Source organism: uncultured Roseobacter sp. (assembly GCF_947491795.1).
Taxonomy (GTDB): Bacteria; Pseudomonadota; Alphaproteobacteria; order Rhodobacterales; family Rhodobacteraceae; genus Roseobacter.
Genome location: NZ_CANLKW010000011.1, coordinates 1 through 45,727, shown reverse-complemented (window position 1 = coordinate 45,727; position 45,727 = coordinate 1). Strand labels below are relative to the sequence as shown.

General features: G+C 55.1%; 37 protein-coding genes and 1 pseudogene. 23 read left to right on the top strand and 15 right to left on the bottom strand.

What is annotated here, in order from left to right; genetic code table 11:
* Positions 1 to 332: 332 nt before the first annotated feature.
* Entirely contained in the window at positions 333 to 5,342 is a 5,010-nt protein-coding gene (locus Q1A34_RS21130; protein ID WP_300039331.1) for an AAA family ATPase, read from the bottom strand.
* A gap of 730 nt (positions 5,343 to 6,072) precedes the next feature.
* On the opposite strand from Q1A34_RS21130, the gene Q1A34_RS21125 reads away from it, so the two are divergent.
* The 4 genes from Q1A34_RS21125 (at position 6,073) to Q1A34_RS21110 (ending at position 9,083) form a co-directional block, all read left to right on the top strand.
* On the top strand, positions 6,073 to 6,786 hold the full coding sequence (locus Q1A34_RS21125) for a DNA helicase (RefSeq protein ID WP_300039329.1): 714 nt from the start codon (positions 6,073 to 6,075) through the stop codon (positions 6,784 to 6,786).
* A 163-nt stretch (positions 6,787 to 6,949) separates the two neighbouring features.
* Positions 6,950 to 7,414 carry a GNAT family N-acetyltransferase gene (locus Q1A34_RS21120; protein WP_300039327.1) on the top strand — a complete coding sequence of 155 codons (465 nt, stop codon included), beginning with the start codon at positions 6,950 to 6,952 and terminating at the stop codon, positions 7,412 to 7,414.
* 166 nt (positions 7,415 to 7,580) lie between these two features.
* A complete protein-coding gene (locus Q1A34_RS21115) occupies positions 7,581 to 8,123 on the top strand; it encodes a hypothetical protein (protein ID WP_300039325.1) in 543 nt (180 codons plus the stop codon).
* A gap of 300 nt (positions 8,124 to 8,423) precedes the next feature.
* Positions 8,424 to 9,083, top strand: a complete 660-nt coding sequence (locus Q1A34_RS21110) for an HAD family phosphatase (protein WP_300039323.1) — start codon at positions 8,424 to 8,426, stop codon at positions 9,081 to 9,083.
* Positions 9,084 to 9,259: 176 nt separating this feature from the next.
* Here the strand turns inward: Q1A34_RS21110 and Q1A34_RS21105 are convergent, their stop codons facing one another.
* A complete protein-coding gene (locus Q1A34_RS21105) occupies positions 9,260 to 10,255 on the bottom strand; it encodes a hypothetical protein (RefSeq protein ID WP_300039321.1) in 996 nt (331 codons plus the stop codon).
* Positions 10,256 to 10,379: 124 nt separating this feature from the next.
* Here Q1A34_RS21105 and Q1A34_RS21100 point away from each other — a divergent pair, with 124 nt between their 5' ends.
* The 5 genes from Q1A34_RS21100 to Q1A34_RS21080 all read left to right on the top strand — a co-directional run bounded on the left by Q1A34_RS21100 (position 10,380) and on the right by Q1A34_RS21080 (position 20,308).
* Positions 10,380 to 11,243: a LysR family transcriptional regulator gene (locus Q1A34_RS21100; RefSeq protein ID WP_300039319.1), complete on the top strand. Its 864-nt coding sequence runs from the start codon at positions 10,380 to 10,382 to the stop codon at positions 11,241 to 11,243.
* Positions 11,244 to 11,718: 475 nt separating this feature from the next.
* Positions 11,719 to 14,463, top strand: a complete 2,745-nt coding sequence (locus tag Q1A34_RS21095; RefSeq protein ID WP_300039317.1) for a hypothetical protein — start codon at positions 11,719 to 11,721, stop codon at positions 14,461 to 14,463.
* Between the two features lie 659 nt (positions 14,464 to 15,122).
* Entirely contained in the window at positions 15,123 to 16,838 is a 1,716-nt protein-coding gene (locus tag Q1A34_RS21090; RefSeq protein ID WP_300039315.1) for a hypothetical protein, read from the top strand.
* Positions 16,839 to 17,899: 1,061 nt separating this feature from the next.
* Complete coding sequence (locus Q1A34_RS21085; protein ID WP_300039312.1) at positions 17,900 to 20,035, top strand: mechanosensitive ion channel domain-containing protein; 2,136 nt, start codon at positions 17,900 to 17,902, stop codon at positions 20,033 to 20,035.
* A 72-nt stretch (positions 20,036 to 20,107) separates the two neighbouring features.
* Positions 20,108 to 20,308 (top strand): hypothetical protein, encoded by a 201-nt coding sequence (locus Q1A34_RS21080; protein ID WP_300039310.1) that lies wholly within the window; start codon positions 20,108 to 20,110, stop codon positions 20,306 to 20,308.
* An 88-nt stretch (positions 20,309 to 20,396) separates the two neighbouring features.
* Here Q1A34_RS21080 and Q1A34_RS21075 read toward each other — a convergent pair whose 3' ends face one another.
* Positions 20,397 to 21,179 (bottom strand): DUF2927 domain-containing protein, encoded by a 783-nt coding sequence (locus Q1A34_RS21075; RefSeq protein WP_300039308.1) that lies wholly within the window; start codon positions 21,177 to 21,179, stop codon positions 20,397 to 20,399.
* Between the two features lie 412 nt (positions 21,180 to 21,591).
* Entirely contained in the window at positions 21,592 to 21,855 is a 264-nt protein-coding gene (locus Q1A34_RS21070; protein WP_300039306.1) for a hypothetical protein, read from the bottom strand.
* On the opposite strand from Q1A34_RS21070, the pseudogene Q1A34_RS21065 reads away from it, so the two are divergent.
* A pseudogene (locus Q1A34_RS21065) lies at positions 21,742 to 22,014 on the top strand (IS481 family transposase); the annotation flags it as partial. The gene Q1A34_RS21070 and the pseudogene Q1A34_RS21065 sit on opposite strands and share 114 nt — an antisense overlap.
* Positions 22,015 to 22,602: 588 nt before the next feature.
* On the opposite strand, the gene Q1A34_RS21060 reads toward Q1A34_RS21065, so the two are convergent.
* Both Q1A34_RS21060 and Q1A34_RS21055 read right to left on the bottom strand, forming a co-directional pair.
* Positions 22,603 to 23,853 (bottom strand): flagellin, encoded by a 1,251-nt coding sequence (locus tag Q1A34_RS21060; protein WP_300039304.1) that lies wholly within the window; start codon positions 23,851 to 23,853, stop codon positions 22,603 to 22,605.
* A 250-nt stretch (positions 23,854 to 24,103) separates the two neighbouring features.
* Positions 24,104 to 25,036, bottom strand: coding sequence for a LysR family transcriptional regulator (locus Q1A34_RS21055; RefSeq protein ID WP_300039302.1), 933 nt, complete (start codon positions 25,034 to 25,036; stop codon positions 24,104 to 24,106).
* A gap of 45 nt (positions 25,037 to 25,081) precedes the next feature.
* Here Q1A34_RS21055 and Q1A34_RS21050 point away from each other — a divergent pair, with 45 nt between their 5' ends.
* On the top strand, positions 25,082 to 26,041 hold the full coding sequence (locus tag Q1A34_RS21050; RefSeq protein ID WP_300039300.1) for a hypothetical protein: 960 nt from the start codon (positions 25,082 to 25,084) through the stop codon (positions 26,039 to 26,041).
* 228 nt (positions 26,042 to 26,269) lie between these two features.
* Here the strand turns inward: Q1A34_RS21050 and Q1A34_RS21045 are convergent, their stop codons facing one another.
* Positions 26,270 to 27,280 carry a LysR family transcriptional regulator gene (locus Q1A34_RS21045; RefSeq protein WP_300039298.1) on the bottom strand — a complete coding sequence of 337 codons (1,011 nt, stop codon included), beginning with the start codon at positions 27,278 to 27,280 and terminating at the stop codon, positions 26,270 to 26,272.
* A gap of 182 nt (positions 27,281 to 27,462) precedes the next feature.
* Between Q1A34_RS21045 and Q1A34_RS21040 the strand changes: the two genes are divergently transcribed.
* Together Q1A34_RS21040 and Q1A34_RS21035 are read left to right on the top strand one after the other, a co-directional pair.
* Positions 27,463 to 28,446 (top strand): SDR family NAD(P)-dependent oxidoreductase, encoded by a 984-nt coding sequence (locus Q1A34_RS21040; RefSeq protein WP_300039296.1) that lies wholly within the window; start codon positions 27,463 to 27,465, stop codon positions 28,444 to 28,446.
* 92 nt (positions 28,447 to 28,538) lie between these two features.
* Positions 28,539 to 29,369: an SDR family NAD(P)-dependent oxidoreductase gene (locus Q1A34_RS21035; protein WP_366942874.1), complete on the top strand. Its 831-nt coding sequence runs from the start codon at positions 28,539 to 28,541 to the stop codon at positions 29,367 to 29,369.
* A 669-nt stretch (positions 29,370 to 30,038) separates the two neighbouring features.
* Here Q1A34_RS21035 and Q1A34_RS21030 read toward each other — a convergent pair.
* From Q1A34_RS21030 to Q1A34_RS21010, 5 genes are all read right to left on the bottom strand, one after another.
* Positions 30,039 to 30,710 (bottom strand): response regulator transcription factor, encoded by a 672-nt coding sequence (locus Q1A34_RS21030; RefSeq protein ID WP_300039292.1) that lies wholly within the window; start codon positions 30,708 to 30,710, stop codon positions 30,039 to 30,041.
* 131 nt (positions 30,711 to 30,841) lie between these two features.
* The gene (locus tag Q1A34_RS21025) at positions 30,842 to 32,377 is read right to left on the bottom strand and encodes a HAMP domain-containing sensor histidine kinase (protein WP_300039290.1); all 1,536 of its coding nucleotides are present in this window, start codon (positions 32,375 to 32,377) and stop codon (positions 30,842 to 30,844) included.
* A gap of 1 nt (position 32,378) precedes the next feature.
* Positions 32,379 to 33,899 (bottom strand): ABC transporter transmembrane domain-containing protein, encoded by a 1,521-nt coding sequence (locus Q1A34_RS21020; RefSeq protein WP_300039288.1) that lies wholly within the window; start codon positions 33,897 to 33,899, stop codon positions 32,379 to 32,381.
* A complete protein-coding gene (locus tag Q1A34_RS21015; protein ID WP_300039286.1) occupies positions 33,896 to 34,954 on the bottom strand; it encodes a hypothetical protein in 1,059 nt (352 codons plus the stop codon). The genes Q1A34_RS21020 and Q1A34_RS21015 overlap by 4 nt, the downstream gene beginning before the upstream one ends.
* Positions 34,955 to 35,096: 142 nt before the next feature.
* Positions 35,097 to 35,528 carry a hypothetical protein gene (locus Q1A34_RS21010; RefSeq protein WP_300039284.1) on the bottom strand — a complete coding sequence of 144 codons (432 nt, stop codon included), beginning with the start codon at positions 35,526 to 35,528 and terminating at the stop codon, positions 35,097 to 35,099.
* A gap of 327 nt (positions 35,529 to 35,855) precedes the next feature.
* Between Q1A34_RS21010 and Q1A34_RS21005 the strand changes: the two genes are divergently transcribed.
* From Q1A34_RS21005 to Q1A34_RS20990, 4 genes are all read left to right on the top strand, one after another.
* The gene (locus tag Q1A34_RS21005) at positions 35,856 to 36,437 is read left to right on the top strand and encodes a DUF4956 domain-containing protein (RefSeq protein ID WP_300039282.1); all 582 of its coding nucleotides are present in this window, start codon (positions 35,856 to 35,858) and stop codon (positions 36,435 to 36,437) included.
* A 23-nt stretch (positions 36,438 to 36,460) separates the two neighbouring features.
* Positions 36,461 to 37,276 (top strand): polyphosphate polymerase domain-containing protein, encoded by an 816-nt coding sequence (locus tag Q1A34_RS21000; protein WP_300039280.1) that lies wholly within the window; start codon positions 36,461 to 36,463, stop codon positions 37,274 to 37,276.
* An 81-nt stretch (positions 37,277 to 37,357) separates the two neighbouring features.
* Positions 37,358 to 37,600: a hypothetical protein gene (locus Q1A34_RS20995; protein WP_300039278.1), complete on the top strand. Its 243-nt coding sequence runs from the start codon at positions 37,358 to 37,360 to the stop codon at positions 37,598 to 37,600.
* Positions 37,601 to 37,950: 350 nt separating this feature from the next.
* Positions 37,951 to 39,084: a hypothetical protein gene (locus Q1A34_RS20990; RefSeq protein ID WP_300039276.1), complete on the top strand. Its 1,134-nt coding sequence runs from the start codon at positions 37,951 to 37,953 to the stop codon at positions 39,082 to 39,084.
* A 282-nt stretch (positions 39,085 to 39,366) separates the two neighbouring features.
* Here the strand turns inward: Q1A34_RS20990 and Q1A34_RS20985 are convergent, their stop codons facing one another.
* Complete coding sequence (locus tag Q1A34_RS20985; protein WP_300039274.1) at positions 39,367 to 39,741, bottom strand: MarR family transcriptional regulator; 375 nt, start codon at positions 39,739 to 39,741, stop codon at positions 39,367 to 39,369.
* A gap of 170 nt (positions 39,742 to 39,911) precedes the next feature.
* Between Q1A34_RS20985 and Q1A34_RS20980 the strand changes: the two genes are divergently transcribed.
* Positions 39,912 to 40,511: an SRPBCC family protein gene (locus Q1A34_RS20980; protein ID WP_300039271.1), complete on the top strand. Its 600-nt coding sequence runs from the start codon at positions 39,912 to 39,914 to the stop codon at positions 40,509 to 40,511.
* Between the two features lie 7 nt (positions 40,512 to 40,518).
* Positions 40,519 to 41,031 carry a YdeI/OmpD-associated family protein gene (locus Q1A34_RS20975; protein ID WP_300039268.1) on the top strand — a complete coding sequence of 171 codons (513 nt, stop codon included), beginning with the start codon at positions 40,519 to 40,521 and terminating at the stop codon, positions 41,029 to 41,031.
* 81 nt (positions 41,032 to 41,112) lie between these two features.
* Here the strand turns inward: Q1A34_RS20975 and Q1A34_RS20970 are convergent, their stop codons facing one another.
* Entirely contained in the window at positions 41,113 to 41,448 is a 336-nt protein-coding gene (locus Q1A34_RS20970; RefSeq protein WP_300039265.1) for a hypothetical protein, read from the bottom strand.
* Positions 41,445 to 41,897 (bottom strand): hypothetical protein, encoded by a 453-nt coding sequence (locus Q1A34_RS20965; RefSeq protein ID WP_300039262.1) that lies wholly within the window; start codon positions 41,895 to 41,897, stop codon positions 41,445 to 41,447. The genes Q1A34_RS20970 and Q1A34_RS20965 overlap by 4 nt, the downstream gene beginning before the upstream one ends.
* A gap of 108 nt (positions 41,898 to 42,005) precedes the next feature.
* Between Q1A34_RS20965 and Q1A34_RS20960 the strand changes: the two genes are divergently transcribed.
* From Q1A34_RS20960 to Q1A34_RS20945, 4 genes are all read left to right on the top strand, one after another.
* Positions 42,006 to 42,758 (top strand): helix-turn-helix transcriptional regulator, encoded by a 753-nt coding sequence (locus Q1A34_RS20960; RefSeq protein ID WP_300039259.1) that lies wholly within the window; start codon positions 42,006 to 42,008, stop codon positions 42,756 to 42,758.
* 363 nt (positions 42,759 to 43,121) lie between these two features.
* The gene (locus Q1A34_RS20955) at positions 43,122 to 43,277 is read left to right on the top strand and encodes a hypothetical protein (RefSeq protein ID WP_300039256.1); all 156 of its coding nucleotides are present in this window, start codon (positions 43,122 to 43,124) and stop codon (positions 43,275 to 43,277) included.
* A 148-nt stretch (positions 43,278 to 43,425) separates the two neighbouring features.
* A complete protein-coding gene (locus Q1A34_RS20950; protein WP_300039253.1) occupies positions 43,426 to 43,887 on the top strand; it encodes a hypothetical protein in 462 nt (153 codons plus the stop codon).
* 257 nt (positions 43,888 to 44,144) lie between these two features.
* Positions 44,145 to 45,446, top strand: coding sequence for an ankyrin repeat domain-containing protein (locus tag Q1A34_RS20945; protein WP_300039250.1), 1,302 nt, complete (start codon positions 44,145 to 44,147; stop codon positions 45,444 to 45,446).
* Positions 45,447 to 45,727 lie beyond the last annotated feature (281 nt).

The following is a 45,727-nucleotide window of genomic DNA, read 5'->3' as shown; positions in this document are numbered from 1 at the left end:
GCTCCGCAAGGGCTCCGCTTAGCAGGCCTTGATGGCGACCAAATCAACAGAAAGATACAAGAACGGATTCTACACCCGAACGGCCCGGATCAGGGGGCTGGGTCACCCAGACTCACCGATGCTGCGTTGCGCACCAATGGCCGCTTTGAGGAGTGCGATCAGAAATATTCCTGTTGAACCAGACTACTAAGGCATTGAGGGAGCAGCTTTGACCAAACCCTCTTTTTTCCAGTCGCGCTTTTCTCAAATTCAGCGTTTCAACGTAATGATTGTGGCCCGTTCTGCACTTTGTAACCTTTGGCTGTTTGCCCAGTCCACTCATATGATCAGGCTTACTGGTAAACCTGAAGAATTGCAGTTCCGTCTTGCATACCAAACCGAGCAAAGCCCTTTGCGGCTAAGTGGCCTGCTTCGTAGAGTCCATGAGCGTCGGCTGCGCGATCCAGTTGTTGCAAGCATGAAGCATGGAACCACCCAATCACCGCGTCCCGCCTCAAAGTGTATGGAGTGGTGTCTTGATTAGTTTTGGCAAGCTCAGTCGCCCTTTGGAAATTTTCGGAAGCGGGTATCATGAACCCTGCATTAAGTGCGGCTATGCCCGATAGTATAGCGTGGTTGGTCGCGAGTGGTGTCAGTTTTCCGATGTGCGCTTCATGAGCTGCCGCAAGACTGTCGGCACACGATAACAAAATCTCATGAGAAATCTCTGCGCGTCCATAGGCTAGATGACAACGAGCAAGATCAAGGAGCACGCCTTCAACCCATCCGGAAGTCATTGAAGGGTCTCTTACTTTGGCCCAATCCTCAAAGTCCTTTAAGAGCGCTTCAATGCGAGGGATGAACACTGCAGCCTCTGGTGTCAAAATCTCCAGCGCAAATGCGCGACGCCAAGGCTGCGGTTCGAGTAATTCAATTTGGATCAGGCGTTGTCGAAGTGCAAGAAGCCAAACATGTGTGTCTTCCGAAGGATGTCCGTCATGTGTGGCCTCAACGAGATGATAGGCTTCGTTCCAAAGCGGTCGCGCGGCTTGGATACCTTCGGTATCATGGATGGTGTCGGCCAATTGATCAAGGGCTCCGACTAGATTCATATTGGCGGTTGGAGAATCTTCCTCCTCAGCAAGCTGACGAACAATATCGACAGTTTGCTCGCGTAGATGTCGTGCTCTGGCGGCGCCCTCCGATGAAGCGGTCACGCTTGCAAGGCGAGATGTGGCGAATGCGTGGTCGCGCTTGGCACCTGGTGAAGCTTGCTCTTGGGCGAGCTCCCGCATCAGACGCTCTTCCTCTTCGATAAGGGGCTTTACAGCACGGGAACCGTCAAACTTCAAGACGATGTCGCTAAGACGGGACAACCCCGATGCTAGCTCGTATCGCGCCTCTGGCGTAGAATGCTCTCGGGCTATTTTCCGAAAGATGTCTACCATCTCCTCGACAAACGGTCGGGCCGCTCGCGAACCTTTCAATGCAATAGTTGTGGTAGAGAGTCTTGAGAGCGCATGCGCCATATCACGCTCCGACTCACGCGTGGGATTCTCCTGAAAAGATGTCCGGGCATGGATGACCATTTCCTCGACAATGGGCATTGCGGCGGCAGGTCCGTCTACCTTCTCGAGCGCGGCGGCATTACGAGACAAACAGAGCATAAGGTCCCGCCTTGTTGGATAGGTGTTTTGTTCTTCGAATAGTGTCCGGTTAATTTGTTCTTCTCGCTCATGCAGAGGCCGAGCAGCAGCAGGACCTTCTATTTCTTCGACTATTCCACTGTGTTTGGACAGCGCGATAGCCAAGTCGCGCCTAGACTGCGCCGTATGCTGCTCCTCTGCCAAGGCATCAGAAATGTCGACCATCTCTTGGACGAGAGGTTTCGCCGCAGTTGGTCCATTCAGCGCCTCGACCATGTTGCCGAGATGAAACAATGTAGATGCTAGGTTGCGCCTTGTTTCCGGTGTAAAATGCTCCTGGAAGAGCGCACGGGAGCGGCTTTCGGCCTCTTCGCAATAGGATAGTGCTGCTGCGGGGCCATCTAATTCCGCAACCACGCGGCCTAAACGAGACAGTGCAATCGACAGGTTACTTCGTGAGCTTAGTGTCTGCGAATTCTCGGCCAGCGACCGGTAAATATGCACCTCCTCTTCACACAATGGTCGCGCAGCTACGAGACCGTCCAAGGCCTCGACCACGTAGAAGAGTTGACATACCGCGGACGCCAGAGCGCGTTGCACTCCCGGTGTCGGCTGCTCTTTGGTCAAAGCGCGAGCGATAGAAACCGCCTCATCAAGCAAAGGATATGCTTCGGCTGGATCGCCGAGGTCATTAAGCACCTCGCCAAAACGAACTAGCGACAATACGAGATCCTGCCGGGCTTCGGGAGTAACCTGTTCGGTAGCGAGTGCTCGGGAGAGCTTCACCTCTTCCTCATGGAGTGAACGGGCCGTAGCCGGACCTTTTAGCGTGTTCAAAACTCTGCCCAGGTCGGCCAACCTAATAGAAAGATCGCGTCGAATGGAGAGTGTCGGCTGCTCTTTCAGCAGTATTCGGGTGATTTCTAGCGCCTCTTCGTATAAGTGAAGTGCTGCAGCAGGACCATCCGTTGCCTCGACGGTTTCACCAAGTCGGGACAGTGTCCGGGCGAGTTCGCCACGCGCTCCGTGTGTTGGCTGGTCGGCGACCCACTGGCGGACAAGGCGTTCCTCCTCCTCGCGCAATGCCCGAGCAGCAATCGGGCCATCGAGTTCCATTGCAACAGCGCCGAGACGGGACAGTGCGAATGCCAGGTTTCGTCTTGCCGCAGGTATAGGGTTCTGTTTTGCGAGTATCCGTGCAAGGTGAACCTCTTCTTCGCAGACATGTCGTGCAGCGGCTGGCCCGTCGAGAGCAAAGACAACATCGAAGAGACGGCAAAGCGCATTTGCCAGGGTTTGTCGTGCTCCGAGTGTTGTCAGTTCATCGGATAGTGTCCTGGCGATGCGGACTGCCTCTTCATAGAATGTCCGCGCTTCTGCGAGACCTTCAAGTGCAGCCTGTGTTTCGCCCATCCTGAACAGTGAAACAACCAAATCATCTTTCGTGGCCGGTGTAGCCTGCTCTTCCACGAGAGTCCGTGATAGCCTCAGCTCCTCTGCACGCAAAGCTTGTGAGGCGGCGGGACCAGCCATCTGGTGAACGACAATGCCAAGGTGATGTAACGACATCGAAAGTCCGCGACGCATTTTTGCGGAGGGCTCCTCGGCGAGTAGTGCCCTCATGATTTCGACGGACTCTTCGTGTAGCGGACGCGCAGCCGCAGGGCCAGAGATTTCGCCGACGTTGGTACCAAGGCGAGATACAGCAACCGCCAACCAATACCGCATCTCCAGGGTCGGCTTGTCTTTTACTAAGTCTCTACAGATGCTGACCAGTTCTTCGGCAAGTGGCAGTGCCACAGCGGGACCGTCAAGGACAGAAACGATATCGTCTAGCTTAGATATTGCTTCGGCAAGATCCTGTTTCAGTCCAAATTCGTCCGCAGCCGCGAGGTTCTTTCGAAGGTTTGCGATTGTAACACTTATCTTCTCCTCAAGTTCGCGGCTTGGACCGCTCCATAACCTTTTCGCGTCCATGACTTGGTACAACGCTTTCCGCCTCTGGAAGGCTGCTTCGTCGTCGAACAATGGTAACAACTGGTCCGCCAGCTCGCCGGCTGTTCGCACATCGAAAGCCGTACTAGCTCGCTTGATCAGTTCCGCTCCTGTATCGATGGCAGCGAGGTTCCATTCTTCTGCATCGTCTTCCAGCATCGTGGCAGCTTCCAGTATGAGCTTGAGCTCCTGTTCGCTCGCCTCGATGGGGTTGGCGGCTACCTCAGAAAATGCCGCTCGAAGCTCATCCTCCACCACACTCTCGTCCAGCAAATTTCCAAGGTCCTCTCGAGCGGCCAATTGGTAGGCCCTCAGCCGAAACTCAGCTTCCTTGTTTGCCTTGTCCCCCATGGTGCCTGTGACGAAACTGTGCGGATCCTCTCCCTCGCGCAGTCCATCCGCCGCGTCTGTCACCATTATTCCTTCAGCGACTCTATGGACAAGTCGCGGTGAAAAGCTCACGCCTTGAGTACTCGCAATCGCCAGCGCTTGGCGGACATGATCTGGCGCTTCCTCTAGACGATCTGCTACGAAGGAAGCGAAGTCTCGGGATAGAACTTCCTCGAGCCCCGCTTCCGTAAGCGCCGAGGCGATGTCTCGATCAACGAACGCTTTGCGCTTTCTCGAAAGGTACATAAGCATCTCATCGAGCATCCTCGGCGTTCCTTCCGCCTTGTCCGAGAGAGCGACGACCTGCGCAGGTGTGAGGCCCGGAAAAGCCTCACGTACAATTTCATCCAAACCCGCCACGCCAGCCAGTTCGTGTATCACGTCGCCCAAATCCGGGGCAGCCAACGCTCCTAGTGCCGTTCCCGCCGTGCGGGAGGCACGCCATTCTCGCTGCCAGCTGGTAATGATCAAAAGTAGCGGCCAGCTTTCTGCGCGCGCGCGCGACATCAGGAGACCTAAAAAAGAAGCCGTGCCGAGGTCCGAGTCTAACCACTGAACGTCGTCGACGAGCACCACCAGCGGGACTGGTTCTGTTCCCCTAGGAGGCACCTTGCAGAGCCGATAAAGGTCCCCAATCGCCATTTCTGCAAGTTGATCGCGTCCGCGGTCTTGGGCCGCTGCGGGACCAACATCCTTCTCATTGAGACTGCGCAAATCCTGCATCGCCGCTCGGTGCTCCCATGCGGCCTTGCCAATTGTCTTGGTCAAGCCCAACAGACCGAAAGTTCCTATTGAAGAGATGAGGTCGACGGCGGTCTCGCCGACCCCTAACGCCACATCTGCGGCGGTCTCGCCGCCCCCCAACAGTTGTCGACGTCTTATCGCGGCGCGCTCAACTTCGCGGGCTGTGCGCTCGAGATGCGGGCGCAATTTGTCGAGGCCAGCTGCAAACGCGCCTCGTGCGGTAGCGTTGCGCTCACCGGGATCGGAAAGTCGCAACCCCCACCAAAGAAACGGCATAGCCGCGCCGTCTTCGCCACCACAATCTGCGGGATCAGGATTGACGCGCAGATTGTCTTCTTCACGCAGGAGGCGGTCAGGCCAATAGCCTGCATCACCTACGCAATCGTGGGTAGTCGACAGCCAATTGTAGAACTCCTGGGCGAGCCGTGTTTTGCCAAAGCCGCTCTCTGCCACGATCGCTATCACGCGCGGCGTTCCGCCACGTGCTTCGTCCCAAGCGTCATGCAGTACCTTCAGATCGGCGTCACGCCCGACAAAACTGCTGTGCCAATCCAATACGAATTTCCCTGAAACGCCACTCTCACTCATGTGGCAATACTATCGAAAAATCGTGATGACCAAAAGCGAAGTCCTGAACTCTGACGCGCGCAGCGATCGCAAGCATCGCCCAACACGTCGAATGGCAAAAAAAAATCGCTAGGTTGGAAGCGCTCGGAAATACAGTGGGTTTGGCAACAGGTTTTCGAAGCTGCGCCGCGACGTATTTGGCCAAGATGCCGATGAACCGGTTCGATACATGATATCGAAGGCATGAAGAGCGCGGCAAGCGCCAAAACCCATTCGAAGCAGTCACTAAGGAAAGGATTCTCCTTAGCCTTTGAAAATACGGTAAGGAGCCATTGGCGCAGCTGCAGCGAACGGCAACAAAGTCCGCGATGCGTGAATTCGCGGGTACCTGGATCATTCAGGCGCAGCGAAGGTCCGGTCTGGTGAAGCTGCGCCGCGGCGCTCAACTATGTCGGCAACGGCAGCAATGGGCCGTCCTCAACAGGCTTAACTTCCACTTCATTAAAAACGCCGCGCTGCTCCCGAAGTCCGCAGTAAGACCACTTAAGCATTCGTTGGCGTGCAGCGAATGACCAAAAACCGATTGAGACTTTCCGTTGATCCGGATATCCTGCATCTGCAGCCTTGCTCGGGCCTCCCCCCTCCACTGGGGCAGCATTTAACATGCGGAGCGAGACCAATTCGAACCTGTCCTGTTCGAGCATTCGCATAAGGAGGGATTGCGGAAACCGCTCGCAAACGGAGGTTCAAGATGAGACTCTCATCCCCAATCTACACCCTTAAACGTCATGCAAAGCTGCTCGCCCGCGAGAATGACATCAGGCTCCACAAGGCTCTCGATCAGATTGCCGCCAAAGAAGGCTTCAAGGACTGGAGTCACTTGGCTTCTAGCTCCTCCAAAGCGACACCAGCCAAAGAAATCATGAGCCAGCTCAGGTCAGGCGATATGGTGTTGATCGGGGCGCGTCCCGGTCATGGCAAAACACTCCTTGGGCTGGAGCTGGCCGCTTTAGCTGAGAAAAACAGTCGCAAAAGCTATGTTTTTTCATTGGAATACAATGAAGCAGATGTCTGGGACCGGTTTGCAAAACTTTGCCTCGACCAAGATGCAGGGGCCCGTCGGACCGTCGTAGACACATCGGACGATATCTGCGCGGCCTATATCATTGAACGGCTCGATCACGAACCTGGTAAGGCGCTGGTCGTTATCGATTACCTTCAGCTTTTGGATCAACGTCGCAGCAATCCTTCGCTTGAAGACCAAGTCAGAGCGCTCAAGAAATTTGCCGTCGAAAACGAGGCAATTGTGGTTCTAATATCACAGATCGACCGCGCATTCGATCTGTCGTCCAGCGACATGCCAGGCCTTGGGGATGTACGGCTGCCAAACTCCCTTGAGCTGTCTCTTTTCGATAAGACGTGCTTCCTGCATGACGGTAACGTCCAGATAGAGAAGGCCGCATAAGGCTAGCCTAACGGACTTTGTGGACATTCACGGAATGCCCGCAAAGTCCCACACAGATGACGTCATCGTCGGCTTGGCGAAGCTCGGAACAGTACAATTAGGAGACGAACGTCTGGTTGGAGCCCAAGGAGACATGGATCATAACGGATACCCAGGTCTTTAAATGAGCGACTATCTCACATTGAAACCAGCTACGATCGAGCATGCCGAAGGCGTCGGCAGAGTTATCCGCGAGGCTATTGAACAGGTCAACGCGAAGGATTATCCGCGAGCCGAAATCAATCGTCTTTTGCAGAACTTCACGACAGAGAGAATTGCGGGTCTGCTGCAGCAGAGACAGACTTTGGTTGCTCTGGCCGGAGAGCAAATTGTCGGCACTGGGGCAATTCGGGGCGCTGAATTAAAATCAGTTTTTGTTGCACCTGATTGGCACCGAAGAGGGATTGGTGTTGCCTTGGTTTGTGAGCTTGCAAAGATCGCTGCGAGAGACGGAATTGAAACACTTGAGGTCTCTTCCTCACTCTCTGCCACGCAATTTTACTCGTCCTTGGGATTCATTGAAAAGTCGCGGAACTTCTTTGGAGACGAAGAGACAGTCCTCATGACGAAAGCTATTGCGCGAACCTAATCGAGTTAGGTTCCGGAGGTCAGCTTTGTCCCGCGTTGCACTAGTTCGCCTGTCTCCTGATTTTGCTTGCGCAGCGAATGGCTGGTACGACGGGCCGCATCGCAGCATGCCCAACCACCGCTCAAATTCCGGATTGGGCCGCTTGTAAGGATTTTGGGAAGTTGCAATGCTCAAAAAACAGGATAGGCATACAAATATGACGACTGATAGGTGGATCGCTCTAGGAGCAATGTTGGCATCAGTGGCAGCAGTTTTCGTGTCCGTTTCTTCCGATATGACACAGCGGAAACATATGAAGCTTTCGGTCAGACCGATCCCAACTATTTTGTTCACGCAGACCTCTGATGACCTTCATATAGACTTGGAGAATGTGGGCACAGGCCCGATGGTCCTCATTGAGGTCAGCTACGAATATAAGGACGGTACAGTCGCTAACACGGTAATCGACCCCGACAGCTTTTCCGAAGGTACTGCAGGCGAGATAGTAATTTTCGAACTAGATGCAGAAAGCGCAGTTTCATCTGGGAGTGCACAGAGACTATTGTACTTTGATCCCGACCCCGAGAACATTGCAACTCAGATCAGATCTCAAGCCCTGAGAACGAAGCTTGATGATACTGTCGTCACAGTCACTTACACGGATGTCTATGGAACGAAGTTTCCTGCATTCGAATACACACTGATTGCTCGTAATATCATCTCGCAATGACAAGACGCCTCAGATCTTAACTAGCTGCGTGTCCCAAAGGGTTCATATGGAATAGGATGCATGTGTCAGAGGCTAACGATGTCCGGGAGTGAAAGTCCGGTTCGGTAAAGCTGCACTGCGGCGTAGGCTTGCGAGATGAATGTCTCCTAAGGGCCGCGAGCATCCGGAAGCTTGCTCCGGTAGCGGCCAGGTGCGGCGCGGGGCCAAGGTCCGCTTTTGAGCCCATAGTTACCGATGCTGCAATCCGTACGAATGTCGGCTGTTTGCTAAAACTGAACAAAGTAACCGGGGTCATCCTTCATGCATCGTCCAACTCTGCAAGCAGTTGTATTCGATATGGACGGGCTCTTGCTCGATACCGAACAAGTATACTTCGAGGGTTTCCGCACAGCTCTTGCAGGTCTCGGATTGCGGCAAGATGATGACCTTTTCAGACGGTTAGTTGGCACGAACCGTGCGTTGGGACGCCAACTGTTAGCCGAAGGGCTTTCGGGACACGTCACGCTGGAAGAATTTGATGCCGCCTGGGATGATAAAGTTACGGAACGTCTCGCAGACTGCATCCCCGTCAAACCTGGGGTGCGCACGTTGGCAGAACATCTGCAGGAGCGAGAAATTCCTTATATTATTGCTACTAGTACCGGCACGGAAAAGGCGCATCTTCACCTCGAGCGAGCGGGGCTCGGTACGCTTTTTCCAAATGTCGTAGGTGGCGATCAGGTTGCGGCAAGCAAGCCTGCTCCGGATATCTACCTTTGTGCTACCGCACGTTTGGGTCACGATCCGGCGAACTGCGTCGCATTCGAAGATTCACCCAACGGTGTCCGAGCAGCTCATGCAGCCGGACTCATTACAGTGCAGATACCCGACATCGTCGCCCCGGATGCCGAACTGCTCAAGCTCGGGCACTATATCGCCAGTGATCTCATAGCCGGGGCGCAAGTTGTCGGGCTTTGGTAGAACAGGGATACAAAGTCGACATTGGTGCAAGCGCAGCGAAAGCGCACTTCGTCCCGCATAGCCGACACCGACAGGTACAAATAGTAGGAGCGAATGGTTTGGCGCGATGCCAATTTCAGCTTCGAGCCCAATTTCGCCGATGCTGGGGCCTGACCGAATGGCAGCGTAGCGAATGCCTAGCGCTTGATGCACCAAACCATTGCTGTCTCGTAACCGGCGGCTTCCAGCAGATCGATCTTTGATTTCCAGCCTGCCGGGCAGACGACAAACGCGGCCCCCATTCCCCGGTTCGCGAAAGAAGCCTCTGCGGCACGTAGCAATGCGCCTGCCCCCTTCATGCCACGTTCCAGTGCGACAGGGTTGGCCATCTCGGGGTGGTAGTAATCATCTATGACACCCGTGCCAGTTATGTCATGAGCCGGGGGAAAGTGCAGACGGGATGCAGGCTGTGCAATTACATAGCCTTCCAGACAATCAGCCGACTCCAGAACCATTATTTCGCGATCCCGCAGGGTCAGGCTCCGCGTCATCCAGGCCGAAAAACGTTGATCAGCTTCGGGATGGACTTCCCAGAACGGGTCGATGTCATAGAGAACCTGACGGTTCTTGGCGCTGCGGGCTACGATACCAAGAACATCGACTTCCGTCGCTTGCCGAACACCGGCGGGCATTCCCTTATTGCCAAGGTCACTGCGCGACAGGTAGAGCGTCAGAGGCTCATAGCCGCTTGCCTCAAACGCGGTTCGCCAAGCTTCGTCCGCCACGTAGGATGCCAGTTTGATCCTGGCACCGGCTTCGTGAAGGGCGTCCTCTGCTGCGGTCAGTAGGCCATTAACTGTGCCATTCGGTGCATCGGCTGGAATGAAGGAGTCGGGCATGATCAGTCCTGGTTTGCCGAACGGACCCGCATAGATTGGGGGCACAGGCAGCATCATCGCATGGACGACACCCGAAATCTGACCCCCATCCTCCGCGACATGCCAAAACTGTCGAAAGAGTTGTTGTTCTGCCGTCAGAGCAAAAGCCAGCGCTTTTTCAATCTGTGCGGGCGCGTCATCCGCCATCTTCCAAAGGATCGCATCCTCGGCATGGCGTTCCTGCGCATCCAGCATGAGGAGTTCGACAAGGCGTGGTATGTCGTCGGGTGTCGCTGGTCGGATAGTCTGCGTCATCGCTAGGTCTCTCTTGGCTTTTGCTGGGTGCTGCTTTCCCGCTTGTATCGACCGAATGCACCAAATTGACAAAGCCGGATAATTCTATCAGCGTTTAGAAAAACTACCGCCTTCGAGGCACCAAATGAAGAACGTAAACCTGAACGCGCTCCGGGTGTTCTCTGCCGTCGCATTGCACGGGAACCTGCAACGCGCGGCTGAGGAGCTGAGCCTTTCGCGTGGCGCAGTCTCACAGCGGATCAAGCAGCTCGAAATCGAGCTGGGAGTGGTTCTTTTCGTGCGCGGCGCACGCGGTGTCTCGCTGACACCGGAAGGCGAGCGCTGCCATGCAGCCATGCAAGAAGCCCTCGCGATCATTGATACCGCGTTGGTGAGCATCGGCGAACAAGGTGATCGCGTCACGCTACACCTTGGGTCTTCCACCGCAACGAAGTGGCTGATGCCCCGGATGAACGCTTTCGCGGCCAAGTTCCCAAACGTATCCCTGACCACACAGGTCCACGAGCAGGTTCTGGCGCGCAGTCTAGGCCGGAACGAGATCGCAATCTGGCCTGGTAGAGCACATGACACAAATACAGCTCACGTATCTCGTCGCTTGACCGATATCCGCCTAGTTGCCGTATGCAGTCCTGATTTCCTTCGACCAGATTGGCCGATCGGACTGGAGACGCTGCTGACGCTACCGCTCCTTCAGGATGCGCACCAGCGGTGGGAAAAGCTGATACGTAAAACCGGGTATGGCGACACGCACAAGCTACTCAACTTCGACCGATCTGCCTTGGCTCTCGATGCAGCTATCGGTGGTCACGGCATCGCAATCGCGCCGACCTACATGGTGGAGAATGAACTTCGGTCTAAGAAACTGGTGAAGGTTTGGGTTGATCCCGATCCCTCTGATGATGGGCTCTATATCTCATGGTCAAAAGACCATCTGCGCCAGACACGCATCAAGCGGGTCGTTGATTGGATTGCGTCTGAATTCGAGTGAAGCAGACCTTCGGTTCGAGAAAGCGAACGGAAGCAAAGTCCGCCCTTCCGACCCCGGGTCGCGCTAGAATTTTGAGGGTGCAGCGAATGGCCGGTTCAGCGAAGCTACACTGAGGCGCAGTCAGGTACGATGAATGACTGGTAAGGGCCGCGTGCCGCTCGCCGGGAGCGTGATTGAGCAGATGCAGCGCTGCGCCCGAGGTCTGAAGAGAGCCCCTTTTGCCAGATGCTGCACTTTGCACCAATGTTCGCTCCTTGGCACTTGCCAAAAACGTGATAAATCTAAAGCAGTTTTGCCAAGGGGTTGTGGCACAAGTTTTTTCAACGATGTTGGGGCCAGGATCGCTTGTGAAAAAAACCGTTTTTGGCGCGTTGGCTATTGCACGTGTCCCACGGAAATTCGCTTCTGAAACAGGCGCTACCTAAACATCTACTTACAGTAGACTTACGCGCACGCATGAGAAAGTATCAGGTTCATGATTGTATCCGTGTCCCGTTTGTTTCTGCCAATCGCTTTGGGCGCGGCACTCGCGGCGATCATTCTGACGGCAGCGTGGCCAGCACTGGGTCCTGCTTGGCACATAGCAACGCCGTGGGCGAGCAGTTTTGTTTCACCATCAGCCCAATGGATTTGGTTCTTGATCGCGGTGGCTGCATTTATCGCTGCGTGGCGCACACATAGAGCATGGTCCGGGCTTCTGGCGGTTCCATTACTCGGGTTCGCTATTACGCCGCCTCAAATGATCGACCTTTCTACCGATTTGCTGGCTCGTAGCGTCGCGCTGGAGGCGCGCATGGCCAGCACCCGCACAGAGAGCAGCGCGGCTGAAATAGACGCCATAGCCTCCGATCAAGCGCTTCAAACTGCCATTGCAGAAGAAATGGTAGCCGTTAGGGATATTGGGCGCGTATTCGATAGCAGTGGGTTAGACGAGTTCGTTGGCTACAGCGATTTTAGGCGCATGCTCGATTTGCTGAAATCCGGAATTTCGGGCGCAACAGAGCGAGAAATCCGAGAACTACAAACTCGTTTACCCGATCAAGCTGCGGCACGAGACGCTGTGAATTCCGCACAAGAAAGTCTGCGCCAAGCATCCGTAGCAGCAGAGGCATGCGACACGAGAGATTTCGGTCGTGAAGCTCTTAACTCTGGCGACCTTCGATTTCTTCGGGGCGACAACAATATAGTGGCGCGGAGTATCATTAGGCAGATGAGGGAAAGGTGCGTAACTGAGACAGGCGTGAGCAGAAATGGTGCGGAGGTCTCGTTGCAAAGAGCCATAGATCGCCGTGCCGAAGTAGATGTGCTGGCGGACGAAGTCTTAGCGGAAATCTCTAACGCAAACGGTCGCCGCGCTATTTTGGCCAATTCCCTCGCCGCGCGCTCGGTTCTGCAAGATGCACAATCGCAGGCGCGCCTTGCAAGCGCTACGCTGATCGTCTCAATCGCCATAACGTTAGCGGCAGCGACGGCCGTACTCGTTCTGCGCGAAGGTCATATCGTCGTCCCTGCGATGCTGGCTTCTGTCCTATCGGTAATCGGCATCGCTCTATGGTATCCCGCCCATAGCAACGACGAGCTTGATTTATCGATACTTTTGTACATCGGAGCTGCTGCGACTTCTGCGACGGCGATCCTTCTGACAGTGCGTGTGGTGCGTCTCTACGCACTCGCTAACCGGCATCTATGGTATAACGTTCCGAAGGGCGAAGTCCGCACATTGTTGGCACGTACGGCGGTGCAATGCCTTCCGTTGATTGCGATCCTGATCGGCGTGTCCTTTGCGACAGATCTGCTCTGGCGGCATATGACGAACCCGCTCTACGCAGACCAAAGCGCCGACTCTGAAATGTTAGAAAGCCGCGAATGCGATGTGCAAGGGCGCCTTCTCTTTACGAACGAGATCGATGGTTCATGCACACCACGTTCGCTAGAGAGAGACACTGAACGCGCCGTCAGATATCACTTCGAAACGATACGCCGCAATGCCATTGCAGCTGTAGAGGATGGCGGAGACGGTGCTCGATCGGGAACAGATTGGGCAGCGAACGAAGCCGGTCGCATCTTTCAAAACGCAATACCGAATTACCTGTCTGTCAAGCGTGCCGAACAAACAGAAGCCGAGACTGACCGAGGCCTTAATCGTGTGTTTGACATCGAAGGGGGATGCAGATGGTGGCATGTCCGGTGTCGTCTCAGCGACGGCGGCAAGAGCTTTCTAGACAATCGCTACCAGCGAGCACGAGCTTTCGCGGAAAGCCAACTCACAGCCCGACTGGAAGATATGGCATCCGAAGTTGACTCCGGTAGCGCAGCAGCAGAGGCGGCGGTAACAGAAGCGGTCGAGATTTACGTAGCATGGTTAAGAGCAGAAACAGACCGGGCGTTTTGGGTTGCGTTCCGCTACGCAGACGTCACCTATCACATTGCGGTCTTGGTCCTAATTGCAGCAATATTCAAAAGCTTCGGCTATGTTTATTTACGAAACGTCTATCGTGTTAGAGGTTTCAACAAAGGTTTAATGTCTTCGACCAACGATGTCAGAAAGTTGGAGAACCGGGTCATCACGGCACCTGAGAACGGGACACTAAACCTCAGTCTTGATGACGATGCTCTGTTCGTCGGATCCTTCGCTAATGTAAAAAGCCGTCAGGTAGCAGCAAGTTTCCGGCCAGCGCCGACCTTCGGACTATTTCTCAGGGGTCTGCTTACGGGATGGACGCGCCATCCAACAAGCCCATTCTTTCGCCGATACCGGCGTGGAGATGGTAGTTTCATTCTCACCACAGGAATGGGGCGTCGTTTGTGCGCCGTTCGTTTGTTACCGGGAGAGGTCTTCGTCTTCCGCCCCCATACTTTGGTTGGGTTTTCGTCCGGTGTGCGCATCCGAGCATGCTGGCGGTTCGGACCCGTTGATCTGCTTTTGAACAAGCTGCGGAGACCTGTTGCAACGGGGGGCGGTTGGTTGATCCTGCGCCTCGACGGAGAGGCAATCATTACCGAAGGCGAGCAACGTAGTTACGTGGAAAGCGAAACGACAGTGATTTGGTCCGCGAGCGGATCGTTTGGCGTTCGAGGAGAGGGCGGAATTTGGGCCACCTACTTCGGGGGTACGTCCATCGCGCCAACACCAGGGGGAATGGTTATTGGTGACGCCGGCCTATCCATAGCGACAGCCGCAGGCCTGCGGCGTGCAGTTATGCTTATGGTACCTGTGTAAACAAGACATGCAGCTTTCTCTTCGCCGGTTTGTCTGTTTGGTTCTTGAAAACCAGCTGGCGTTTTGTTGTAGCTTCCGCCAATGTCCAAATTCCGGACTTTTATCACGGCTAGAGCGGCTCAGAAGCCGTCCAGAACGCTGCCGCCTTTACCGGAAGCTTCTGGCCGGGAGAAGTAGCTGATCTTTAGAAGCGCGGGAATGCGGACAGAATCCACCATTTTGTGACTGAGCGCCTTCATTCGAAGCCGACATTGGTGCAGACGCAGCGAACTGGCGCTTTGTCCCGCACCGCAGACCCCGGGTCGCGCTAGAATTTTGAGGGCGCAGCGAATGGCCGGTTCGGCGAAGCTACACTGCAGCGCAGTCGGGTACGATGAATGACTGGTAAGGGCCGATCTTGGCTGAGCGACTGTGCTCGGAAAGGCAATATGCTGCGGTGGATCTAACAACGTTAGAGAGCCCAAGTTACTTTATTCTGTAAGGTGAGTGAAGGTCTGCTTCATATTACGTTCATCAAAATTCTGCGTAGTGTCGATTCGCCTTTTTGCCACTTGACCACCCAATGATTGATTTTGCCTTTTGCAGTGTTACAGTCGTTATTGCCAAAATTTGAGAATACGAATTGCCGTCACCGAGGATAGCTATTGGAGTCAAAACAGATGTGGACAAGGATTAGCGCGATCCATATTTGCGTGTTGTTATTGGTGGCTGTTTTCTCCACATCCGCGCACGCTGGCGTGCTGGACTTCCTTGGTGTCACAGATGATCTGGAGAAAATCAAAGAACGCGTTATCGATGACCTTTTGCAGGACTTCGAAGAAAGAGCTCAGGACCTCATAGTGGAAGGAGAAAACAGCGGAAACGCCCTTCTCATACAAGCAGGTAACGAAGCAATGATGGCCATCGGCGGAGCTGAGGTTGTCGCCGGGAGAAACACCCGTGAATTGTTACGGAGCTTAGATGACCAACAGGAGGAGGTGTTTGCCCGGATCGAAGCGGCTTTGGATCGGATTGAAGAAAGTAGGTCTGACTTTGTGTCTCTTAGCGACATAGTCGCTCTAGATATCGAGCAGCTGATAGAGCAATTGCCGTTTTCCGATGAGGCCCCTTTTTATATGCGCCGCGTAGATGGGCTTGTGATTCATCCGCAGCCGGGCCCGCTTGGCCATAAAATTCGCATCACTGGTTCGCGGTTTGGAGTTGAGATTGCCGAGGCCTCCGTGAGCATTGCGCTTGAGATTGGCGGCGAGGATCAGGGATTTGAGAGCTATTCGACGGGCGAACCAAATACCGCCGAACTGTTGATACCGCAATCATGGATTGATGAGCAAAAGCAGCGGGATGACATAAGCATTGTGCCAGTCAGGCTACATGCAACCCGTACAACTAAAGCTTCTGGACCCCGTGGCTACTTTGGTGCGACCGATTCGATTTCCACTACTCTGAAGCTTCGGCTTGTTGTTCTTCCAGATATCGCTGGACGCATTCGCCCTATCTACTCAGAAACAGCAAAGGTCTGGATTCCGAATGAGCCAAAGAGTCAGCGTGTTTCTGTACTCCCAGGCAAGAAGCTCTCCCTGCAAGAAGCGCCAGGAATTGTTGGTGGCGTTGCGAAGCTGGGCGATGTCCGTTTCGTAGACGGAAGTGCCCGACATACATGTGTTACAGATTTTCGGGACGCATATAGTTTTCCACGAAAGACCCTGCCAGCAACTGACCCGGTTTTTTCGAACGGATGGTCGTCGCTCAAAAAAAATGCAACATGCCTCGAGGGACAGAACGCATTTGGTCCAGCAGTACCAACGGGTAGCGTTTTCGGAACTCCGAGCTCTGCCAGGCTAAGTGTGCAAGTAAAGAAATTTGAACGTGAGTTCGGCGTATCAAGAAAAAAAGTGTATAAATGGCTGAGTAGTTATCGAACTAACCCAAACGGGCTTTGTCATGTTCCACCATCGCAGTTAAAGTCATGGGCAACCCGCAAGAATCACGACTTCTCAGCTTGCCCAAACGTTACCGTCATTTCCGCTGAGCCTGACGCAGAGCGGACAACAGTTACATTTCGTTTTGGTGGGCACGGAAACCGTGAAGCCAGATACGATGTATCGGCGCAGTTCGAGCGCTACGCGTATGATCCAGAAGCAAATCTTGTTGTCGAAACTGGAGAATGGCAGGAGGTTCACTATGGGGTAAACGAGATGTCTTTGCGGGACAGCAATGGCGCGGCCACGAAGCTAGAGTTTCAGCCTGTCTGGTCACCTGAAACCCTCGCGTTCTTAGAGTCGCAGATAGACAGACAAGAAGGCTTCTCTGGCGCTGCTGATACCTCTCAGGGAGCGACGAAACTTCTTTTGTTTGAGTATGAGTTTCCGCAGTAGACTTATACTCAAACAAATTAATCAAGTTCGGCAAACTGATACGAGGCATAGCAAGCATTCCTTTTCAACCTATCGATTACAATATGTTATCTGACTGATCATGACAGGTTTTCCAGAAAACAATTCACCATTTGATATGCTATCATTGGGCTACTGCGGCGAAAGCCCGCTCTGTCCGGCAAATTGTGAATTTGCCGTCCTCTTGAACTAGCGGATCCAGTGAACAGCCGTTCTGACGAGCCGCACAACACGATGCAGGTTCCAGGTTGAATCGCAGCAATGGAACGTTCTTTGTCCAGTTAGGGAGCGCGTTTTGTTTCGATACCGCACTGCCTCTGATGGCCCGTCCAAGCCTAGGCCTTCTGCTCGATGGGTCGAAGCGAACGGCCACTGTTTTGTGTTTGTTTCACCCCAAGTATTCATGTGTTCGATAATTGGCAGAAATGAGTGCCCGACGTCCGTCATTTCAGCGGTTTCCTACGACTTCGCCGGAGAGATCATCTGGCACGATGAAAATTCAGCAGCTGAGTGCGCATCGTCGCAAGACTACTTGCTCAATCGTCGGCTTGAGCTGATGGTCCTTGCGCCGACCAAGGCCGAGTATCTGAATCAGCTTCCTGAGACGATCAAATGCGGTGCTTTCCACAGACGCAGGGAAACAATGCCCTCTGGCGATGCGCCCGGATTGAGGTTCACGTCACGCAGGTTGAGAACTATGCCTTCTTCCAGTAACTCGCAACGCGGCCGTGTTTCTGACTGAATCAAGTTGCGGGTTGCCAGAGATGAAAGCCTTGTTCCCAGCTATTCTCTCAAACCCGGTTCTGCCAGATCAAATTGAAGCCAGCGATTTCCGTCGGTTGGAAAATTCGTCGTAACGTCTGACACACGCCCGGCACCTCATCCCGGACATCGAATGCACAGATTGTGTTTGGAACATTCATCTGGAACGTCTTTATGTTATTCAGCGGTTTTTCTGAAATTATCCAACATTCCGGTGCGGTTGTGCAATTCACCGCAGGGCGCTAGTTAGTTGATCTCCCACCACAGGCTGGAGACTTTTTATGCGCTTGGCCCTCTTCGCGTTCGCTTTTTTTACGATGTTCGTTTCAGGTATGGCTTTTGCCCAGGAAGCGGATCCCGTCGCCGAAGCGCAGCAACTCATCGACCTTCTGGAAAACGACAGCGCACGGGAGGCTTTGATTGCCAGTCTCAGGGAAGTCGCTGCGGCAACTGAAGCAGCCCCCGAAGCAGAGGAGCGGGTGTCGTTCGGACGTCAAATCGCACGACTGACGTCAGGCTTTGTAGAGACCGCGGCCGGGTCATTTGCATCTGCGCTGGCAGGTATTACGTCAGTAACTTCAACATTGGGAAGTTTAGACGCTGATCAGATTGCCACGTTGGCAGACGCACTGATTGCGCTTGCCGTCGTCTTTGTTGCCACGACCATCAGCTATATTGTCCTGCGCTATTTCGCAAAGAGGGTTTCCCGAAGCATGGGCGAACGCGCCCACGATTGGGACTTTCTGCGCACTCTGGCTGTCGCAATCGCCACAACGTTGATGGATGCCTTTGTGGTCATTCTCGCCTGGGGTCTTGGTTATCTGGCCGCACTTTATCTTCACGGTGATTCCGGAACGATAGGTGTCCGGCAGTCGCTTTATCTCAATGCGTTCCTGCTTGTTGGACTGGCCAAAGTACTCTTTCGCGCGGTCCTTTCGCCCAGCACAGATGAGCTGCGCTTTGTTTCAATTTCAGATGCAGCATCGAAACACATGTCATTCTGGTTGGGAAGCATTGCCACTGTCATCGGCTATGGGCAGCTTTTGATCGTTCCAATCGTTAACCGACAGGCCTCCTTCAGCGCGGGTCGGGGCATATCAACCCTTCTCGCTTTTGTCGCAATCATCATGTCACTTATGCTTGTCCTGAGAAACAGGAGAGATGTTGCGGCCTGGTTCCTTGGCGAAAATCCGGAAGAAAAACCCAGTGTCATCCGTTTCGCAGCCCGGAACTGGTATGTTCCGGTTGTCCTCTATCTGCTGGGCCTTGCCATCATCGTCGCAGCCCGTCCGGACGGGCTGATATGGCCGGTACTTCTGACGACCGGGCAAGTGATCGCGGTGATTACACTTGGACTGCTGGCCTCAGGCGGGCTTTCAAGGTTTGGCAGCCGGGGGCTGGGTTTGCCGGAGGTTCTGAGCAGCCGCATGCCGTCACTGGAAGGTCGGGTGAACGCTCTTTTTGTCCGTATTCTGGGTATCATACGGGTAGTCATTTCGATCTGCGTACTGGGGTTTGCCCTGGACTTTGCAGGTATCATTGACTTCAGTGGTCTCTTACAGAGTGACTTTGGCACGTGGGCTGTTGGCACAGGTGTCAGCGTCGGCCTGATCCTGCTCTTTGGTTTTCTGGCATGGCTGACGCTGGTGTCGTGGGTAGACTATCGGCTGAACCCCGAATACGGGTCCATGCCAACCTCAAGAGAGAAAACACTTCTGACGCTGTTGCGAAACGCCGCCACTATTGTGCTGATGGTGATCATCTCAATGTTCGCTCTGTCTGAGATGGGCATTGATATTGCTCCGCTCATCGCCTCTGCAGGTGTATTGGGACTGGCGATTGGCTTTGGTGCGCAGAAGCTCGTCCAGGACATTATCACGGGCGTTTTCATACAGTTCGAGAACGCGATAAATGTGGGAGATGTGGTTACTTTGGGCAGTACCACCGGAACTGCGGAAAAACTCACCATCCGTTCAATTACGCTAAGAGATGTGAATGGCACGGTGCATCTGATCCCATTCTCATCAGTCGATATGGTTTCAAATTACGTCAAGGACTTCTCCTATTATGTATGTGATCTCGGAATCGCTTACCGCGAAAACATCGATGATGGTCGTGAAGCTATGCAGGAAGCCTTCCAGCAGTTGCGCGCGGGCGAGAACGGCGAATTCATTGAAGGCGATCTGGAGTGGTTCGGCGTTCAGGCCCTCGGGGACAGTGCCGTTGTGCTCCGCGCACGCATCAAATGTGCGCCAGGCAAACAATGGGGCATTGGACGCGCGTACAATGAACTGTGCAAACGTGTCCTGGACGCACGTGGCATCGAAATCCCGTACCCACACCAGACGATATACTTCGGTGAAAGCAAAGACGGCTCAGCACCTGCGCTTCATCTCAAAGATGAGCGGGGAACATAACCATCCGGTTTTGAACGCGTTCAAATGTCGGAGCCAGATTTAGGTCTGACAACAGCAATAGCGCACGTTTTCTTGAGAGCTGACTTTTGGTCAACGTCCGGCATTCGCAGCAGCGTCGAATGGCCGCTCTTACGGGCAGCGCCGCAGCGTTTCGACAACGGCGCAAAGTCGTCTATGGGCCGCGAGCCAACGGAAGCTTACTCCGGTATCGGCAAGATGCGGCGCGGGGCCAAGGTCCGCTCTGAGCCCATTGTTCCGGATGCTGCGATATGAATGGAGTCTGCTTCTGAGTGTCGAATGATGCACTGTGTCTTCTGGATGGCCGGTGAGAATGCTGCTCTTAAACTAGTGTTGATGATCACTATAAGCGCGTGATCTTGCGAAATATTGCGTGCCTTTTCCCTTCCCAAAATAGATTCCAAGAAGGACGAGATACCTGCTCGGCTGAATACAAATATTCAAGGAAACCAATTGTCGTTTCGTTTAAATACTCATGTTCGAAAACCGCATGATCGGGATGGTCAAACAGTGACGCATGTCCAAGGGGATCATTTAGCAAGCCCAGTGAGTTTACAATTTCTTCAGCGACGCATTTACGATACCCATGATCAGACTTCTGTTCTGATACGAAGACGATTGCACTCAGTATTTCGTCAAAAGGACCTGACTTTTGATCGACAAATATTCGTGCTTCGCAGGCCCCGACTGATAAAGTTTGAGAGTTCAATCGATTTAGATATGTATCATCTAGTAGGGGATGATCGAGCTTGCGCACTTCTTTTAGAGTTTCATCGTCTGCAAGAACTAAAACAAGGTTGGGCTTTTCGTTCGTTAGTAAAATGTCAATTTTGGCTCTTTCCCGTAAAATTTTTACAACTTCTTCAACGTGTTCGTGAACGGTTTGAGTATTGGCTCCATCGCTCGCGTGGAAAAAGCCTATTCGTATGCTTTCCATATAGCGACTTGACCGGACTTGACAGATTTCCCCAATCAGAGGCTCACATGCCTCGGTCGTCGAAATCATCTGAAAAAACTGATCATAGTCTTTCCCATCAACTGCGAAGCTTGGCAAGCGCCAGAGAATTGATGCTGCAAGCAAAGCACCAATTCCAAAACTTACTAATCGGTATTTTCGGCGGAGCATAAGATGGCAGAGGAAACAAAGAAGTGTTAGCGCCTTTACATCAGAAAACCTGCGCGTATCGCAAGATGAAAAAGACCTAGCGGTAAACCTTGAAGAAACGATGGCCGGGGCTGCTCGCGAGAGTATGGCTCAGTCGTCAATTAGAAGCATGTTGGATCACGGGATTTAGGTGCATGTTGCGGTTAAGGGGGCAACCAAGGAGGTCAATGTGCGAAAATTTATCGGGTTTTTGGAGTTCGAGAATGTGGCAAAACGGTCGTTGGCGCAACCGCAGTGAAATGGCGCTTTGTCCCGCATAGCAGACTTTGTCGACCGCACAGAATAGGAGCCGAAGGTGTGGCGTGTGGCCAACGTCCGCTCCGAGCCCAACCTTTCCATTCGTCAGATGACAGCGAGTAGCCGCTTCTCCCGTTCAGTAGTACGCGCCACACCCCCAGTCTGAAAGCATCGCCGCCAGCGCACCCACTCCAAAACAGAGCAGGAACAACTTGCTTTTCAGCACCCTGAAGATCGCGATGGCGCCCCGGATACTTAAGACGCTGCTGAAGCCCAGGAAACGACCATATTCGCATTCAGACAGTATGAATTGTTGCTGCTGGAAGGCTGTCTTTGTGCTTTGCGGCCATCCATCTGGCATCCTAGGCGTTTGGTGCTGCATCGGTGCCAGCAGCGACATCGCATTTCCCGGTTGCCTGACGTTTCAGGCGACAAGCCGAAGCGCCAGAAGTTCAAGCATTGCTTCATCGGCGTCTTCCAGATCGACATCGCCGAGGACCACACAGCTGAGGGCAAGCTTTGCCCGTTCGTCGGCATTGAGCGCACAAGCACATTTGCGGAGACTCAACCCGTCGAGGAAGCGGGCAGTAAGACAGCCTTGGAATTCTTGCAGCACACGCTCGAAAACGTGCCTTATCAGGTGCATGCCATTCTGACCCCCTGTCGGAGCCTGTCCCTTGGACGTACCCTGCCAGGTGAGGGACAACGGCATTCAGTTCGCAGAACAGCCCTGAAACCGCAAAAGAGTATTTTTTCAGACAATGCGCTGTGACCTAATCTGCAAGGGCGAGACCCTGTCTGCCACTGGTCTGAGGGCAATGGTCGAACGGGATTGAACATTGCCTGACGAAGCCCACCTACCGTTGGACCAACGGGCGGATGCAACGGGTGAAACGCAAGATCGAAGACGGTAAAGCCCAAAGCCGATCCGGTGGGGGCGGGGACGGCCGGACGCCACGCGCATCGATTACAAGGACAAAAACCGACTTCGCACCCGCCTGGCGGGCATTTCAGCAGCCTGCAACTTCGTACGGAGACTGAGAACACCTTGCGGCCTCAGGCCCTAAAAAATCATCTGCAAAACCAAGCCTTCGGAGCCAGATCGATTCATCGTCAATCCGAACTACCAGAGGCCGGGACTGAACACCTAGCGGAACAGCGACAGGATGGTCTGTGGTGCCTGGTTGGCAATCGATAACGCTTGAACGGCCAGTTGTTGCTGGGTCTCCAGGGCCTGAAGCCTCGCCGAAGCCACTTCCATATTGGCATCCACCAGCGCCCCAATACCTGATTTCAGATTGTCGGTCAGTGCGCTGACGAATTCAGCCTGCGTTTCAATGCGTTTGCCGGCAGATCCCAATGCAGCAGATGCGTCGATTGATGTCTGGATCAGGCTCTCAATAGCGCCCAAAGCCGCCGCAGCGCCGGCCTGGCTTGTGACGTCGACCTGGTTCAGCAGCGACAACCCGCCACCAATCGAGGTGGTCCCATCGTCGGTCGCGCCGAGGATTTTGTTCATGTTCGTGGCCGCGATGGCATTGGCAACATCTTTGTCGTTCGACGCGAGGATCTGGCCTGCTACCGCCGGATCGGCAAAAAAGGTGATCTCGTTGCCCAATGTATCTGACACAAAGTTCAGCGCTGTGATCAGCTTATCCTGGAGGCTGTTCACCGTGTCGCCGTCAACTGTGCTTACGATGATCCGCTCATCAGGATCCAGAGTAAATGTTTCCAGCCCGTTTATACTGAACATGGCTTTATCAGTGATATCCGTGGTTACAACGGTGTAGGCGGGGACACTGGTACCTGGCGCCCCGGTGGAGGATATCATTGCGGGAACTTCGACCGCGGTGCCAGCTGTACTGTACACGCCTTGCGAGGTCGAAAGATCCTGTTTTACAACGTCAATCATCGAGGCAGCAACACCTGTCGAAGACCGGTCCAGGGATGAAAGGATGTTGGAAGTCCCGCTACCAGCATCATACCCGTCATTTGTGAGCAGGTTCAGACCATTGAACTGCGCGGCACCCGCGATCGAAGAAATCTGGCTGGTCAAGGCTTCAATATCCGTCTGGATCTTTCCACGGTCGACGTTTTCTTCCTGCGCGTTCACGATCTTGCCTTTGATCTCAGTCAACAAATCGGTGATGCTCTCTGCAGCACTCAGAGCCACACCAACGGTAGACTGACCCAGTGCCAGGGAGTCGGAAATCGCTTCAAAACCGGCGACGTCCGACGACATGACCTTGGAGATTGCCCAGGTTGCAGCGTTGTCTTTGGCGCTTTCCACGGTCAGACCGGTCGAAATTTCGCCCTGGACCTTACCCAATTCGGCATTGGTCGCTTTCAGCGTTTGCAACGCAACCATAGCGCTGTTGTTTGTAAGAATGCTCGACATGAAGAATGCTCCCTTCATCATTCACGCTTTGCGTGACATTTCCCGCGTTGCCAACTCGCCAACCCGAAACAGTCTTTCTGACCGATGTTGTTGCTGATTCCCGGCGGAGTTCTCTCGCGACCAAGCATGCATATTGTGCCGAGCAAAGACTAAGAAATCCTAAATTCGGCCACGTACTGGTCCTTGGGCTTTGATCAGTTTGCTGGTCACTTCGAGCCCAGACTTACCGATGCTGCGGTGTGCATTAACGTCAGCTTAGGGCCTTCGCGCAGAGTTCCTTCAGCCAGATAACAAACGGGTCGCCGTAGTCGGCTCTGAACATCAGAGTTGCAGGTGCATTGGGCATTTTGAACGGAAGAGGGACGGCCAACATGCCAAGCCGCACAGCGGTTTTCTCGAAAGGTGCGCGCAGCGTCGTAAAGAGCGCGTCAGTCTCCGAGGCAAGGATAAGTGCTGCCGAGAAGTTCGATGCGTAGCCAACGGCATGGCGCTTGATCCCAAGTTTACGCAGCGCCTTTTCCACCGGCCCTTCTTGCGCGCCACCTTGACCGACAAGGATATGGCGAGAGGAACTCCAAGCATCCATTGAGCGCTTTAAGCAGAAGGAATGCTTCTTTGGCGCGAATGTGCACCAGTCGAGCGGCGCAACAGGGTACAACGTTAAGTTCGCGTCTGATTTTGCGCGGCCAAACCCCAACCCGATATCTGCCTCGGACCTGAGGACCGTTTCACGGGCTATGCTGCTGCTTATGAACTCAACTGAAGCAAGCGGCGCGCGCTTGGCAATTTCGCCGATGAGACCGGTAAAAAGAGACGAACATAGGTCCGGAGCCGCGATGCGAATGCGGCGGCTCGTCGTGGCCGGGTCAAATTCGAAGCTGGTTGCAAACATCAGTTTGGCGGCCTCTGCTGCTGCCGTCACGCGAGGGTGCAGGTCCTCGGCAAACGGCGTGAGCCGCATCTCCCAACCGTCACGCACCAAGATGGGATCTCGAAAGTGATCCCGCAAACGCGACAGGCTGTGCGACATGGCAGATTGCGTGCGACCGACCGCTTCTGCCGCTCCGGTCACGGAACGCTGATCCAAAAGCGCGCTGAGCCCTGTGATGAGGTTTAGGTCTAGCGTAGCAAGTTTGACATTATTTTCATGCATGGAGAGATAATATACATTAATTTGCTTCACGTCACCCTGCCTGTCAGCCTTGCACGAAAGGACACAAAAGAGGACATGACCATGAAATATGCCCGATCTACTTTCTGCCTGTTTGCTGCAATTGCGCTTGGGGCACCGGCGTTGGCACAAGACAGCGCGTTCGACCTGAATGGGACTTGGGAGAGCATTGCCTGCGAACTGCGCCCTCAAGCGGGGCAGGACGGAATTGCCCCTTGGTACCTCAAACGCTCCATCTCATTCGCGCCGGGCCGCATCGACGCGCATTTCACAACTTTTGCCGATCCAACCTGTAACGCGCCGTTGCTGGAGCTGAAATTCGGCGGTGACGTCAACATCCTTGGGACCTCAGACGTGGCACCAGGCGCACAAAATGTTGACCTGATCGTCAACGACTACCTCACGATTACGCCGCAAATGGAGGGGTTTGCAGGATTTCTGAACTCCGCCGATGCAGGTGCCTGCGGGGCAAAGGGATGGTCCGTTGGCGAAGAGCAGGATGTATTCCGGACCGGATGTTCTGTCATGGGCGTAGCGGCCAATTCTCCTACCACGGAATACGAGGTTCTTCATGTCTCGGCCGGACATCTCTATTTTGGAGCGCGTCCCGTGAACGGCCTGCCGCTCGCCGAACCGGACGACCGACCGACAGCGTTGCAGATGCCACTCAAACGATTGGAGGGCGGATTGACCCAGAAGGTGGGGGCGGATGATCTGCGCGTGCCAAAACATGTCGAGATCGTTTTGTTTGAGCAGGCCGAAGGCGCCGACCCCGAAGATGTCCGCGCGTTCTTTGAAACCATCACGCAAAAAATGAACCAGAACGACTCGTTGCTCTATCGCACCGTGGGCCAGGGCGAAGACGGCACTTGGCTTTGCGTGAACTATTGGACCAGTCGCCCCGACATGGAAACTCTGAACGCGCAGGCGCAAAGCTGGGCTGAGGAATTCGCTGCGATGGGGGCATTGGTTGACCCAAGCAGCTTCCGGCTGACCAGCTACGACACCGGGCTATAGCTGATCAGAAACTTATTGATTTTCAAAGCTGCAATTCGTTTAAATGGAACGGTTGGCAGCTTTGTCCGCAATGTGCTAGTTCGCCGCCGGCTAGATTTCGTTGCTGCAGCGAAAGTCAGCTCTGACGGGCCGCAGCGCAGCATAGCAGTCCCATGTTGGACGGCTGCTTAGGGCCGTTTTTCCTTTGAGGGCGCAAGATTCAATACGGCGGCTCCAATGTGTGCGATGTCATCTGATGTCTTCTTCGGAGAGCTTTTTCGCCATCAACGCAACAAATTCGCGAGAAGCAGCCGGTTGAAAGGGCGTTGGAGACCAAATGGCGTGAATTGGAAAGCCTTCGAAACGCGCTTTAGCCAGCAATTCAACAACCCGACCCTTTTTCAGATCGTCGCGAAACGCCCAAAGTGGTCCGAGATGCGCGCCGCGACCGGCTAGAACTGCTTCGCGCACGGCCGCCATCGAATTCACCGCATAGCGGCACGGCATACGAAATTCCTGACGCATGCCTTCCCATTCGAAGCTGGAGCGCATCTCTGTCATGCCGGTTCGGTAGGACACAATGCTGATCTGGCTCAGATCCTCAGGCGAAAGAACCTTTGTTGCCAGGTGCGGTGCCGCGACAAGCACACGATGCGAGGTACCGATCCGCCGCGCCCTCAACGTGCTGTCCACGAGTTTGCCGATACGAATTGCGACGTCTATTCCTTCGGCCAACAGATCTGCAAATCCTGATCCCAATCTAAGATCGACACTTAGCTCCGGGTGGGCTTCTGACATCTCGGTTAGCACAGGGGCGACATAGCGCGCGCCAAAATCAGTGGGTGCAGCTACGCGCAAACGGCCTTTCGGCAGATTTTGACCGCGTGTGACTTCCGCAAGCAGTGCCGCGCGGGCGTCACTCAGGCGTCGCACCCCTTCGGCATACCGTTTTCCGGCTTCGGTTGGCGCGGACGCCCGGGTGGTACGATTGAGCAGTTTTACTCCCAACTGCGCCTCAAGCGCTGCGATACGCCTGCTGACGCGGCTGGGGTCGAGGCCAGCAACGTGCGCTGCGGATCGAAAGCTGCCGCCGTCGACAATAGCAAGAAATAGGTCGTCATCATTCATTGGTGCGTTTTTCGCAATTCTGATTGGTGTAATTACCCTATACCGGATGAGAAACGCACGTTCCATATGTTTCTCACGGAAAGGCACAGAGCCTTTTGACAGCAAGGAAACGAATGGAACGGCAATGTTCATACTATTTGGATCGTACCATCGCGTGCCTGCTCTGCCCGCCAAGCGGGATGAAGTGCTGGAGGGCCTCGCAGCCAGCGAACGGCTCAGCCATCTGGTTTTGCTCTCGTTCTGAACGCGTTTCGCAACTGTCTAGTTTTACCCCACAACGCGCCCGGACCGGGCCAAATCAAGGAGTGATCACCATGACGTCCAATTCAGAAAACACCACACACGCACAGAAACTGTCGCGCCGTCAAATATTGCGCACTGGCACCATCGGGGCTGCTGCGGTTGCCGCATCCACCGTGATGAACATCCGCCACGCAGCGGCAAAATCCGGTTCTGTGAAAATGGAACTGGAAGGCAAAACCGCGTTCGTGACCGGTGGGGCCCGCGGCATTGGGCTTGCCTCGGCCGAAGAATTTGCAAAGGCCGGTGCCAACGTCGTCTTGTTCGACATCGCGTCAGCGCGCATGCCGCATGTAAGCTATGCCTTGCCCAGCCCGGCTGACCTTGCTGCGGCGCAAGCGCGGATTGAGGCGCTTGGCGCGCAGTGCATGACCTATCAGGGTGATGTGCGCAATCTGGAGGATCAGCAAGCCGCCATGAGCGAAGCTGCGGACCGCTTCGGTAGCATCGACATCGTCCTCGCCAACGCTGGCGTCGGCCATGCAGGCGCAATCGAGGATGTGACGGCAGGCGAAATCTCGACGCTGTATGAGGTCAACATCGGCGGCTATATGAAGACGACACAAGCCGTCTTGCCGCACCTGCGCGCCGCTGGTGGGGGCCGGATCATCTATATCTCTTCGGGGCTCTCGCGGACAGGCAATGGTATTTTTGGTTCCTATGGGGCCACAAAATGGGCCGTGAACGGTTTTGCCAAGAGTGCAGCACTGGCCTATGGGCGCGAAAACATCATGTGCAACGTGGTGGCGCCTGGGCTGGTGCGCACACCCTTCGCCGACAATGAGGCGGTTCTACGCGCAGTTCTGCCGACCGCGGAGAACCCGACCTTCGACGACGTATCAGCGGCGATCGCATCCCGCAGCACGCTCGGCATCGGCCACCACGAGGTCGAGGATATCGCCAAAGCTGTCATGTGGTTTGCAAGCGATGCGACCAAGCGCATGACGGGTGAGGTCATGGACGTCAGCTACGGGGATGCCGCACGCAGCGTTAGCTAAGCCGAAAACACTGTGCCTCGCCGTAACCGGCGAGGCACAAAAAATTATAAGGAGTATCGATTATGTGGAACGAAGCAATCAAAGCAGGGGGCGTGGCGGTCATCACCGGGGGGGCAAGCGGCGTGGGCCTTGCAGCCGCAAAGGAATGCGCGATGCGTGGCTTTTCCGTGGTACTGGCAGACACATCAGAGCGTGAGATGGCGAGGGCTGCGCAGTCTTTGGCGGGGCAGGACGCAGACGTCAAAACCGTCAAGACGGACGTGAGCGATGCGCAGGCGGTCGACAGACTGGCCGATATCGCCTTTGACCTTGGACCTGTTGCGCTGTTGATGAACAATGCGGGAATCGCCCGACCCACGAAAACATGGGACAACGCGGACAATTGGCGGCGCATGCTTGAGGTCAACCTGTTCGGGGTTCTTAATGGTGCGCAGGCGTTCCTACCTCGAATGATCGAAGCGGACCGGCCTGCCGTTGTCATCAACACGGGCTCGAAACAGGGCATCACCACACCGCCGGGCAATCCTGGGTACAACGTATCCAAAGCTGGATTGAAGGTGATGACCGAAATGCTGGCGCATGAGTTGCTTGCCGCAAAAGTACCAATTTCAGCGCATCTGTTCGTACCGGGCTTTACGTACACCGGCATGATCTCTTCATGGCTGCCGGAAAAACCGGATGCGGCATGGACGTCGGAAGAAACCGTGTCTTATTTGGTCGACCGATTGGATCGGGGCGACTTTTACATTCTGTGCCCAGACAATGAGGTCACGCCAGAGATAGATCGCAAACGCGTTGCTTGGGCCGCTCAGGACATCGTCGAAAACCGCCCTGCCTTGTCCCGGTGGCATCCAGAGTTTGCCGAGAGATTCGTGGCGTTTGAGAAGCCGGGCCGCAATGTCCAAGAGGTCCGTGCTTCCTAGCTGAGCACTGGTTGGCACCTTGGCTGAGTCGATCAACCTGAGATACGGAGAGTGCATTTTTCTTGTGAGGTCGGCTTGGACCCTGTCGCGCGAGCCCAAACCGCGCGACTTTTTTGCGTGCGTAGCGAATGACCGGTCTGGTGAAGCTGCAATGCGGCACAACTTAACCCGACGAATATCGCTTATGGGTCGTCCGCGAGATCTTTTCAGTCGGGGCAGAGGGCAACGCTGCACTGCTTACCATGGCCGATTCGAGCCCTAAAAGCTGGATGCTGTGAGCGGTACGGATGACTGCATCGAAAAAGGCTGCCAAAAAACCACTTCGATAGCTCTGGTTCTGTTCTGAAGTGCTCAGAATGACAATCAACGTGCGCAAAACGGTTAGCTTTGCCTGTCGATCCAATCGAAGGAACGAAATTCACCTAATGAACGTACTTATCTCGAAAAGCATGCGGAGGCGGGTTTTTAGACCCTGCAGTCTACGACCGCTCCAGAGACTTTCGGGAAGGTGATCCGGAACCTCTCAATACCAGTTAACCGGTTCCCGTTTTTGTAGAGCGGAAAATGTCTGGCGCGATCTTTAGGGGCCGAACCGCTTCAACTGGTCTTGATTGGGTTTGATCAAGTACTCTCTGACAACGGGATCAAACAGAGTCTGTGAAGGGCGCACTAGGTCATCCGATATCCCACGTTGCGGAGCGTAACGATGCGGGCACCCTGTTTGCCCATCTTGCGACGCAGGCGTCCTACATAGACATCGACAACGTTTGTGAGCGGGTCTGCGTTTAATCCCCAGACGGCGTTCAGGATGCGTTCCCTGGACAGGACACGCCCCTTGCTCGTCAGGAAAAGCTGCAAAAGATCGCGCTCTTTCTTGGAAAGCTCAATCACCTTGTCTCCGACTGACACTTCCAGCGACGACCGGTCAAAAGTGATCCCTCCGCTTGAGATGACCATGTCGCTGACGTCTGCAGCATATCCCGTTGCCCGACGATGCAGGGCCTCAACCCGCGCCACGAGCTCGTCAAAATCAAAGGGTTTGGGAAGGTAGTCATCCGCGCCGATCTTCAGACCCTCGACCTTTTCCTCAGGGCCATCGAGTGCAGTCAGCATTATGATCGGCGTCTTGGATTTGCGGGCACGCAGTTTGCGGCACACGTCGAGCCCCTGAATGCCCGGCAGCATCAGATCGAGCAGCACGACATCGTAGGCATTCTGCGTGGCAAGCTCCAACCCGTCTTCTCCGTTGGCGGCGTGATCAACAGACCATCCTTCGGCGGCCAGACCCCGGCGGATAAAGTCCGCAACGCGTGTTTCGTCTTCAACAAGCAGAATATTCATTTCCGTTTCCGTTTCCGTTTCCGTTTCTGGCTTTTCTGGATGTCTGCGCTGGCAAAGCAGTGTCCCAATGCCCGTATCGTCTATTATGTCTTACCGGTCATTCCGTCCGGAGATATACCCGGGTCACGCGATTATATGGGGAGTGTCATCACAACCTGCAGACCGCCCAGGGCGCTGTCCTCTAACTCGACTGTGCCGCCGTGGGCCAGCACGATGGATTTGACGACCGGCAAACCAAGACCGCTGCCTTCGATCCCCTGACCGGACGCGTTTGAACCGCGAAAGAACCGCTCAAAGGCGCTTTCTTTTTCCTCCGGGTTCAGGCCTGGCCCGTCATCTTCGACGATTATGATATTGTCCGAGTCGTTTTGCAGGAGCGATACGTGAATTCTGGGGCCACCATAGCGCCGGGCGTTGTGCAACAAGGCAAGCACTGACTGGCGCAATCTGACTTCATCGACGTTGCCAAAAATCTTTTCGTCGGGGCTCTGGACGAGAACCTTCTGGGGAAACATCGACACCGCGTCATTCACGACCTTGAGCAAATCCAGCTCTTTTCGGTCGAGCCTGAGCTGACCGGCTTCGCGGCGTGCCACGGTCAGCATGTCATCAACGATCTGGTTTGTGTGCCTGGCGGATTCCCGTATGCGGGCCAGCGCATCCGACACATCTTCGCTCAACTCGCGTTGGGTACGCAACGTTACGTCCGCCTCGCCAAGGATAATCGCCAGAGGTGTGCGCAGTTCATGGCTGATGTCAGCCATCAGCCGCATGCGGTTTTTTTCACCCGTTTCAAGCTTGTCGATCAGTTGCTGGAGTTCTGCTGTCCGGGTTGCCACAGTGTCTTCCAGCTGTTTTTTCTGTTCCGCACGCGTGGCCTCGCGCACGGCAAGACCCTCTCCCATGTCCTGAAGAACCGCGCCCAACTCGTGAAATTCCAGACTGCCGCCAAGGGCGACAGGTTTCGAATAATCCGCCCGGCGCAGGCGTTCGATTTCCTTTTGCAGGCGGATGATAGGGTGCCTGATCTGACCATTGAATGAAAGAAGAGCCACGATCAGCGTGCCTGTTGCCAGGGCCAGCAGCGCGTAGACGATCTTTTGGTCCCGCGCCCGAAAGGCAACGGCGTCGGCCAGAACCTCCTGGGTTTCTTCCAGCTCCTCCTCCAGCGCGGCCCCGATTTTGCGGTCGAGTTCCACGTCGATACCGCCGTCCAGAAGGGCTGCAAGGCGTTCGGTCCGCAAAAATGATTCCAGGGGATCATCTGCAGAGGTAAGAGCTGCAATAGCGGTATCGACAGACCGAATGTCGGCTTCGATTTCGTCAAGCAGTTGCAGCTCTTCAAGTTCTTCCTCGCCCACCATTTCGATCTCACGCTCAATGACAGAACGAATGTCCAGAAGGTTCTGGTCGATCCTGTCGCGCAGAAAGGCCTCCGCCTCACCCCTATCGCTGTCCCCGATCAGCAGTGTGCTGACATGTTGTTTGAACAAACGGTAGAGTTTCACTTCGAGTTTCAGGTGGAGCGCATAGGATTCCTGTGCCAGTTGCGTGCGCGCGTCCCACCACCGCGATTTTTCCAGGTTGTACAGTGTCAGACCGGCCAGTCCCCCGATCAGGCCAATGACAACGACCGCATAGATGCCGAATAATGTGGTTGAACGCATGTCAGAGTGCCCCTGGTTTTGTGGTCGTGCCGATGTCCGTCGTGTCCGCCAGCAAAAGTGTTGCGGTGGAATGGTTTTGCAGCGTCGCCAGCAACTGATCCTTTTGCGGCTCAACAGACCAGCGCAGCGACGCGATGACAATCACATCCGCCTTTCCAAGCACTGCCCGCACCAGATCCAGCCTCAGCAACTGCGCTGCACACAGCCCCTTGCCGTTTTCGGCCAGTCGTTGATCAAGGCCACAAGACGCCAACAGATCCCCAAGACCGAAAGCCGTCAGCGTAGCGATGATACGCTGGTCACTGGGACGCTTGCGGTTCATCAGCGTGGCAGAGCGGCGCAGACTGCCCTGTAATCCGATGTGATCGTCGCCGATGTAAGCAACGCCGGGGCGGTCTGTCTTGCCGTCAAAACGCAGATCAACGGTTTCCGGGTGATCCAGCCCGGCGATGATCCGCGCCAGATGATGGCTGTCCGGGCCGCTTAGGCGGGTCAGGTCACCGCCCGCTGCGCTGAACGCAACCTGCCGGCCTTCAAGTGTGCCGGTCACCGCAACGCAGACCGGTGACTTTGCGCGGCGCCGGGCGCGCGGTAACGTCGGTTCGCGCAGCAGGGCCTGCGCCTTTTCCCGCGCAACACGCCAGGCGCAGTATTGATCCCAGGCAGCACCCAGGTGCTGCAGCGGCAAAGCGATCAGCGCCAGGACCGACAGGCTGGCGGCAACAGTGGCTGGAGCCACACCCAGCACGCTGGCATGCCACAGGATCGCGAGCCCCGACGCGGCCGTGCCTGCCTGCAAAAGCGCCTGCAGCCCGACAGTGCGCCCGCGCCGGGCAACCGCATCGTCGCGCAGGCGTGCGCCCTGATCGTCGAGGCGGCGCAACTCGGCATCGGTGCGCCCCATCACATCAAGCTCCGGCGCAATCGCGATCCTTTCGATCATGGAAATTGCAATACCGGCGCGGCGTTTGCGTAACCGGCGGTGCCGCCGCTCCAGATGCCATGCCGCCGCCGTCATCACCGTCAGCGCGATGGCCAGCGGCATCAGTCCCCGAACTGTCAGAGCCGGGCTGAGCGCATAAAGGATCGCGACAGCACCGGGCAGCACAACACAGGCCGACAGCACTCCGGGTAGTCCCTGCCCGAACCATAGCCGCGCGGCGGACAGATCACCGACGAAGCGCAGCGATAAGGCACCGACACGGCGCTGTTCGTGTCGTGATTTCGGCAAGCCGGCGATCCTGGCATAGAGCGCGTGGCGCAGGTCAATTGCGTAGCTCTGGCCTAGACGTTCCGCACGGCAGCCGGAAATGAACAGGCAGAGCGCCGTCAAAACGCCCGCAAGAGCCAGTTCCAGGAGTGTACCGGTCGCCAGATACGAACCCCCATGAAGCGCGGCGAAGGCATCCCGGGTGGCAAAGGCGCCCATGGCCAGTGCTGCAGCCTGCACGATACCGCAAAATACAACAAGGACCGCGTCCGTGACGCGGTCCCGTGTGGCCAGGGGTGGGAGGGGGGTCATGCGGCCACGGTTGCAGTGCGCATCAGGGGTGCGACATGCTCTGCGATGGTTGCGGGCGACCAGAGGTCTTCGCGCGTCAGGATCGGCAGGCCTGTCACCTCTGCCGCTTCTGCTGCCGCCAGCGGCGAACAACTCACCATGCCGCTGATCGCAAAAGAACCGAGGTTCATGCTGTTCAGCACTGTCTCGCCCCCCAGCGCGCTCAGCGCGTCGGGCGCTGCAAAAAGGATGCCGTCCAGCCGGTCGCGGATTTTCGAAGACCTGAGAATGGCGCGGGTTTCCTGCTGGAAGACACCATCTGCGATTTCGACGACGACAACCTCGGCACCGCGTGCGGCAGCGGTTGCAACCAGAGTGTCAAACCCGTCCTCGATACGCGCCAGGGGCATCCGGTAGGTCGTGGCCATACCGACATCTGTGAAATCGAGTGCTGGCGCGCCGCCGTCCTCGAAACTGTTGAAATCACCGAAAGCGCCGGTGCCCGTCGCCTTAACGCCAGCCACATTATACCCCGCGCGGAGTAAGCCGTGGGCAAGGCTGGACGCAGCCGTTGTCTTACCGGAATTCATCGACGCACCAAAGACACCGATGACCGTCACGGCGTGGTTCGGCGCGGTCGCGGGGAGGGCATAGGACGCGATATTCAACACCTGCCCCTGCGCGCCCGTCAGAAGGCCAAGCGGTTTCAGCCGGGTCGGATCGTCCATGGCAATATGGGACACATCTACGCGACCGGCGACACCGCCGCCTGCGACAAGGTCAATCAGGTCATCGTCGATGACAGCAGACGCCAGGAACTGGTCCGGCGCGTACCGGTCGCCCAGGCACAGGACGACAAGGTCGCCCGGATAGCTGACTGAAACACGGCGTTCGGCCAGCTGGATTTTCTTGTGGTGTCCGATTTCGGCGATTTCGCAAAGGATCAGGTCACCGGGTTTCGCCGTTGCAAAACTGGTCGAAAGACCGCGCACATCAGTGCGGTTGACGCGGCGTGTGGTGAAGGCCCATTTCGCATTGGCGCAGAGGGCGGGGGAGAGGGGTTTCATATGTGTCATTGGTTGTCTCCGGTTTGAAGCGTTTGTGTGCCTCCTGTATGAAAGCGCCCGCTGACAGATTTCCGGCAGATGGATGAACCGTCGATCTGTGATCAGGTGAACGGCGCATGAACGACCCCCCCTGGCACAAAACGCGGTCCTGTCAGTCATCATCGCCGCCCCCGTCGCTGTCTCCGCCATCACTGTCACCTCCGTCGCTTTCTCCCCGGTCACTGTCTCCCCTGTCATCATCGTCATCGTCCCGGTCGTCATCATCGTCATCGTTTTCATCACTGTCGTCGGTGTCGCGGTCTGCGTCCCGTCTTGAGTCCTGTCGCAATTCCGAAATCGTTATCTGACCGTCCTGGTTGTGATCAGACTGCGCCAAAAGCCGCGCCGCCGCGCTTGTGCCAAAGGCTTCGACAAGCTCATCCCGGCTCAGCACACGATCAGAATTGGTGTCTACAGACCGAAAGCTGGCAGATTGCGCAAAAGCAGGAGTCGATAAAGTGCAGATCAGCGGGATCAGGCACAGTTTCGCACGCGTCGGCGCGCCCGCACGCAGCCCGCGACAAAAGGTGAGATTTCTCTGCAAAGGACTGTAGCCCACGATACCCATTCTCCAGATTTACCATTCTACTCATAGTGCACATGCCTGGCCTAAGCGGATTACCTTAGTATCCGTGGATGACGCGTGATCTAATGCCAGATGAACGTCAGATGAACATTTCGGATCTTCGTCAGGACCTGCATCCCGCCTCGCAGCGCGACGGCGGCGCCGCATGACGGGTTGCCATGCCGAGCTGTCATAAAAGGTTCACAAAACTGTAACACGCGCTTCATCGCGTTTGCAGGTGTGACCCATCTGACCGCGCCAGTCTGTTCACAGAATGCCGACCATACCGGCGGCAAGAACAGATTGGTGAACATTGTGCTTGAACATCTGATAGCAAGCGGGATCATTGAACGCTTTTTCCTGAATATTGCGGCCATGACGGTCCTCGTTTTCGGCCTTTTTTATCAGCGCTATCGCGACAAGGAGCTTGTGACCGCCGCGTCCCTGTTCAATATTTTCGCGTTCGGTGTCCTGACGATCCTTGGATCGGTGGAGTTTTCGCTGGCGGCAGGCTTTGGTCTTTTTGCGATCCTCGCGCTGTTTACCCTGCGCTCGGAACAGATCACCAAGATCGAAATCAGCTACTTCTTTGGCGCGGTGGCCATTGCCGTGATCTGTTCGATCAAGGGCACGACGCTGCCATTTGTGATCGCCGTGATCGTTCTGGTGCTGCTGGCGGCCTATCTTTTTGATCACCCGCGCATCCTCAAATCAGTCGACGGCATCAAGGTCACGCTCGACAAGATTGAACCCGACGCCCTTTCCGACACCGACAAGATGCGCCGCGAGCTGTCCGACCGCCTCGGTGTCGAGGTTATGAGCTACCAGATCGTCGCCCTCAATTACATCACCGACATGGCGCAGATCAGCGTCTTCTATCGCAAGTAAATCTGCCCGAAGGAGGCTTTGACATGACCACCGATATCGCAACCGCACTGGCTTCGTTCGGTACAATCTCGCTGGAGACCCTGAACGCCAAAGCCGCCATGCTGGAACGGCTGGACAACAAATATATAGTGCCCGCACATCGTCTGCTGCCTGTCCTTGGGCGGTTCGGGGAGCTGTTTGATGTCCTGGAGATTGAGGGCAGTCGGGCATTCACCTACGCGACGGAATACCACGACAGTTGTGATGCTCAGATGTATCGGGATCACCACCAGGGGCGGCGCAAGCGTTGCAAAGTGCGGGTCAGAACCTATCTGGACGCGGGCTACAGTTTCCTCGAGGTGAAGCTGAAGGACCTGCGCGACCGTACTGTCAAAAAGCGGCTCAGGATCGAGACCACCTCGCAGGAATTGTCACCGGACGCGCTGGAATTCATTGATCGCTGCCATCAGGAGATTTACGGGACACCGCTTGGCCAGACCCTCAGACCAGTGATCCAGATGCGCTATTCCCGCATGACACTTGTCGCAAAAGAGGGCGGTGAACGCATGACCATCGATGCCAGCCTGTCCTTTCGCAACAGTGCGCACCAGCGCCATGCCGCCTCTGATCGCTTCATCCTCGAGACCAAGTCGGCGCGCGGAAATGGCGTCGCGGATAGTATTCTGCGCGGCCAGCATGTGCATCCGACAAAGCGCTGTTCCAAGTATTGCATGGGCATGGCTGCGCTCGGGCTCGTTGAACGCTACAACCGCTTTCTACCGGCGCTGAAGAAGCTTCAGGTTTTTGAGCAACCGTTGCGGGTGCGAAAATCATCTAAAACAGCGACACAGCGGTTTTGATCAGGCGCATCATCGGATCAGTAAACGCGGCAATCGAGTCTCGTATCAGGCTTAGATCAATGCCGGTAAATTCTTGAAGAGATGATCGAAGCCCGTGACAAAAGTCATCATATTTCCCGTCGTCTCCAGCAGCCTGTTCATCTTGAATTTGAAAACACCAGCCTGTCAGGACCCTCGCAGAAATGGAATCCAAACGATCAGAAAGAGATTTTGGCGCAAGTTCTGATTTCCATCGAAATGGAATTTGGTGCGCTGCTTAAACGTGCGGCAAAAGTGCAAATATGGCAAACCTTTCAATCGACCGCTTTGTCCGCATTCTGTTAGTTCGCCAGATCCCAGATTTTGCCGCTGCAGCGAATGTCCGGTAAGCGGGCTGCGGTTGCAGCATCTCGAACGTAGGTCGCAGGTCCGCAAAGGGCCGCTTCGGAGGTGATGAACAACGACACGAAAACGGATGCTGGAGTGTCCCTAAAGGCGATCAAGAGTCCAACTAGAGTGTCGGATGCGGTACAGCGAACGATTTGGTTTTCAGCACCGGTTTCATTCAAACATCGCGAGACAGCCAGCATTCTCGTGTCGGGGAATGGTTTGGGTTACAAGGTGAAAAAAGCGACAGTGTGTCTTAGTTTGATTTAGCCTGAAGCCAAAGAATAGTAGAAGAGTTGGGGCCCTTTATGTCCGATAGAGATCAAAATAATCGGAATCGTTTGGTTGATAGATTTGGTCGCCCAATAAGTGCGCCCCAAAAGAATAATTTCGCGGAAAAAGCCGAGCGCAATTGGAGGCGTATTTCTGCGACCATCATCGGTGCTAGTGCACTGGTCGGCGCAATTGTCGCATTACTTGCGAACTTCGATACGCTGTGCGAGAGGTTCTGTCCTCCGGGCCCGGAACCGGTACCCGATCTTGAGGCATTTCTAGCAGTCGACTACTGGCGAATGACAGGTGCGTATGAAGTGCCCTTCTTCCTCTTAGAAGGGCCCAACATCGCTCGCTGCGATGATCCAAACGCATTGGGCATTGATCGGGCGAACTGTGACTATAGTGACGATATCGGTGAGGTTTGGCGTACCGAGCTAAGGGATACGCTGCTGGTCGATGACGGACTACTTGACCAATCAAATATCGTTTCAGGACTGAGAGAGATTTGGTTTTCCTCAACCGGGCCGGAGGTAGTTGATGCAATCTACTGTTCGATAATGTCGATGGACGGTGGTATTGAACTCCAACTCGATCCAGACCGAGCGTTATCGCGTGATACGATAGAAACCTACCTTGGATCTGACATACGATCCGACCGGCTATATGCGCCCGTCAGCGAACCACTTGACTGCACGACCGAACACAGCAAGAGCATTGGCTATCTGACGCTAAGGCTTAGGAATGTGACAGATAGCCCAATTACAGGTCTCGAAATCACGTTCCGCAATTTCACTGCTTCCGGCCCGTTTGGCTCGGACCGAGACCAAAATGATCTGCTACTCCAAAGCATCAACTCCCACAATCCATCGAGCTTTCAGGACTGGCTTAACTCAGAAGAGAATGCTGGCGTAACCGGGATGATTGAGGCCGCCGACGAAAGCCGATCCGGACTGCCTGACCTGCTGCCCGGCCAAAGTTTATTGCTTCCGATCTACATTTTTCGCGCTAACCAGACAGGTTTTGAGGACTATTTTTATAGAGATTGGAGATTACCATACGAGATCAGTTTTCGGGCTGAAAACGAACAGACCACTGCTCCTGTCAATTTTCCTAGGCGTGATACTGCAGCCGTCGTTCGTACATTCAACGGCTGGTATCAACAATGAGGTTGGGGGTGCAGGTCAGAAGTGTTTTAGCGCGCCACAGAGGACGATTGGTCGATGGCTGCATTGTTGCGCGATCTATAAGTTAGGCTAGCCTTGAATTTTGCGCCTGCAGCGAATGTCTCTTCTGACGGGCCGCGTCGCAGCATCTCACTGACAGTTTGGAAGGCAGCTCTGGGCCGCTGGTGTCGCCGACAATAGCCGCGATTGGGTGAATGCTGCGCTGCATCCGATAGTAAATTTAGGCTCAGACCTACTAAATGCTGCACTCCGCGCGGATGACCACTATTGACCTCCAGTGGATGTAACGACCTCATATGCAGAAGACGCGTCATTGAGATGCTTCACTGCGGCTTTTCGTTCTTCTGGAAGATACCCGGCTGCGATCCGCTTAATTTCTTTTGCAACCCCGGAATAGATCGGCCCTAGGGACTCAAATAGGAAGGGTGTTGGATGAACAATGATCCCTCGCCGGTCGTCCGGATCACGTTCGCGCTTCGCCAGGTTGGCCTTCTCCAATCGGTCCAAAAGGGTTGTAACGGACCCGGTGGTTAAGCCCAACTCGGCTGCGATTGTGCTCGGCTTAACCGGCGCTTCTGCGAGCATGTTCAAACACCGCAAATCATTCCGGCTTACCCCCACAGTGTTGGCGGCCTTCATGTCCAGTCGGTCAATGCTCGTATATAATCTGCGGCAAGCTGCGACGAGGTCTTGAGGCGTCGTTTCGTCAGGAGATGGCATTTCCAATATCCATTTAGATTGACAATCAAGTTACTTGAAATAGATCATCGACCAAGCAAAACTTAAATGCAAGAACCGTGGAAATTTAGATGGAAATCGCGCTTTATGGCCTGCTGGGGCTGGTCGCTCTTATTGCTCTGTTGTCCGCGCTCGCGCCATCGAAAGTGGAGTACATCGAAGAGATCACGGTCGGTGCGCCTGTTAAGGACGTCTATGATGATATACGCCTTCAAGAGCATCTGATGCGTTGGTCAGCATGGCCGAAGGAAACCAAATCAACCTGTACCGTCGAAGGCGTGGACGGTGAGACCGGCACCAAGACAGTGTTCTTCACCAAAGGCAGACGCGTTGGGCATCAGGAAGTTGTACGTCTCAAAGAGAACGAAGAAATCGTTATAACTCTTGTTGGCCCCGGACCCCCACATAAGCCGAAACTGACATTTGAACTTCGTCCCGAGGGCGAAGGACGCACCCGCGTTCTTGCCCGCTTCGTCAATGAATTACCGCGCCCTTTCAACGCGATTTGGAAGTTCGCAGGCCTTACGAAGTGGACGCGAGAGATGCACCGCAAGGACCTGGCCGGTCTCAAAGCCTTTTCAGAGCCACCGCATCGCGATATTAACGGGGCGACTGTCGGACGGCCACCTCAAGGTGTGAATCCTTACGAACATAACAAGCAGACAGCGTGATCCGGGCATGAGGTACTTCACTCATGATTTTGTCGGCGAGATTGCCCTGCATGGCGTCGGGAAGGCGCGGGTAATCACCTACAAGGTGTTGTTCATGCCGCCGCGTTTTGAGTCCGAACTGCCCTTCAGGACATATCTGCGACTTCGCGTCGAAGGCGAGATTGCGGATGTGCCGGTACGTGGTGCATGGATGCCGGTGGGCGACGGACGGCGCTACTTCATTGTCTCGCCCGACGTCAAGGCCAACACCGGCCTTGATGTTGGCGATGAGGTCGAAATGCGGTTCCGGATCGATGATCAGGATTATGTGGATGTGCCTGCTGCTTTACAGGCGGCGTTGAACCAAGATGAACTAGCCCTGGCGCAGTGGGCTAGGCTCACTGCCGGAAAGAAGCGCATGTTCACCAATCACGTTATGTCTGCAAAGACTACACCTACCGAACAGCGGCGTGTGGACGAGGCAATGGTTGCAATCAAAGACGGGATAACACTGCGCGATTTGCAGAAGCGGAAGCAATAGCTTCAATTCGCCAAAAATGCGTGACGATTGGCACATTCGCGGCGAATGAACGCTTTTTGCTGCAACGCTGTGTCTGGGCCTTTAAGCGTGTACACCCAGTAAAAGCTGCCGTGGATCGCCGTTTGACTTGCCCACCAGATAGATGAGGTAGGGTGCGAAGAACAGGATGCCGAGCGGCGGTGCAAAGACCCCAAGCGCGATGCTCCTGCTGCTGAAGCCACCCCGCCAAGCCATCCAGATACCTGACAGAATAAGATAACAGGCGAAGTCGATATTGAACTGACCTTGCCAGCTGAGCGAAAGGATCGGCGTCAGGAAGGGCGCGATCAAGTTGATGCCGCCATTGGCAATTGCTGCCACGGTGAACGCGACGATCAGGACCGTCATGGTGATGAGGGTATAGCGAAACCCGGTCATGAATGTATTCCTTCGCGGTTAAAGCTTTTCGGGTTCGCGGGCCGCCACATCGGGCCAACGACCATCAACAGTACAAGCACATTCCAAAGCGCGTTTGGCCTCTGTCCGGATGTGATCGAGCCGAAGCTGTCCACAAAGAACCACGCAAGAGCGCCATACAGCACCGATCTGCGCACCGCTTCAGGTGCCGCGTCATAAACCAACGAGGAAAGCATCCAGATGGTGACACCCCAGCCGACAAGGAACCCACCGGTCAAGGCCGACAGGAACCGAATTTCCTCAGATGCATAGGAAGGGAACCCATCTACCGGCCAGGTCAGGATATCGAGGCCAAGACGTGCAGGCTCGTTGGTCGCGGGAATTGTTCCGAGGGTCAGAGCAGGCCCGAAGAAACCGATGACCAACGCAGATACTTTGAGCCATAGTTTATGTACTGCATGCGACGCCATGTCAGGCTCCTCCTGAATAAGACAAAGACGTCGTAGCGAAGTCAGCGGCATGTCCGCAATTACCTTGGAGGTAAGTGCACAGCAGATTTGATTGCGGTATGAAGGCCCATGAACGATTTCTCCACGATACTGAAAACCTGGCGCGCAGCGCGGCGATACAGCCAACTGGACCTTGCTATGCAGGCGGAGATTTCCGCGCGGCATTTGTCGTTCCTGGAAACCGGGCGCGCACGACCGAGCCGAGAGATGGTGGTGCGATTGGGCGAAGCGCTGGAGCTGCCGCTGGACGCGCGCAACCAAATGCTAACCCATGCCGGTTTTGCCGTGCGGTACGATGCGCGGGATTGGAATGATGAGGCGATGGCACCGATCCGGCGCGCCGTTTCGCGCCAATTGGAACGCCACATGCCTTACCCGGGTTTGGCTGTTGATCGCCTCTGGACCATCCGTCAGGCAAACGCAGCAGCAATCACGCTGTTCGCCCCTTTCGGCATTGGTGGTGGTGATAGTCTTTTGGACCTGATGATGTCTGAAATACTGCCTCAAGTCGTCGAGAATTGGCCCGCGGTAGCTCATCAGGCAGCCCTTCGCCTGCGAACCGAAAGCGCAGCGCATGGCGGCATCCCGGAGTTCACAGAAGCGATACGATATTTGACGGCTGCCGCTGCCTCACATGAACCGCCCTCCAGTCCAGTTATACCGATGATCCTGAAGATGGGAGATCAGCGGCTTTCGATGTTTGCAACGATCTCACAGTTTGGGACGCCCCAGGACTTATTTTTGGACGATTTGAAGATCGAACTCTATCACCCGATAGACGAAGCAACGGCCCAGATATTTGAGCGGCTTTCCGCGAAATAGGTAGTAGGCGTCAATCGCGCTCCCGAGGTAGGTTTCGTATCAGGTACCTACGTCCAGGCATCTGCCAAATCGTCAATTTTGTAATATTGCGGAAAGATGTCAGTTATCAGAGCCGGTATTGGTGTATCTGCAGCGAATTCACACTTTTCCGCAGATAGTGAGTTCCTTGTGTCGAGAGTTTCGCTGTTGCAGCGAATGACCGGTTTGCGGGCTGCGATTGCAGCATCTTAATCGATCGGTGAACGGCAGCAATGGGCCGGTAGCGATAGTCTCAACCGGATGAGCAAATGACTGGGATGCGGACAAAGCTACTGCTTGGGCACGTCACTGAATAACTGCTCTACCGCTAAGTGTTGGTTGGGAATGAGTAGAAGACGCTCTTCTGCAATGAGGGAAATTTATTTTGTGCAGCGTTTGCTGTTTGAGGAATCACAAGTTTCCCGCAAAAAACGCATATCTAGAGATAAGCGTGATTTGTGGCATGGGGCTATGATCCCGCTGGCTTTAGATCATGTTTGATTGACGGACAAACGGCGTCGGTTTGACGAGGCGCGGACAATGTTTTTGTCCAGACTGTTGTCTTGACGTCTGTACCGTCACCGCGGTGCGAAATTTCTAGCTACTATGGCCCTTGTTTTCTAAAGTTATCTGCAGAGAGAGGAATTCCATGAAAAAGTTACTCGTTTTCGCTTTGGGCCTTTGCGCCTTGCTCGGTACATCACACGGGGCCAAGGCACAAAGCCAGGGATCGTTTGTGGTGATCTGCAAGAATGTGTACACCAGCGATCTGGTGTCGGTGCTGGCCAGCTACATCACCACCCAACCCTACAATCTGCGGGCCCTGGAGTTTTCCAACAACGGCAGGTTCAAAATCTACGCCCATATTGACCTGGAACTTGGGTTCGGCAACACGCTGGTTCCACAGGGAGAAGCACGCCACCTGCATATCCGCGACGACAACCCGGTAGAGGACGTGCGGTGCAGCGTCTGGCGCGACATCGATGAACTGGCCGAAGACGGCAAGGCCGCCCCAGATGCGGATCAACTGGCGCGCAATCTGTCCGATGACCTGTTCGGGTCGGCGGATACCGGCGAAGGGCTGCGCTCGGGCATGTGGAACAGGCTGTAGTCCCGTGCAGGCGATATTTCGCAACGTGCTGAGAACGGAACATCGGAATATGGCCTGCCGGACTACAGGCGACTGGTGGCAATGATGAAAGACCGACGGCGGGAACTCGAACAAAGCCGTTCTGCTTCGCAACCAAACCGCAACGCGTCTTCGGGCGGAGGCCAGCAATACGCACAATGCGTCACGCTTTGCAGCCGCGCAAAACGTTGTGTCGCATGGTATGGCGGCGTCTCGGACAATTCCAGTTGTGAACAGGGGTGCCAGTCGACAAGCAGTCTGCGTGGTGTATTGGCCGGTTGGCGCAACACAATGAACGGCTGGAAGGCGCAGGGATGCCCCTACTGATGCAAAAAACCCTTTTTCATATGCGCATCGCGCTCATCGTCGCCACAGTCCTGAGTGTCGCGTTTACGTCCCAGGCCTCCGCACGTCCAGAGCTGGACTCTCAATTGTTTGTTGCTGTTGCCCAGGGTGACGTGGAAGAGGTCAAATCCCTGTTACGACGCGGCGCACGTGTCAATGCCAGAGATGAGCGAGGACGGACGCTGTTCATGTACGCTGCCGCTGCGGGGTTGCCGGAAAAAGCCGGAGTGGAAATCACTAAAGCCCTTTTCTATGTCGCCCCTACCGACCCTTTCCCTTTGAGATACAGGACCGATCTCCGGGATGCAGAAGGGCGGGACGCGCTGACCTATGCGATTGCCCACAATGCACATCCGGCGGTGCTGAAGGCGATTGTCGATGAAATGCAACGCAACGGGGACGAAATGAGCATCAACGGCACAAGCTATCGCGCCATAGCGCAGGCCGTCAACAATACTGCCGCACTGGAATATCTTGGTCCGGAACCCGTGCCGGCATTTCCCGAGGTGCACGACATCGAACTTCGCATTGTCCCCAATATGAACAGCTCTCTGTGGTCCGATGCGCAGCGCACATTGCAACGGCTCGATCTGTATTCCAGTTCCATTGACGGCAAGCCTGGCCCTATGACAAGGCGCGGTGTGATCGCTTACTATGACACGTTGTTGCGCGCGAACGAGCCTGTCATCACCGGCTATTGTGCGGATCTTAAACGGTTCATGACGGACCATGACGATGAAATTGAGAAAAGCGCGTTTCTCACCGCGTTTGATCGTGCGGGTGGGCCGGAAATCCCGATTTCGTTTCATGACCGCGACACCGGCACGCGGTTCAGGACGATCGAGGTTCTCAAGTCGAGGCAGCCCGCGAGCGACACGCCGATCAGCCTCATTCGCTGCTATTATGCCGACGATGTGCCCAACGAGAACGACTGGGCCATCGCCGCCTTCGACAACCATCTGATGCTCAGTTACAGAAATGACGACGGTGCCTGTTATCGCAGGGAAATTCTCGCGGGCGAAGAAGAACACAAGAATGGGATCGGCAATCTTGGTGGATATGCCTTGTTCGAGTTTGGCTCCTCCAAGTTTGACCTTCTGTTCAATGTGAAGATCTTTGGCTACGATCACTGCAAAAAGCGCTTCCAGGGGGTGTCCAGCGACGCGCTCCGGAACGTCAGCTGGGGCAGCTTCTAGCGCGTTCGTAACGGGCGACTTTCCGGTGCTTACGAAACCTCGTTGAGCTTCAATGCCGACATTCGACCAGAGCGCCGCATCCGGTTCTTTGGGCTCAGAGCCGCCATGTGGGGCAGCGCAGCATTCAATCGAAATGTCCTGTTTCTTTGGCGGAGGTCGGCCCATAGCGGACATCGAGGAGGACATGTCGCGAAGGTCGGCTTGGAGCCCAAATTGATCAATTCTGCATCTCGTTCAAATGACAGCTATTCCTCCGGTTCGCAGGGGTTCAATGCTTGCAC

Coding starts and splice junctions, on each gene's coding strand:
- Q1A34_RS21120 (WP_300039327.1), top strand. CDS start 6,950: ATGAGCGACTATCTCACATTGAAACCAGCTACGATCGAGCATGCCGAA.
- Q1A34_RS20975 (WP_300039268.1), top strand. CDS start 40,519: ATGAGGTACTTCACTCATGATTTTGTCGGCGAGATTGCCCTGCATGGC.
- Q1A34_RS21025 (WP_300039290.1), bottom strand. CDS start 32,377: ATGCGTTCAACCACATTATTCGGCATCTATGCGGTCGTTGTCATTGGC.
- Q1A34_RS21040 (WP_300039296.1), top strand. CDS start 27,463: ATGACGTCCAATTCAGAAAACACCACACACGCACAGAAACTGTCGCGC.
- Q1A34_RS21070 (WP_300039306.1), bottom strand. CDS start 21,855: ATGTCGCTGCTGGCACCGATGCAGCACCAAACGCCTAGGATGCCAGAT.
- Q1A34_RS21030 (WP_300039292.1), bottom strand. CDS start 30,710: ATGAATATTCTGCTTGTTGAAGACGAAACACGCGTTGCGGACTTTATC.
- Q1A34_RS21050 (WP_300039300.1), top strand. CDS start 25,082: ATGACCATGAAATATGCCCGATCTACTTTCTGCCTGTTTGCTGCAATT.
- Q1A34_RS21115 (WP_300039325.1), top strand. CDS start 7,581: ATGCTCAAAAAACAGGATAGGCATACAAATATGACGACTGATAGGTGG.
- Q1A34_RS21110 (WP_300039323.1), top strand. CDS start 8,424: ATGCATCGTCCAACTCTGCAAGCAGTTGTATTCGATATGGACGGGCTC.
- Q1A34_RS21075 (WP_300039308.1), bottom strand. CDS start 21,179: ATGCTCCGCCGAAAATACCGATTAGTAAGTTTTGGAATTGGTGCTTTG.
- Q1A34_RS21000 (WP_300039280.1), top strand. CDS start 36,461: ATGACCACCGATATCGCAACCGCACTGGCTTCGTTCGGTACAATCTCG.
- Q1A34_RS21105 (WP_300039321.1), bottom strand. CDS start 10,255: ATGACGCAGACTATCCGACCAGCGACACCCGACGACATACCACGCCTT.
- Q1A34_RS21020 (WP_300039288.1), bottom strand. CDS start 33,899: ATGACCCCCCTCCCACCCCTGGCCACACGGGACCGCGTCACGGACGCG.
- Q1A34_RS21015 (WP_300039286.1), bottom strand. CDS start 34,954: ATGACACATATGAAACCCCTCTCCCCCGCCCTCTGCGCCAATGCGAAA.
- Q1A34_RS21085 (WP_300039312.1), top strand. CDS start 17,900: ATGCGCTTGGCCCTCTTCGCGTTCGCTTTTTTTACGATGTTCGTTTCA.
- Q1A34_RS20995 (WP_300039278.1), top strand. CDS start 37,358: ATGATCGAAGCCCGTGACAAAAGTCATCATATTTCCCGTCGTCTCCAG.
- Q1A34_RS20980 (WP_300039271.1), top strand. CDS start 39,912: ATGGAAATCGCGCTTTATGGCCTGCTGGGGCTGGTCGCTCTTATTGCT.
- Q1A34_RS21060 (WP_300039304.1), bottom strand. CDS start 23,853: ATGTCGAGCATTCTTACAAACAACAGCGCTATGGTTGCGTTGCAAACG.
- Q1A34_RS20970 (WP_300039265.1), bottom strand. CDS start 41,448: ATGACCGGGTTTCGCTATACCCTCATCACCATGACGGTCCTGATCGTC.
- Q1A34_RS21100 (WP_300039319.1), top strand. CDS start 10,380: ATGAAGAACGTAAACCTGAACGCGCTCCGGGTGTTCTCTGCCGTCGCA.
- Q1A34_RS20950 (WP_300039253.1), top strand. CDS start 43,426: ATGAAAAAGTTACTCGTTTTCGCTTTGGGCCTTTGCGCCTTGCTCGGT.
- Q1A34_RS21125 (WP_300039329.1), top strand. CDS start 6,073: ATGAGACTCTCATCCCCAATCTACACCCTTAAACGTCATGCAAAGCTG.
- Q1A34_RS21130 (WP_300039331.1), bottom strand. CDS start 5,342: ATGAGTGAGAGTGGCGTTTCAGGGAAATTCGTATTGGATTGGCACAGC.
- Q1A34_RS20985 (WP_300039274.1), bottom strand. CDS start 39,741: ATGAAGGCCGCCAACACTGTGGGGGTAAGCCGGAATGATTTGCGGTGT.
- Q1A34_RS20955 (WP_300039256.1), top strand. CDS start 43,122: ATGAGTAGAAGACGCTCTTCTGCAATGAGGGAAATTTATTTTGTGCAG.
- Q1A34_RS21045 (WP_300039298.1), bottom strand. CDS start 27,280: ATGAACATTGCCGTTCCATTCGTTTCCTTGCTGTCAAAAGGCTCTGTG.
- Q1A34_RS20960 (WP_300039259.1), top strand. CDS start 42,006: ATGAACGATTTCTCCACGATACTGAAAACCTGGCGCGCAGCGCGGCGA.
- Q1A34_RS20990 (WP_300039276.1), top strand. CDS start 37,951: ATGTCCGATAGAGATCAAAATAATCGGAATCGTTTGGTTGATAGATTT.
- Q1A34_RS20965 (WP_300039262.1), bottom strand. CDS start 41,897: ATGGCGTCGCATGCAGTACATAAACTATGGCTCAAAGTATCTGCGTTG.
- Q1A34_RS21090 (WP_300039315.1), top strand. CDS start 15,123: ATGTGGACAAGGATTAGCGCGATCCATATTTGCGTGTTGTTATTGGTG.
- Q1A34_RS21095 (WP_300039317.1), top strand. CDS start 11,719: ATGATTGTATCCGTGTCCCGTTTGTTTCTGCCAATCGCTTTGGGCGCG.